The 55,526-nt window shown below is 62.3% G+C and carries 55 protein-coding genes; 21 read left to right on the top strand and 34 right to left on the bottom strand.

What is annotated here, in order from left to right; genetic code table 11:
- Position 1: 1 nt before the first annotated feature.
- Together J2858_RS08030 and J2858_RS08025 are read left to right on the top strand one after the other, a co-directional pair.
- On the top strand, positions 2 to 3,388 hold the full coding sequence (locus tag J2858_RS08030; RefSeq protein ID WP_210104283.1) for a hybrid sensor histidine kinase/response regulator: 3,387 nt from the start codon (positions 2 to 4) through the stop codon (positions 3,386 to 3,388).
- On the top strand, positions 3,381 to 4,313 hold the full coding sequence (locus tag J2858_RS08025; protein ID WP_245365675.1) for a response regulator transcription factor: 933 nt from the start codon (positions 3,381 to 3,383) through the stop codon (positions 4,311 to 4,313). Before J2858_RS08030 ends, J2858_RS08025 begins: the two co-directional genes overlap by 8 nt.
- Positions 4,314 to 4,403: 90 nt before the next feature.
- Here the strand turns inward: J2858_RS08025 and mhpT are convergent, their stop codons facing one another.
- Entirely contained in the window at positions 4,404 to 5,612 is a 1,209-nt protein-coding gene (mhpT, locus tag J2858_RS08020; protein ID WP_210104282.1) for a 3-(3-hydroxy-phenyl)propionate transporter MhpT, read from the bottom strand.
- Positions 5,613 to 5,879: 267 nt separating this feature from the next.
- On the opposite strand from mhpT, the gene J2858_RS08015 reads away from it, so the two are divergent.
- On the top strand, positions 5,880 to 6,413 hold the full coding sequence (locus J2858_RS08015; protein ID WP_210104281.1) for an AAA family ATPase: 534 nt from the start codon (positions 5,880 to 5,882) through the stop codon (positions 6,411 to 6,413).
- Between the two features lie 98 nt (positions 6,414 to 6,511).
- On the opposite strand, the gene J2858_RS08010 is transcribed toward J2858_RS08015, so the two are convergent.
- From J2858_RS08010 to J2858_RS07950, 13 genes are all read right to left on the bottom strand, one after another.
- Positions 6,512 to 7,627 (bottom strand): branched-chain amino acid ABC transporter substrate-binding protein, encoded by a 1,116-nt coding sequence (locus J2858_RS08010; protein ID WP_210104280.1) that lies wholly within the window; start codon positions 7,625 to 7,627, stop codon positions 6,512 to 6,514.
- 119 nt (positions 7,628 to 7,746) lie between these two features.
- The gene (locus tag J2858_RS08005) at positions 7,747 to 8,100 is read right to left on the bottom strand and encodes a DUF6867 family protein (RefSeq protein ID WP_210104279.1); all 354 of its coding nucleotides are present in this window, start codon (positions 8,098 to 8,100) and stop codon (positions 7,747 to 7,749) included.
- 78 nt (positions 8,101 to 8,178) lie between these two features.
- The gene (locus tag J2858_RS08000) at positions 8,179 to 8,922 is read right to left on the bottom strand and encodes an ABC transporter ATP-binding protein (protein ID WP_210104278.1); all 744 of its coding nucleotides are present in this window, start codon (positions 8,920 to 8,922) and stop codon (positions 8,179 to 8,181) included.
- Positions 8,922 to 9,791, bottom strand: coding sequence for an ABC transporter ATP-binding protein (locus J2858_RS07995; protein ID WP_245365674.1), 870 nt, complete (start codon positions 9,789 to 9,791; stop codon positions 8,922 to 8,924). Before J2858_RS07995 ends, J2858_RS08000 begins: the two co-directional genes overlap by 1 nt.
- On the bottom strand, positions 9,791 to 11,188 hold the full coding sequence (livM, locus tag J2858_RS07990; protein ID WP_210104277.1) for a high-affinity branched-chain amino acid ABC transporter permease LivM: 1,398 nt from the start codon (positions 11,186 to 11,188) through the stop codon (positions 9,791 to 9,793). Before livM ends, J2858_RS07995 begins: the two co-directional genes overlap by 1 nt.
- A gap of 4 nt (positions 11,189 to 11,192) precedes the next feature.
- The gene (locus J2858_RS07985) at positions 11,193 to 12,095 is read right to left on the bottom strand and encodes a branched-chain amino acid ABC transporter permease (RefSeq protein ID WP_210104276.1); all 903 of its coding nucleotides are present in this window, start codon (positions 12,093 to 12,095) and stop codon (positions 11,193 to 11,195) included.
- A gap of 217 nt (positions 12,096 to 12,312) precedes the next feature.
- Positions 12,313 to 14,739: a GcvT family protein gene (locus J2858_RS07980; protein ID WP_210104275.1), complete on the bottom strand. Its 2,427-nt coding sequence runs from the start codon at positions 14,737 to 14,739 to the stop codon at positions 12,313 to 12,315.
- A gap of 130 nt (positions 14,740 to 14,869) precedes the next feature.
- Positions 14,870 to 15,175 carry a type II toxin-antitoxin system RelE/ParE family toxin gene (locus J2858_RS07975; RefSeq protein WP_210104274.1) on the bottom strand — a complete coding sequence of 102 codons (306 nt, stop codon included), beginning with the start codon at positions 15,173 to 15,175 and terminating at the stop codon, positions 14,870 to 14,872.
- Entirely contained in the window at positions 15,172 to 15,453 is a 282-nt protein-coding gene (locus J2858_RS07970; protein ID WP_210104273.1) for a ribbon-helix-helix domain-containing protein, read from the bottom strand. The genes J2858_RS07975 and J2858_RS07970 overlap by 4 nt, the downstream gene beginning before the upstream one ends.
- Positions 15,454 to 15,531: 78 nt before the next feature.
- Entirely contained in the window at positions 15,532 to 16,077 is a 546-nt protein-coding gene (locus tag J2858_RS07965; protein WP_210104272.1) for a sarcosine oxidase subunit gamma, read from the bottom strand.
- Positions 16,078 to 16,088: 11 nt separating this feature from the next.
- Entirely contained in the window at positions 16,089 to 19,058 is a 2,970-nt protein-coding gene (locus J2858_RS07960) for a sarcosine oxidase subunit alpha family protein (protein ID WP_210104271.1), read from the bottom strand.
- The gene (locus J2858_RS07955; RefSeq protein WP_210104270.1) at positions 19,055 to 19,372 is read right to left on the bottom strand and encodes a sarcosine oxidase subunit delta; all 318 of its coding nucleotides are present in this window, start codon (positions 19,370 to 19,372) and stop codon (positions 19,055 to 19,057) included. Before J2858_RS07955 ends, J2858_RS07960 begins: the two co-directional genes overlap by 4 nt.
- 51 nt (positions 19,373 to 19,423) lie before the next feature.
- Positions 19,424 to 20,677, bottom strand: a complete 1,254-nt coding sequence (locus J2858_RS07950; protein ID WP_210104269.1) for a sarcosine oxidase subunit beta family protein — start codon at positions 20,675 to 20,677, stop codon at positions 19,424 to 19,426.
- 288 nt (positions 20,678 to 20,965) lie between these two features.
- Between J2858_RS07950 and J2858_RS07945 the strand changes: the two genes are divergently transcribed.
- Complete coding sequence (locus J2858_RS07945) at positions 20,966 to 21,997, top strand: DUF2793 domain-containing protein (protein ID WP_210104268.1); 1,032 nt, start codon at positions 20,966 to 20,968, stop codon at positions 21,995 to 21,997.
- Positions 21,998 to 22,309: 312 nt separating this feature from the next.
- Complete coding sequence (locus tag J2858_RS07940; protein WP_018327815.1) at positions 22,310 to 22,585, top strand: DUF1153 domain-containing protein; 276 nt, start codon at positions 22,310 to 22,312, stop codon at positions 22,583 to 22,585.
- Between the two features lie 66 nt (positions 22,586 to 22,651).
- Here J2858_RS07940 and J2858_RS07935 read toward each other — a convergent pair whose 3' ends face one another.
- Positions 22,652 to 23,131 (bottom strand): paraquat-inducible protein A, encoded by a 480-nt coding sequence (locus J2858_RS07935; protein ID WP_210104267.1) that lies wholly within the window; start codon positions 23,129 to 23,131, stop codon positions 22,652 to 22,654.
- 142 nt (positions 23,132 to 23,273) lie between these two features.
- Here J2858_RS07935 and J2858_RS07930 point away from each other — a divergent pair, with 142 nt between their 5' ends.
- Entirely contained in the window at positions 23,274 to 23,555 is a 282-nt protein-coding gene (locus J2858_RS07930) for a GNAT family N-acetyltransferase (RefSeq protein WP_210104266.1), read from the top strand.
- A gap of 84 nt (positions 23,556 to 23,639) precedes the next feature.
- Here J2858_RS07930 and J2858_RS07925 read toward each other — a convergent pair whose 3' ends face one another.
- Positions 23,640 to 23,990: a flagellar export protein FliJ gene (locus tag J2858_RS07925; RefSeq protein WP_210104265.1), complete on the bottom strand. Its 351-nt coding sequence runs from the start codon at positions 23,988 to 23,990 to the stop codon at positions 23,640 to 23,642.
- Between the two features lie 439 nt (positions 23,991 to 24,429).
- Here J2858_RS07925 and ctrA point away from each other — a divergent pair, with 439 nt between their 5' ends.
- Positions 24,430 to 25,131 (top strand): response regulator transcription factor CtrA, encoded by a 702-nt coding sequence (ctrA, locus tag J2858_RS07920; protein WP_210104264.1) that lies wholly within the window; start codon positions 24,430 to 24,432, stop codon positions 25,129 to 25,131.
- A gap of 166 nt (positions 25,132 to 25,297) precedes the next feature.
- On the opposite strand, the gene J2858_RS07915 is transcribed toward ctrA, so the two are convergent.
- Positions 25,298 to 25,660 carry a response regulator gene (locus J2858_RS07915; protein ID WP_210104263.1) on the bottom strand — a complete coding sequence of 121 codons (363 nt, stop codon included), beginning with the start codon at positions 25,658 to 25,660 and terminating at the stop codon, positions 25,298 to 25,300.
- 118 nt (positions 25,661 to 25,778) lie between these two features.
- Complete coding sequence (gene chpT / locus J2858_RS07910) at positions 25,779 to 26,426, bottom strand: histidine phosphotransferase ChpT (protein ID WP_210104262.1); 648 nt, start codon at positions 26,424 to 26,426, stop codon at positions 25,779 to 25,781.
- A gap of 200 nt (positions 26,427 to 26,626) precedes the next feature.
- Between chpT and J2858_RS07905 the strand changes: the two genes are divergently transcribed.
- Both J2858_RS07905 and J2858_RS07900 read left to right on the top strand, forming a co-directional pair.
- Positions 26,627 to 27,208: a DUF1134 domain-containing protein gene (locus J2858_RS07905; RefSeq protein ID WP_210104261.1), complete on the top strand. Its 582-nt coding sequence runs from the start codon at positions 26,627 to 26,629 to the stop codon at positions 27,206 to 27,208.
- Positions 27,209 to 27,342: 134 nt separating this feature from the next.
- Entirely contained in the window at positions 27,343 to 28,587 is a 1,245-nt protein-coding gene (locus J2858_RS07900; RefSeq protein WP_210104260.1) for a hypothetical protein, read from the top strand.
- Positions 28,588 to 28,616: 29 nt separating this feature from the next.
- Here J2858_RS07900 and J2858_RS07895 read toward each other — a convergent pair whose 3' ends face one another.
- Together J2858_RS07895 and J2858_RS07890 are read right to left on the bottom strand one after the other, a co-directional pair.
- Positions 28,617 to 29,450 carry a TrmH family RNA methyltransferase gene (locus J2858_RS07895; RefSeq protein WP_210104259.1) on the bottom strand — a complete coding sequence of 278 codons (834 nt, stop codon included), beginning with the start codon at positions 29,448 to 29,450 and terminating at the stop codon, positions 28,617 to 28,619.
- Positions 29,451 to 29,452: 2 nt separating this feature from the next.
- Entirely contained in the window at positions 29,453 to 29,839 is a 387-nt protein-coding gene (locus J2858_RS07890) for a hypothetical protein (protein WP_210104258.1), read from the bottom strand.
- Between the two features lie 42 nt (positions 29,840 to 29,881).
- Between J2858_RS07890 and J2858_RS07885 the strand changes: the two genes are divergently transcribed.
- Both J2858_RS07885 and rpoH read left to right on the top strand, forming a co-directional pair.
- Positions 29,882 to 30,916: an RluA family pseudouridine synthase gene (locus tag J2858_RS07885; protein ID WP_210104257.1), complete on the top strand. Its 1,035-nt coding sequence runs from the start codon at positions 29,882 to 29,884 to the stop codon at positions 30,914 to 30,916.
- A 296-nt stretch (positions 30,917 to 31,212) separates the two neighbouring features.
- Positions 31,213 to 32,115: an RNA polymerase sigma factor RpoH gene (gene rpoH, locus J2858_RS07880; protein ID WP_210104256.1), complete on the top strand. Its 903-nt coding sequence runs from the start codon at positions 31,213 to 31,215 to the stop codon at positions 32,113 to 32,115.
- Positions 32,116 to 32,466: 351 nt separating this feature from the next.
- Here the strand turns inward: rpoH and J2858_RS07875 are convergent, their stop codons facing one another.
- The 3 genes from J2858_RS07875 to J2858_RS07865 form a co-directional block, all read right to left on the bottom strand.
- Entirely contained in the window at positions 32,467 to 32,919 is a 453-nt protein-coding gene (locus J2858_RS07875) for a FosX/FosE/FosI family fosfomycin resistance thiol transferase (RefSeq protein ID WP_210104255.1), read from the bottom strand.
- A gap of 167 nt (positions 32,920 to 33,086) precedes the next feature.
- Positions 33,087 to 35,618, bottom strand: a complete 2,532-nt coding sequence (locus tag J2858_RS07870; RefSeq protein WP_210104254.1) for a hypothetical protein — start codon at positions 35,616 to 35,618, stop codon at positions 33,087 to 33,089.
- 59 nt (positions 35,619 to 35,677) lie between these two features.
- Positions 35,678 to 36,976 carry an adenylosuccinate synthase gene (locus J2858_RS07865; RefSeq protein ID WP_210104253.1) on the bottom strand — a complete coding sequence of 433 codons (1,299 nt, stop codon included), beginning with the start codon at positions 36,974 to 36,976 and terminating at the stop codon, positions 35,678 to 35,680.
- A gap of 167 nt (positions 36,977 to 37,143) precedes the next feature.
- Between J2858_RS07865 and J2858_RS07860 the strand changes: the two genes are divergently transcribed.
- Positions 37,144 to 38,070, top strand: coding sequence for a DMT family transporter (locus tag J2858_RS07860; protein ID WP_432443279.1), 927 nt, complete (start codon positions 37,144 to 37,146; stop codon positions 38,068 to 38,070).
- Between the two features lie 13 nt (positions 38,071 to 38,083).
- Here J2858_RS07860 and J2858_RS07855 read toward each other — a convergent pair whose 3' ends face one another.
- Positions 38,084 to 38,533 carry a transglutaminase-like cysteine peptidase gene (locus J2858_RS07855; protein WP_210104251.1) on the bottom strand — a complete coding sequence of 150 codons (450 nt, stop codon included), beginning with the start codon at positions 38,531 to 38,533 and terminating at the stop codon, positions 38,084 to 38,086.
- Between the two features lie 312 nt (positions 38,534 to 38,845).
- Here J2858_RS07855 and J2858_RS07850 point away from each other — a divergent pair, with 312 nt between their 5' ends.
- Positions 38,846 to 39,643: a creatininase family protein gene (locus J2858_RS07850; RefSeq protein ID WP_210104250.1), complete on the top strand. Its 798-nt coding sequence runs from the start codon at positions 38,846 to 38,848 to the stop codon at positions 39,641 to 39,643.
- Between the two features lies 1 nt (position 39,644).
- Here J2858_RS07850 and J2858_RS07845 read toward each other — a convergent pair whose 3' ends face one another.
- Together J2858_RS07845 and J2858_RS07840 are read right to left on the bottom strand one after the other, a co-directional pair.
- Complete coding sequence (locus tag J2858_RS07845; RefSeq protein ID WP_210104249.1) at positions 39,645 to 39,926, bottom strand: hypothetical protein; 282 nt, start codon at positions 39,924 to 39,926, stop codon at positions 39,645 to 39,647.
- Complete coding sequence (locus J2858_RS07840) at positions 39,923 to 40,885, bottom strand: LysR family transcriptional regulator (RefSeq protein ID WP_210104248.1); 963 nt, start codon at positions 40,883 to 40,885, stop codon at positions 39,923 to 39,925. Before J2858_RS07840 ends, J2858_RS07845 begins: the two co-directional genes overlap by 4 nt.
- Positions 40,886 to 41,108: 223 nt before the next feature.
- Between J2858_RS07840 and J2858_RS07835 the strand changes: the two genes are divergently transcribed.
- The 8 genes from J2858_RS07835 to J2858_RS07800 all read left to right on the top strand — a co-directional run bounded on the left by J2858_RS07835 (position 41,109) and on the right by J2858_RS07800 (position 50,238).
- Positions 41,109 to 42,086: an ABC transporter substrate-binding protein gene (locus J2858_RS07835; protein ID WP_245365700.1), complete on the top strand. Its 978-nt coding sequence runs from the start codon at positions 41,109 to 41,111 to the stop codon at positions 42,084 to 42,086.
- Between the two features lie 340 nt (positions 42,087 to 42,426).
- Positions 42,427 to 43,260: an ABC transporter ATP-binding protein gene (locus J2858_RS07830; RefSeq protein WP_210104246.1), complete on the top strand. Its 834-nt coding sequence runs from the start codon at positions 42,427 to 42,429 to the stop codon at positions 43,258 to 43,260.
- A complete protein-coding gene (locus J2858_RS07825) occupies positions 43,260 to 44,081 on the top strand; it encodes an ABC transporter permease (protein WP_210104245.1) in 822 nt (273 codons plus the stop codon). Before J2858_RS07830 ends, J2858_RS07825 begins: the two co-directional genes overlap by 1 nt.
- Complete coding sequence (locus J2858_RS07820) at positions 44,081 to 45,388, top strand: cytosine deaminase (RefSeq protein ID WP_210104244.1); 1,308 nt, start codon at positions 44,081 to 44,083, stop codon at positions 45,386 to 45,388. The genes J2858_RS07825 and J2858_RS07820 overlap by 1 nt, the downstream gene beginning before the upstream one ends.
- Position 45,389: 1 nt before the next feature.
- Positions 45,390 to 46,805 (top strand): FAD-binding oxidoreductase, encoded by a 1,416-nt coding sequence (locus tag J2858_RS07815; protein ID WP_210104243.1) that lies wholly within the window; start codon positions 45,390 to 45,392, stop codon positions 46,803 to 46,805.
- Between the two features lie 431 nt (positions 46,806 to 47,236).
- Positions 47,237 to 47,818 carry an NAD(P)H-dependent oxidoreductase gene (locus tag J2858_RS07810; protein ID WP_210104242.1) on the top strand — a complete coding sequence of 194 codons (582 nt, stop codon included), beginning with the start codon at positions 47,237 to 47,239 and terminating at the stop codon, positions 47,816 to 47,818.
- A gap of 68 nt (positions 47,819 to 47,886) precedes the next feature.
- Positions 47,887 to 48,456 carry a hypothetical protein gene (locus J2858_RS07805; RefSeq protein ID WP_210104241.1) on the top strand — a complete coding sequence of 190 codons (570 nt, stop codon included), beginning with the start codon at positions 47,887 to 47,889 and terminating at the stop codon, positions 48,454 to 48,456.
- A 282-nt stretch (positions 48,457 to 48,738) separates the two neighbouring features.
- The gene (locus J2858_RS07800) at positions 48,739 to 50,238 is read left to right on the top strand and encodes a pyruvate kinase (protein WP_210104240.1); all 1,500 of its coding nucleotides are present in this window, start codon (positions 48,739 to 48,741) and stop codon (positions 50,236 to 50,238) included.
- A gap of 28 nt (positions 50,239 to 50,266) precedes the next feature.
- On the opposite strand, the gene J2858_RS07795 is transcribed toward J2858_RS07800, so the two are convergent.
- The 8 genes from J2858_RS07795 to galE form a co-directional block, all read right to left on the bottom strand.
- The gene (locus J2858_RS07795) at positions 50,267 to 50,668 is read right to left on the bottom strand and encodes a RidA family protein (RefSeq protein ID WP_210104239.1); all 402 of its coding nucleotides are present in this window, start codon (positions 50,666 to 50,668) and stop codon (positions 50,267 to 50,269) included.
- 91 nt (positions 50,669 to 50,759) lie between these two features.
- Positions 50,760 to 51,176, bottom strand: a complete 417-nt coding sequence (locus tag J2858_RS07790; RefSeq protein ID WP_210104238.1) for a GFA family protein — start codon at positions 51,174 to 51,176, stop codon at positions 50,760 to 50,762.
- Positions 51,176 to 51,664: an SRPBCC family protein gene (locus J2858_RS07785; protein ID WP_210104237.1), complete on the bottom strand. Its 489-nt coding sequence runs from the start codon at positions 51,662 to 51,664 to the stop codon at positions 51,176 to 51,178. Before J2858_RS07785 ends, J2858_RS07790 begins: the two co-directional genes overlap by 1 nt.
- A complete protein-coding gene (locus J2858_RS07780) occupies positions 51,661 to 51,990 on the bottom strand; it encodes an ArsR/SmtB family transcription factor (RefSeq protein ID WP_210104236.1) in 330 nt (109 codons plus the stop codon). Before J2858_RS07780 ends, J2858_RS07785 begins: the two co-directional genes overlap by 4 nt.
- A gap of 118 nt (positions 51,991 to 52,108) precedes the next feature.
- Entirely contained in the window at positions 52,109 to 52,717 is a 609-nt protein-coding gene (locus J2858_RS07775; protein ID WP_210104235.1) for an alpha/beta hydrolase, read from the bottom strand.
- A 12-nt stretch (positions 52,718 to 52,729) separates the two neighbouring features.
- Complete coding sequence (locus tag J2858_RS07770; protein ID WP_210104234.1) at positions 52,730 to 53,662, bottom strand: VOC family protein; 933 nt, start codon at positions 53,660 to 53,662, stop codon at positions 52,730 to 52,732.
- A 131-nt stretch (positions 53,663 to 53,793) separates the two neighbouring features.
- Complete coding sequence (gene ung / locus J2858_RS07765; protein WP_210104233.1) at positions 53,794 to 54,501, bottom strand: uracil-DNA glycosylase; 708 nt, start codon at positions 54,499 to 54,501, stop codon at positions 53,794 to 53,796.
- A 14-nt stretch (positions 54,502 to 54,515) separates the two neighbouring features.
- On the bottom strand, positions 54,516 to 55,505 hold the full coding sequence (gene galE, locus J2858_RS07760; RefSeq protein ID WP_210104232.1) for a UDP-glucose 4-epimerase GalE: 990 nt from the start codon (positions 55,503 to 55,505) through the stop codon (positions 54,516 to 54,518).
- Positions 55,506 to 55,526 lie beyond the last annotated feature (21 nt).

The following is a 55,526-nucleotide window of genomic DNA, read 5'->3' as shown; positions in this document are numbered from 1 at the left end:
CATGACAGCGCGGCAACGCATCATCCCCGTCCGGCGCGATTATAACCGCTGGGTCGCCGACCAGACGCTGGAAGATTATGCGCTTCGCTTCACCGCCAAGGGCGCACGGCGCTTCTCCTCCACCCGCATTGCCCAGACCGCGATCGGCGCGATTTCCTTCCTGGCGCTGGAGGCGATCGGCGGCGCGATCACGCTTTCCTACGGCACGACCAATGCCTTCTTCGCCATTCTGGTGGCCGCCGTCGTCATGCTGGTGGTCGGCCTGCCGATCAGCCGCTATGCCATCCGCCACGGCGTCGATATCGATCTTCTGACGCGCGGCGCAAGCTTTGGCTATATCGGCTCCACCATCACCTCGCTGATCTATGCGAGCTTTACCTTCATGCTGTTTGCCATCGAGGCCTCGATCATGACAGGGGCGCTTGAGCTCGCCCTCGGCATACCGCCGGCCATCGGCTATATCATCAGCGCGGCCGTGGTGATCCCGCTCGTCATCTACGGCGTGCAGCTGATCTCGCGCTTCCAGCTGATCACCCAGCCGTTCTGGATCGTGCTCAACATCCTGCCCTTCATCTTCATCGCGTTCATGGATTGGCAGAAGTTCGATCTGTGGCGCGCCTTTGCCGGCATCAATCATTCGAATGCGCAGGTGGGGGGGACCGCCCCGTTCAACCTCTTGGAATTTGGCGCCGCCTCCGCCGTGATCCTGGCGCTGATGCCGCAGATCGGCGAGCAGGTGGATTTCCTGCGCTTCCTGCCGGCGGAGGGCCAGCAGAAATGGCGCCACCGGCTGGCGATCTTTCTGGCCGGCCCCGGCTGGGTGGTGGTGGGCGTGCCAAAGCTTCTGGCCGGCTCGTTTCTGGCGGTCCTCACCCTTTCCACCGGCGTGCCCGTGCGCGAATCCGGCGATCCAGCCCACATGTATCTGACCGCCTTCGGTTACATGATCCCCAACGAGACGGCCGCCCTTCTCCTGATGGCCGCCTTCGTGGTGGTGTCGCAGCTGAAGATAAACGTGATGAACGCCTATGCGGGCTCGCTTGCCTGGTCGAACTTCTTTTCCCGCCTCACCCACAGCCATCCCGGCCGTGTCGTCTGGCTGATCTTCAACGTGGCGATCGCGCTCCTGCTGATGGAGCTTGGCATCTACCGGCTTCTGGAGGCGACGCTCGGGATTTTCTCGATCATCGCCATGGCCTGGCTCTGCACGATTTCCGCCGATCTCTTCGTCAACAAGCCGCTCGGCCTGTCGCCCCCCGGCATCGAATTCAAGCGGGCGCATCTCTATGACCTGAATCCGGTCGGGCTCGGCGCCATGCTGGGCTCAACCGCGATTGCCCTTTCGGCGCATTTCGGCGCCTTCGGGCCGCTCGCCGCCTCGCTGTCCACCTTCCTCACCTTGTCCGCCTTCCTGCTTTCGCCACTGATTGCCTGGGGCACGCGCGGACGTTTCTATCTCGCCCGCAAGCCCCGCCATGCCTGGAAGAACCTCACCGCCATCACCTGCTCGATCTGCGAACATCCGTTCGAGCCGGAGGACATGGCCTGGTGTCCCGCCTATGCGGCGCCGATCTGTTCGCTCTGCTGTTCGCTCGACAGCCGCTGCCACGATATGTGCAAGCCGAAAGCCCAGATGAAGGCGCAGATCGGCAGCGTCGCGCGCTCCTTCCTCTCCGACCAGATCGTCGAGAGGCTGATGACGCGGCTTGGCCGCTACGCCATGACCGCCATCCTCTCGATTTCGCTGATCGGCGCCATCATGGCGATGATCTCCTATCAGGTGAGCGAGGCGACGCCGGCCAATGCCGAGGTGGTCTATGGCACCATCCTCATCGTCTTTTTCGTTTTTGCCATCATCGCCGGCATCGTCTCGTGGTTTTATGTGCTGGCCCATGACAGCCGGGTGGTGGCGGAAGAAGAATCCTCGCGCCAGAACACGCTACTGTTGAAGGAAATCGCCGCCCACAAGAAAACCGATGCCGCCCTGCAGAAGGCGAAGGAAACGGCAGAAGCCGCCAACCGCGCCAAAAGCCGCTATGTCGTCGGCCTCAGCCACGAGCTGCGCACGCCGCTCAACGCCGTCATGGGTTATGCGCAGATCCTCGAGCGCGACGAGAGCATCCCTGCCCCGCGCCAATCCGCCATCAAGGTGATCAAACGCTCGGCCGATCACCTCTCCGGCCTCATCGACGGGCTGCTGGATATTTCCAAGATCGAGGCCGGCCGGTTGCAGGTCTATTCGAACGAGATCAACATCCAGGATTTTCTGGACCAGATCGTGGAAATGTTTCGCCCGCAGGCGCAGGCCAAGGGCCTGACATTCCTGCACGAGCGGGCCCGCGGCCTGCCCCATTACGTGCGAAGCGACGAAAAGCGCCTGCGCCAGATCCTCGTCAATCTCCTCTCCAACGCCATCAAGTTTACCGACCAGGGCACCGTCACCTTCGACGTCGCCTATCGCAGCCAGGTCGCCACCTTCACCGTCAGCGATACCGGCCGCGGCATCGCGGAAAAGGACCTGCCGCGCATCTACGAGCCGTTTCAGCGCGGAGAAGCGGATAATATTCGCCCCATGCCGGGACTTGGGCTTGGGCTCACCATCACGCAATTGCTGACCAATACGCTCGGCGGCGAGATTTCGGTGAAAAGCGAGAAAGGCAAGGGATCGACATTCCGCGTGCGCCTGATGCTGTCGGCCATCGACAGGCCGAGCACCATGCCGGCGCCGGAAAAGAAGATCGTCTCCTATAGCGGCCCGCGCCGCACGCTGGTGGTGGTGGACGACAATGAGGACCACCGCGACCTGATGCGCGAAGTGCTCTCCCCGCTGGATTTCGTCGTGCTGACGGCCAATGGCGCCACCGAATGCCTGACACTGATCGAAGGCGTGAAGCCGGATCTTTTCCTTGTCGATATCCTGATGCCGGGCATGAACGGCTGGCAGCTGGTGGAGCGCTTGCGCGAAAGCGGCCAGACGGCGCCGATCCTGATGCTGTCGGCCAATATCGGCGATGGTGCGAGCACGCTGCGCGACGGCGACGGCCACAGCGACATGATCGCGAAGCCCGTCGATATCCGCCAGCTCTCCGACAAGCTCGCCCTGCATCTGGGCCTCACCTGGATCTACGAGGGTGACCGGCCGCCGGAGCCTGTGCCGGTGGCGCCGGTTCTGAAAAGCCCCGGCCCTGCCCATCTGCAGGACCTGATCCAGCTCGGCGAAATCGGCTATATCCGCGGTATCGAGGCGAAACTGACCGAACTCGACCGGCTGGCGGAAAACGCCCCCTTTACCACCGCCGCCGGGGCCTATATCCAGGCCTTCGATCTGGCTGGGTATCTTGCCTTCCTCAATCGGTTCCGCGAGGAAAGGGTCGCCGACGATGCCTGACATAGCCCGCGACCAGATGCCCCGCGACATCGTGCTTCTGGTGGACGACAGCCCGGAAGCGCTGGGATTTCTGACCGAAGCGCTCGAACAATCCGGCTTTTCCGTGCTGATTGCGACGTCCGGCCAGTCGGCGCTCAACATCGTGGAGCGCATCACGCCCGACCTCATCCTGCTGGATGCGGTGATGCCCGCAATGGATGGCTTTGCCACATGCCGGCGCCTGAAGGCCAATCCCGCCGTCTCGCAGGTGCCGGTCATCTTCATGACGGGGCTGACCGAGACCGAACATGTGGTGCATGCGCTCGATTCGGGCGGCGTCGATTACCTGACCAAACCGATCAATATCGATGAGCTGCGCGCGCGCATAAGGGTGCATCTCTCCAATGCACGCTCGGCCCAGAGCGCGCGCGTGGCGCTCGATGCCGCCGGCCGCCATCTGCTGGCGGTGAAAGGCAATGGTCAGTTGCACTGGTCCACCCCGCAGGCGACGCGGCTCATCAATGCGGCAACCGGCAGCGATGACGGGCTCGATCTGGTTGTTGCCCAGATCGCCGCCTGGATGGCCGGGCGCGACAAGCCCGGCTTTTCCCGCGACGCCTCGTTTGCCTTTGCGCAGGCCGGCGAGGCAAGCCTCCAATTTGCCTTTCTTGGCGCCATCGGGGCCGACGAATACCTGTTTCGCGTGACCGGCCAGAACAATCGGGCGGGCGATGCAGCGCTTCGCGAACATTTTCCCCTGACGATCCGCGAATCCGAAGTGCTGCTGTGGATTGCCAAGGGCAAGTCCAACAAGGATATCGGCGATATCCTGGGGCTTTCGGCCCGCACGGTGAACAAGCACCTGGAGCAGATCTACGTCAAACTCGGCGTTGAAAACCGCGCATCGGCCGCCGTGAAGGCCGCCCATGTGCTGCACGAGGGTTGACGCCTCGCGCTTATGTGCGATCAGGCCCGCGACATCCTTGGCGGGCCTGATCGGAAGGACGAGCGGCTGCGGCTGCCGCCGGACGAACGCTCAGGCCGGGACCTCGCGGCGCGTGCGGCGGAACAGGAGGCCGACGGTAAAGACGCCCGTGAGAACGGTGAGCGGCACTAGCGCGAACATGACACCGGACGGCGTTGCACCGGCCGCCACCAGCCAGCCGGTAAACAGCGGGCCCGCAATCGAGCCGAGGCGCCCCACGGCAACCGCCAGACCGACGCCGGTTCCCCGGATTTCGAAGGGATAGCATTGCGGTGCCGTGGCATAGAGAATAGCCTGCATGCACAGGATCGCGGCTCCGACAAGCGCGCCCCCCACCAGCATCAAAGCGAGCTCCGCCGGCAGAACGCCGAGCATGACGAGCGCTGCCGCAGAGGCCGCAAAGGCAAGCAGCACAGGGACTGCCGGCCGCGGGCTGTCGAAGATGCGCCCGCCGATGAGGCTGCCGAAAACGCCGCCGACATTGAACAGCAGCTGCACCAGAGACGCCTCGCTCTTTTCCAGACCACGCGCCACCAGCAGCTGCGGCATCCAGTTGAGGAGAACGTAGACGACCATCAGGCCGAGGAAGAAGGCAAGCCAGAGCAAAAGCGTTGCGACGAGCGTTTCCGGCGCAAACAGTTTCGCAAGCCGCCCCGTTGCGACAGCCGCCTTCTGGCGCACGACGGCAAGCGGCGGCAGCAGAAGCTGGACGAAGGGCGCAAGAATGAGCGGCATCAGCCCACCGACGAGGAAGATCATGTGCCAGTCACCGCCATGCAGACCGAGAGCAGCAATTCCGCTGGCAATGGCGCCACCAAGCGGCACGCCGGCATACATGACGGAAACGGCCCAACCGCGACGACCGGGCTCCACCGATTCGGCGGCAATGTTGATGAGGTTCGGAAAGGCGCCGCCGAGCCCGACGCCGGTCAGGATGCGCAGCACCAGAAGTTGCTCGAAGCTCGTGGCAAAGATGGTTGCGACCGAAAAGATGCCGAAAACCAGAAGGGAAAGAAAAAGCCCTGCCCGGCGGCCCCATCGGTCGGCGATCCAGCCGCCGGAAAGCGCGCCGAAAATCAACCCGAAGGTTGCCGCCGACAGGAAAAGCCCGATCTGCGGCGGCGTCAGCCCGAAGGCCGGTACAAGTTTCGGCACAGCGACACCTGCCGCCTGCAGATCAAATCCTTCAATCACCGCCGCCAGAAAGGCAAGCGCCAGCGCTCGCCCTCCACCCGCGTGGAGCGCAACAGTCTTCGTCATCGCAAAATTTCTCCCATTCATGGCAGGCTTGGAGCGGCCGCCACCTCCAGCACCGTCGTCGCCCCGTCATTCGTCCGGTTCGACATCGACGTTCCAGCACACCTCCTCCAAGGCGTGGCCTTCAGCACCGCACATCCGTGGCGGCTCTCATTCAGGCAGATGTCAAAATAATGCTATACAGCATAACGGTCAACACACTTATCCCGTGGGCGGATCTGCCCGATCCGGCTTTCCTGCAACTGCAGAACGTGTGAAAGGAGACGGCGCATGAACCGTTTCGTCATTCTCTCCGGCTGTTCCGGCGGCGGGAAATCAAGCCTTCTTGAGGAATTGCGCCGGCGCGGCCATGCGGTCGTCGACGAACCGGGGCGCCGGATCGTGGCAGAGGAGCTTGCCGGAGATGGCGCGGCGCTGCCGTGGAACGATCTTCCGGCGTTTGCGCGGCGCGCCATTGCGCTCTCGATTGCCGATCGGGCGGCAATGGGCGACAGGACCGGCTGGATTTTCTTTGACCGCTGCCTCATCGATGCGGCCGCAGCACTTGCCCACGCAACCGGCGATGAGCGGATGATGCACGATCTCTGCGGCCGGCATCGGTACCACGACCGGGTGTTTCTCACGCCGCCCTGGCCCGAAATCTACATGAAGGATGACGCCCGCCAGCATGCCTTTGCAGAGGCGGTGGCGGAATACGAGCGGCTATGCGCCGTCTATCCCGCACTCGGCTACGAGCCCGTCATCCTCCCCAAAACCTCGGTTTCAAAGCGCGCTGATTTTCTGCTTACCCGTCTTTCCGCCTGATATGGCGCAGCATCGACAGGAACGGCCGCAACGAAAAAAGCCCGGCGCGAACCGGGCTTTCCGTTAAGGTTGGCAGCGGTGTCCCGCCTGCCAAAATCTTACATCTGGAAGTAGCTGTACTTGCCGTCAGCGCCCTTCTTCCACTCGTACATGACATAGTCAGGACGGGTGATGTCGCCCTTGGCGTCGAAGCCGATGTCGCCGATTGCGGTCTTGAACGGACCCTTGGCCTTCATCGCTTCGGCAACCTTGGTCGGATCATTGCTGCCGGCAGCCTTGGCGGCGGCAGCGAAGATCTGCAGGGCAGCGTAGGAGTAGAGCGTGTAGGCTTCCGGCTCGAAGTTCGCAGCGCGGAACTTTGCCACGATGTCCTTGGCGCTCGGGTTCGTGCGCGGATCCGGCGGGAAGGTCATCAGCGTGCCGTTGACGGCGTCGCCGGCGATCGAAGCCAGTTCGTTGGAGGTGATGCCGTCACCCGACATCAGCGGAGCCTTGAGGCCCTGGTCGGCCATCTGACGCATCAGCAGGCCGGCTTCGGTGTGCAGGCCGCCGAAGTAAACGATGCCGACGCCGGCTTCCTTCATCTTCGACACGAGGGCGGAGAAGTCCTTGTCGCCGACAGTGATGCCTTCGTAGATGACTTCCTTGATGCCAAGCTTGTTCATGGCCTTCTTGGTTTCGTCAGCAAGACCCTGACCGTAGGTGGTCTTGTCATGCACGACGGCAACCTTGGCGGTCTTGAACTTTTCAGCGATGTACTGGCCGGCAACGGCGCCCTGCTGGTCGTCACGACCGCAGGTGCGGAACGTGTTCCACAGGCCGCGCTCGGTGAACTTCGGGTTGGTGGAGGCCGGGGTGATCTGGACGATGCCGTTTTCGGCATAGACTTCAGAGGCCGGGATCGAAACCGACGAGTTGAAGTGACCGACGACGAACTTCACGCCATCCGCCACAAACTTGTTGGCAACCGAAACGCCCTGCTTCGGGTCCGACACGTCGTCGCCGAGAACAAGCTTGATCTTTTCGCCGTTGATGCCGCCGGCAGCATTGATGTCGGCTGCGGCCTGTTCGGCACCCTTCTGGAGCTGTGCGCCGAAGGCTGCGTTCGGACCCGTCAGCGGGCCGCCGACGCCAACGAGGACATCGGCCCAGGCCGAACCGCTGAACGCCATCACGGCTGTCAGCGCCACGGCCGAAAGAAGAGACTTCTTCATTGTGTTACTCCCAGTTTTTTGAGCGGGTTTGAATTAAAACCTGCGCGAGACCCACCACACCCTCGCGCCGGAAACGTGTTCCCTGTTGATTGCAGTCTGGAGCCGAAAGGCTCAGCCTGTCAATTCTTCTTATGCCACGAAAAAGCAGAGCTTTTTTCGTAGAGCCAGTAGTAGTTTTCCACCATCTGGCGGGTGCGGCGATGGCGAAAGCCAGCCGTTGCGACGATGAGCAGCAGCACGACATCGAGCGCGTAGAAACCGAGGCTGAGGAACGGCCCCTGGAAGAGCGAAAAGTGCAGGAAGCGAAGCAGCACGCCGAGAAGAAGCACGTAGCCGATGACCATCGGATAGTCCTTCCAGCTTTCGGCCACCGCCTTGCCGGTGCGCCAGGCCGTCCACAGCCCGATCATCAGAACGATGAAGCGCAGGATGTAGCGGGCGCCGGTATCATCCTCGAAAAACAGTCCCTGCATATCAAGCTCTCCCTGCCGATTGGCCAAGCAGCGGCGCGTCTGACAAACGCACCGCGATCCGGAACGAAGATGGCGCGTTCAATGCCGTCCCCCTTCCAGATAGGCTGCCCGCACTTCCGGATTGGCCAGCAGTTCCTTGCCCGATCCGCTCATCGTCACCTTGCCGTTCACCATCACATAGGCGCGGTGCGACAGCTTCAGCGCCGCAAAGGCGTTCTGTTCGACGAGGAAGACGGTGAGCCCCTCCTTCTCGTTCAAGACCTTGATCGCCTCGAAGATCTGCTTGACGATCAAAGGCGCCAGACCGAGCGAGGGCTCGTCGAGCAGGAGAAGCTTTGGGCGAGCCATCAGCGCACGGCCGATGGAGAGCATCTGCTGCTCGCCGCCCGACAGCGTTCCGCCGCGCTGCGCCTGTCTTTCCTTGAGGCGCGGAAAAAGCGTAAAGATCTTTTCCACGTCCTCGTTGAAATATTTCAGCTGGTCGAGCCCAGCACCCATCTGCAGGTTCTCGTAGACCGTCATGCGCGGAAAGATGCGCCGGCCTTCGGGCGACTGGGCGATGCGCTGGCGGGCGATCAGATGCGTCGGCGTGCGGGTAATGTCGGTTCCGTCGAAGATGACGGAGCCGGTGCGCGCCTGCGGACTGCCGCAGATCGTCATCATCAGCGTCGACTTGCCGGCGCCGTTGGCCCCGATCAGGCTGACGATCTCGCCCTTGTTCACCTCGATATCGACACCGGCAAGCGCACGGATATTGCCGTAATAGGTTTCGACGCCGCTGACCTTCAGCAGAGGTTCGGCTTTGTTCGTGTTGACGGCCATCACGGCGTGCCCCCGTCGAGTTCTTCGGCAATCACCTCTTCCACCTCGTCGTCCTCGACGCCGAGATAGGCGGCAATCACCTTCGGATCGTTCTTCACATGGTCCGGGGTGCCATCGGAAATCTTCTGCCCGTATTCCAGCACCACCACATGATCGGAGATTTCCATCACCACCGACATGTCGTGTTCGATGAGCAGGATCGAGGTGCCCGTCTCGTCGCGAATGCTGTTGAGCAGCGTGTTGAGCGCCAGCGATTCGCGCGGGTTGAGGCCCGCTGCCGGCTCGTCGAGGCACAGAAGTTCCGGACCCGTGCACATGGCGCGGGCAATTTCCAGACGGCGCTGGGCGCCGTAGGGAAGATCGCCGGCCGGATCATCGGCACGGTCGATCAGATCTGCCTTTTCAAGCCAGTGGCGGGCAAGCTCAATTGCGGCTGCCGCCTCGCGCTTGTAGGAACCAAGGCCGATGAGGCCCATCACCGTATAGCCGGACGCCTTCATCAGCTTGTTGTGCTGGGCGACCAGCAGGTTTTCCAGCACGGTGAGACCCGAAAACAGCCGGATGTTCTGGAAGGTGCGGGCGACCTTCGCATGCTTGGTGATTTCGAAGTCGCTCAGCCGCTCCAGCAGGAACTCCTTGCCGCCCTTCTGGCGCATGGTGATCATGCCCATCGTCGGCTTGTAGAAGCCGGTGATGCAGTTGAAGACGGTCGTCTTGCCGGCACCGTTCGGACCGATCAGCGCGGTGATTTCCCCGCGCCTGACCTCCAGCGAGAGGTCGTTGATCGCCATCAGGCCGCCGAAGCGCATCGACAGATGCTCTACCTTGAGAATGGTATCGGGTGTCATGGTCTCAATCGCGGACGTCATCAGCCGTGACCTTCCTTGGTGAAGCTGCCGGATACGGACTTGCGCTCCTTGAGGAAGGCCGTGGGTTCACGCGAGCCGACGAAACCGCGCGGCTTGAACAGCATGACCACAACCATGGCTAGGCCGAAGAGCAGCATGCGGTAGAGTTCCGGCGTGAAATCCGGGCCGAAGACATGTTTCAGGAATTCCATCTCGCGCAGCAGTTCGGTACCGCCGATCATCACCACGGCCGCAACCGCGATGCCGGTGAGCGAGCCCATGCCGCCGAGAACGACGATGGCTAGAATGACCGCAGATTCCAGGAAGACAAAGCTTTCCGGCGACACGAACCCCTGACGGGCGGCAAAGAACGAACCCGCAAAGCCGCCGAACATGGCGCCGATGGCAAAGGCGGTGAGCTTTGTCGTGACCGTATTGATGCCGAGCGAGCGGCAGGCGATCTCATCCTCGCGCAGCGCTTCCCAGGCACGGCCGATCGGCATGCGGCGCAGGCGGATCGTCACGTAAGCGGTGATGAGGCAGAGCGCCAGGATCACGTAGAACAGGAAGATCTTGTAGTAGGCCGAGGACATCGGCAGCGCGAAGGCTTTTGCAAAATTGTTCGACGCCCCGACATCAAAAGACCAGATGCCGAAGATGGAGGCCTTGGCAACGCCGGAGATACCCGCCGTACCACCGGTGACTTCCGCCCAGTTCATCAGCACGAGGCGGATGATTTCCCCGAAGGCGAGTGTGACGATGGCAAGATAATCGCCGCGCAGGCGAAGCACCGGGAAGCCGAGGATGATCCCCCAGAAGGCAGCCAGAATGCCTGCCATCGGCAAGAGCACCCAGAAGGACAGGCCAAAATGATCCGACAGCAGCGCGTAGGAATAGGCACCCACCGCATAGAAGGCCACGTAGCCGAGATCGAGCAGGCCGGCGAGGCCAACCACGACGTTCAGACCCCAGGCGAGCATCACGTAGATGAGGATCTGGATGCCGAAATTGTCGACGAATTTCAGCGAGCCCTGCACGCCGTAAAGGCTGACGATGACCGGCGGATAGAGCACAAGCACGATCATCGCGATCTTGAGGAAGTGCTTGTGGAAAAAGCCCTTGTCCTCGGACACGTCGAGCAGGCCGGCCTTGGCCTTGTTCAGCTTGCGTCGGTCCAGGCTCGGCCGCAGGAAGGCGACGACGAGGAAGCGGCCCACGGCGGCAATCGCCACGAAGACGGCCAGAAGCCCCCAGCGCATGCGCCAGACCAGCGCATTGTCGATGTTCTGGTAGGTTTCGACGCCGACATAGAGAAGGAACATGCCGAACGCCAGCACACCGGCGAAGAGGCCCTCGCGGAGCGCCTTTGCCATCAGGCCCGGCGCCACATCGGTCGCCGGAGAATTTGCATTGCTCATGATGTTACACCTTCTCCACTTCAGGCCGGCCCAGAATGCCGGTCGGCTTGAAGATCAGAACGAAAGCGAGAATGGCAAACGTCGCTACGTCCTTGTAGGCAATGGAGAAATAGGCCGACCACAGGGATTCGATAAGGCCGATCAGGAGGCCGCCGAGAACGGCGCCCGGCAGCGAGCCGATGCCGCCGAGAACGGCTGCGGTGAAGGCCTTGACGCCCGGGATGAAGCCATCGTTGAACGAGGCGACACCGTAATACATGAGGTACATGGTGCCGGCGACGGCAGCGAGTGCTGCGCCCATGACGAATGTGATCGAGATGGTGCGATCGACATCGACGCCAAGCAGGGCCGCCATCTTGCGATCCTGTTCGGTGGCGCGCTGCGCGCGTCCCAGCGGCGTCTTGTTGACGATGTACCAGAAGGCGGCAAGCAGCACGCTGGTGACGATGACGATCAGGATCTGCTTCAGCGAGACGGTGATCGAGCCGAAGTGGAAGACATCGTTGACCAGCGGCGGAACCGGCTTGTTGCGCGGGCCCTGCGTGACCTGGATAAAGTTCGACAGCACGATCGACATGCCGATGGCCGTGATCAGCGGCGCAAGGCGGAAGGAGCCACGCAGCGGCCGGTAGGCGACGCGCTCGATCGTCCAGTTCCACAGGCTCGTCACCAGCATGGCGACCACCAGCATGACCAGCAGCGCAAGCGCGACGGGAATGCCGGCGAAGAACGAGGTGAGGATCAAAAAGACGATGAGAGCGGCGAACCCGCCAAGCATGAAGATGTCACCATGGGCAAAGTTGATCATGCCGATGATGCCGTAAACCATCGTGTAGCCAATCGCCACGAGGCCGTAAATAGATCCAAGAGTCAGCCCGTTGAGGAGCTGCTGGATGAAATACTCCATATTTTTCCCCCGGACACAATTCGCTGAAACGATTGTGTCTCTTGTCTGTGGGCCCTTACGGGTTCTTTGGTTTTGTCGAATTGATACCGCTTTCGCTTCAAATGTGAAGTCAAAAAGGCATGACCGGGAGAGATTCCCCAAGCTTTCCCTGGATATGACGCAAATAAAATCATCTGTGCCACAAAAGCGGCATCTGCTGATCATTTTGGCAGCGGCGTCACCCCCGCATGCGCTCGCCTTTCGGATCAAACAGGGCCGCATCGATCAGGCGTGCCGGCAGCATTTCGCCCAAAATCTCCACCTCCCACCCATCGGTGGTGGCGGCAAATTCCTTCGGCACATAGCCCATGGCGACGGATACGCCGGAGGCGTGGGCAAAACCGCCGGAGGTCACCCAGCCGACCACCGAGCCATCCATCGAGATCGGCTCGTCGCCCAGCACATCGGCATCGCGCGCCTCCACGGCAACCGTCACCAGGCGCAGCGAGCCGCCGGCGAGCTTTTCTTCGATGGCGCCCATCTTGCCGATGAAATTCACCTCCTTTTTCAAGGCGATGAAGCGGGAAAGCCCGGCCTCCATGGGGCCATAGAGGGGGCGATATTCGCGCGCCCAGCTGCCAAAACCCTTTTCGAGCCTCAGCGCATTGAGCGCCCTGAGGCCAAACAGCCGGATGCCGAATTCCTCACCCGCCGTCATCAGCGCCTGAAACAGGCTGCGCTGGTATTCCGGCCGCATCCAGATCTCGTAGCCGAGATCGCCGGTATAGCTCACCCGCCCGACGATGGCCGGCACCATGCCCAGCTCCATTTCGCGGATCGACATGAAGGGGAAGGCCTCGTTGGAGAGATCGAGATGGGTGAGTTTCTGAATGACCGCCCGCGCCTTCGGGCCGGCGACCGAGAGGCCGACCAGACCAAGGCCCAGCGCGCCGAGCACGACCGAACCGTCATCCGGCAGATGCTCCTCGAACCAGCGCATGTGGTAATCCTCGGCAATGCCGGAGCCGATCAGCAGAAACTCGTCGCCATCCATATTGGCGACCGTGAAATCGCCGATCAGCTTGCCGGCCTCGTTCAGCATCGGGGCAAGCGCCATGCTGCCGATGGAGGGAAGCCGGCCGGCCAGCATGACGTCCAGCCATTCGGCGGCGCCCTCGCCGCTCACCGAATATTTGGCAAAGCCCGAGGTTTCCATGAGCCCGACGCTTTGGCGCACCGCTCTTGCTTCCTCGCCCACCGTGTCGAAATCGCTCGACCGGCGCCAGGAGAATTTATCTTCAACGCCTTGCGGTGCAAACCAGAGCGGCGTTTCGAGCCCGGCATAGGCGCCGAACACCGCCCCTTCCGCCTTCAGCCGGTCATAGATCGGTGTCGTCAGGAGCGGCCGGCCGGCCGTTAGTTCCTCGTTGGGATAGCGGATGGAAAAGCGCCGTGCATAGTTTTCCCGCACCTTCGCATTGGTATAGGCGGGCGTTGCATAGTCGCCGAAGCGGCAGACATCCATCGCAAAGACGTCAAAGCCCGGATCGCCCTCGATCATCCAGTTGGCAAGCGCAAGCCCCACGCCGCCCCCCTGGCTGAAGCCGGCCATGACGGCGCAGGCCGACCAGTAATTGGTCAATCCCCGCACCGGCCCGACCAGCGGATTGCCATCCGGCGAGAAGGTGAAGGGGCCGTTGACGATCTTCCGGATGCCGGCATTGTTGAAGGCGGGGAAATGGCGAAAGCCCACTTCCAGCTCGCCGCTGATGCGCTCAAGATCTTCGGCCAACAGTTCCGGGCCGAAATCCCACGGGGTTTCCAGCGGCGACCATGGGCGACAATCCTTTTCATAGGTGCCCATCAGCATGCCGTTGCGCTCTTGGCGGATATAGATCTCGCCGTCGAAATCGACGCAGTGCATCAGCTCGCGGCCGGTCGTCCGGTTGAACTCGATTACTTCCGGCATGTCTTCGGTGATGAGATACATGTGCTCCATGGCCAGAACCGGCAGTTCCACGCCCACCATGCGCCCCACCTCGCGCGCCCAGAGGCCGGCGGCGTTCACCACATGCTCCGCATAGATATCGCCCTTGTCGGTGATCACCCGCCAGCTGCCGTCTTCCAGCGGAATGAGGTTCTCGACCTTGGTGTGGAGATAAATCTCGGCACCGTTCTTACGGGCCGATTTCGCATAGGCATGGGTGGTGCCGTAGGGGTCGAGATGGCCCTCATGCGGATCAAACACGGCGCCGACGAACTGCTTGGGATCGAGCAGCGGCATCATCTCATAGGCTTCTTCGGCCGAAATCAGCCGCGCCTCGCCGCCGGCATATTTGCCCTTCGCCAGCAGCGATTTCATCCAGTCGAAACGCTCCGGCGTTGCCGCCAGCATCAGGCCGGAGGTCATGTGCAGCCCGATATCCTGGCCGGAATACTCTTCGATCTCCTTGTAGAGCTCGACTGTGTATTTCTGCAGCTTGGCAACGTTCGGATCGCCATTGATCGTATGCATGCCGCCCGCCGCATGCCAGGTGGAGCCGGCCGTCAGTTCGGCACGCTCGACCAGAACCACATCCGTCCAGCCGAACTTGGTCAGGTGATACAGCACCGAACACCCGACGACCCCACCCCCGATGACGACGACTCTGGCATGATTCTTCATGGATGGCGGCTCCCTTGGATTAAACGAGGATATCGGAGCCTAGTGACTGCCGACGACAGGACATAGTCGTTTTCGCGAAAGAAATTGTAGTTTTTGCGCCGTGGTTACGGGATCCGGGCCGCCGCAACAGTCAGGAGCCTTTCAGGTCGATCAAGTGTCCCCGGTAAGCGAGCCTCAGGATGACGATGCTGTCGTTCTCCACGATGAAGGCGACACTGATGGCACGCTCGAAACCGATAACCCGCAAGCCCTCCCGCACATCGCGGCGAACGGTCCCCCGGTGAGGGCCCGTCTCCAGAGCGGCCAGGAACCGCCGGATACGCGCCAGATAGCTGGTTGCAACTGCCGCAGAACCCGATCTCTCACGCACGAAGAGGTAAATGTCCAGGAGATCCGTTTCCGCCTCTGGCATCAGGCGAACGACGTATCGCTTCACGACGGCTTTTTCTCGATGGCTGCAATGCGTGCATCAAGCCGTGCCATGGCTTCGTCAAGGGAGGACGCTGAAGCCGGATCCCGGCTGTAGCGATCATAGGTCGGCGCGACCTCATCCTGCAGCCATCTCTGCACTGCTGAATCCTCCATGGCGAGCGTCAGGAGGCCCTGGCGAATGACCTCGCTTTCGCTGGCATATTCGCCGGAGGCAACTTTCTCATGCAGCAGATCAGCAAGGTCTGCCGGGAGGGTAATCTGGAAGGAGCGAGAATGCTGCATGGCGACCTTTTCCATCAAGGCCCCATCTTGCCATAGAGAGCGCTGAAAGAATAGCCGACCGTCAGCCGCCCGTCCCTCTCAGCCGAACCCGGCGGTCAGCGCCACGTCGCGGCCCATCTCCTTCATCTCCTCGAACACCGTTCCGGCAAAACTGCGCGGCACGATGATCTCGAAGCTGTTTTCGCCGGTGCGCGCCAGATTGCCCGCCACATGCGCAATCAGCATGGGCGCCGACATGTCTATCGGGAAGACATCCGGGTGAAGATCGACGGCGACGCATTTGGCAAGCACCTTGCGGGCATGCGGACCATCGATCCGCATCAGCACGTGGCCGTCGCTGCCATCCAGCACGGACGCGCCGGGAATGGAGGTCAGCGCCCGCAGCAGGCTCTCCGGCGTCCTGTCCTGCGCAACGGCCAGCCATTCCGCCGGGCCGCAGACGCGCTTTGAGACGCCCTCGATCATGTCGAGCGCCAGGTCCACATCGCTCTCCGCGCCGCCATGGGCCAGCACCACGGCCATGGCCGGGCGACGAATGACGCTCAGATGGTTGACGTTGGGGCGGGCTTCGAAGCCCGTGATATGGTCTTCCAGCACATGCCGGTGGGTGTAGGTGATCGACATCTGAAATCCCCTCAGTCCCGCAGTTTGAGATTGTCCGGATCGACGAAGACGGGGCTGCAGACTTCCGCCAGCACCTCGCTTTCGCGGAGCCGATCCCAGACGAGGATCTTTTCGCCGATCCGCTCGCGCCCGGATTTCAGAAGCGCCAGCGCGATATGGCGGCCAAGCGTCGGCGAATAACAGGCAGACGAGACAAAGCCCTGGTCGTTGGTGGTCGAGGGCTTGGCATTCTCCTTCAGGAGATGCGCGCCGGCCCGGATCTCGGCATCCGGCTCGATGGGCTTGAGGCCCACCATCTGCAGCCGATCGGCCGCCGTCAGGCCAAAGCGCGTCGAGAGGCGCTTGCCGATGAAATCCGGCTTCTGCAGGGCCATCATGCGGCCAAGACCGACATCGTCGGCGGTGGTGCGGCCGTCGAGTTCGCTGTGCGTGACATGACCTTTTTCGATGCGCAGCACGTTCAGCGCCTCCACCCCATAGGCGCAGATGCCATCCTCGCGGCCGGCTTCCATCAGATGGTCGGCCACCGCCTCGCCGAAGCCTGCCGGCACGGCAAGCTCATAGGCAAGTTCGCCGGAAAACGAGATGCGGAACAGGCGTGCCGCAAGCCCGCCCTTCAGCGTCACCTCGCGCGCGGCAAGGAAGGGGAAGGCTGAATCGGAGAGATCATCCTCCACCAGGCGCTGCAGGATGATGCGCGATTTCGGCCCTGCCAGCGACATCTGCGCCCACTGGTCGGTGGTGGATGCGAAGCGCACGTCAAGCTCGGGAAACAGCACCTGCGCGCAGTAGTCGAGATGCGCCATCACCTCGGCCGCATAGGCCGTGGTGGTGGTCATCACGTAATGGTTCGGCCCAAGCCGGCTCGTGGTGCCGTCGTCAAAGACGATGCCGTCCTCGCGCAGCATCAGGCCGTAGCGGGCCTTGCCGACGGAAAGCTTCAGAAAGGCGTTGCTGTAGACGCGGTTTAAAAACTCCGCCGCCTGCGTGCCGAATATCTCGATCTTGCCGAGCGTCGAGACATCGCAGAGCCCGGCGTTTTCGCGCACCGTCAGCACTTCGCGGTCGACCGCCTCGCGCCAGGTTTTTTCGCCGGCGCGCGGAAACCAGGCGGAGCGATGCCAGAGGCCGGCTTCGACAAACACCGCGCCGTGTCTCGCCGCCCAGCCATGCAGCGGCGAGCGGCGGGTGGGGCGCGCCTGTTCGGCGCGCGCGGTGCCGGCCAGAGCGCCGAAGGACACCGGCGTATAGAAGGGCCTGAACGTCGTGGTGCCGACCGCCTCCGGCGAAACGCCGCGCATGCCCGATACGATGCCGATGGTGTTGACGTTGCCGAGCTTGCCCTGGTCGGTCGCCATGCCGCCGGTCGTGTAGCGCTTGGTGTGCTCGATATGGCCGAAGGCTTCACGCTGCGAAAGGCTGAGATCGCCAACGGTCACGTCATTCTGGAAATCGACAAAGGCCTTGCCCTTCGAGCCCTGGACATACCAGAGCGGCGCAAAGGCCGGATCATACTCGCCCTCCACCGGCGGGATATCGGTGTCATAGGCGGCAAAGCCCAGATCGCGGGCAAGCGCCACGGCTTTTTCCGCCCCGTCCCTCAGGCAGGCCGAGAGCCGGGCGAGACCGGCAGCCGATCCGGCCGGGACAAAGGCCGCGCCCACATCGGGCGCCAGAAAGGCCTGGTGCGCCACGCTCCAGACCGGCTTTCTGCCGCGCTGGCACAGGAGATGGACGACGGGAGACCAGCCGCCGGACATCAGAAGCGCGTCGCAATCGATCACCTCTTCATGGCCGGATCGCTCGGCCACAAGCCCGGCGAGCCCGAGCCGCCCGCGCGTTGCCGTGACCGAGGCGCCGGAGAGAATGCGCAGGCTCTCCCCCGCCAGATCCACTTGGGCGCGCGAAATCTCCGTGCGCGGATCGATGATCGCGGTCACATCGATGCCGGCAGCCGTCAGATCGGCTGCCGTGCGATAGCCGGAGCCGCCATTGGCAAACACGGCCACCTTGCGGCCGACCGCAACACCGTATCGATTGAGATAGGTGCGCGCGGCACCGGCCGTCATCACGCCGGGGCGATCATTGCCGCCAAACGCCAGCGGCCGTTCCTCGGCACCGGTCGCCAGAAGCGCCCGCTTGGCCACGATGCGCCAGACACGTTCCACCGGCAGGTCGGGATCGGGCAGCGCCACATGCTTCTGCACCTTTTCGACGGCACCGAACACCATGTCGTCATACCAGCCGAACACGGTGGTGCGTGCCATCAGCGTGACATTGGAGAGAGTTTCCAGTTCGGCGAGGATGGCTGCGGCAAAATCCGCCGCCGGCAGTCCGCCGACAACGGCGGTTTCCGACAGAAGCGATCCGCCTTGGCGAAAATCCTCGTCCGCCAGAATGACGCGAAGGCCGGCGCGGGCAGCGGCAAGCGTTGCCATCAGCCCGGTCGGTCCGGCGCCGATGACCAGCAGGTCGCAATGCGCCCAGGCCTTTTCGTAGCGATCCGGATCGGGCGCCATGACCGCGCGACCAAGGCCCGCGGCGCGGCGGATCAGCGGCTCGTAGACCTTTTCCCAGAAGGAAGCGGGCCACATGAAGGTCTTGTAGTAAAAGCCGGCCGACAGGAAGGGCGAAAACAGGCTGTTGACCGACCCGACATCATAGGACAGCGACGGCCAGCGGTTCTGGCTGCGCGCTGCCATTCCCTCGTAAAGCTCCGCCACGGTGGCGCGCGCATTGGGCTCGCTGCGCGCGCCCTCACCCAGCGTGACCAGCGCGTTCGGTTCGGCGGAGCCTGCGGTGACGGGTCCGCGCGGCCGGTGATATTTGAAGCTGCGGCCCATCAGCATCTGGCCATTGGCGAGAAGCGCCGAGGACAGGGTGTCGCCGGCAAAGCCCTTCAGCGGCTTGCCATCGAAGCTGAAGCGCAGCGGCATCGCGCGGTTGACGAGCCCACCGGTGGAAAGACGATGCGGGGTCATGCGAGGTCCTTTCCGGCAGCAACCACGCCGTCCTGCCCGGAAGCCGCGGCACGCCTGAACCGGGCGGCATCCGTGACCGACAGCACATCATGGCTGACATTATCCCGCTCCACCACCAGATAACGCCGGCAGCCGCCCACATGGTGCCAGTGTTCGAAGATGACGCCCTTCACATTGTCGCGCAGATAGACATAGGCGTGCCAGGCTTCGTCCGGCGCGTGAGCGGCTGGGCGCTGAGGCAGGGCATCGCCGCGAATGGAGAACTCTTCTTTCGGCCGGCTGCCGCAATGGGGACAGGTGATCAGGCTTGCCATGATAGATACTCGTCAGTGCAGGTCGTGCGGGCTTGATGAATGAAGGTTCGCCTAATGCAGGTTCGGCTGAGGCCCCTTGCCGCCTTCGTCGATGGCAAGGCCGCGCTCGAAACGGTCGAGCCTAAGGAAGCGGGCCGTATAATGCGGCTCGTCCTTGGCGATCAGATGGGCAAAGCAGAAGCCGGAGGCAGGTGTGGCCTTGAAGCCGCCATAGCACCAGCCGCAATTCAGATAGAGGTTGTCGATCGGCGTCCTGTCGATGATCGGCGATCCGTCCATCGACATGTCCATCACGCCACCCCAGGCGCGCAGCACCTTTACCCGAGACAGCCCCGGGATCAGCGACACGCCTTCCTCGATCGTGTGCTCGACGGTGGCGAGATTGCCGCGCTGCGCATAGGAGGAATAGTAATCGATGTCTGCGCCGAAGACCAAGCCGCCTTTGTCGGACTGCGAGATATAGAAGTGACCGGCGCCATAGGTAATGACATTGTGGATGACCGGCTTCAGGCCCTCCGAGACGAAGGCCTGCAGGACATGCGTTTCGATGGGAAGCCGAAGCCCGGCCATCTGCCCCGTCACCGAGGTGTGGCCGGCCGTGGCAAGCGCCAGCTTGTTGCAGCCGATAAAGCCCTTTGACGTCTCGACGCCCAGAACCCTGCCCGCTTCGTCGCGACGTATACCGGTCACCTCGCAGTGCTGGATGAGGTCGACGCCGCGCTGATCGGCACCGCGGGCATAGCCCCAGGCCACCGCATCATGGCGGGCCGTGCCGCCGCGCTTCTGCAGAAGGCCGCCGAGAACGGGAAAGCGCGCATGGTCGAAATTGAGGTAGGGCATCATCTTGCGCACCTCCTCGCGATCCAGCAGCTGCGCATCGACGCCATGCATCATCATGGCATTGCCGCGCCGCGCATAGGCGTCGCGCTGGCCATCGGAGTGGAAGAGATTGATCACGCCGCGCTGCGACACCATGGCGTTATAATTGAAATCCTGCTCCAGCCCTTCCCACAGTTTCATGGAGAACTCGTAGAAGGGCTCGTTGCCTTCCAGCAGATAATTGGAGCGGATGATCGTGGTGTTTCGCCCGACATTGCCGGAGCCGATGTAGCCCTTTTCCAGCACGGCGATATTGGTGATGCCGAACTCCTTGGCAAGATAATAGGCGGTCGACAGGCCATGCCCGCCGCCACCGACGATGATCACATCGTAATGCGCCTTCGGTTGCGGCTCGCGCCAGACAGGCTTCCAGTGGCGGTTGCCGGAAAAGGCCTGCCGAACGATGTCTAGGGCGGAATAGCGCATGCGGGATCCTGTCTCAAATCTCGTCGTCACCTTCGCATATGCAAATCAAAGGACAAGGGCATTCACACCGCCATTCCGTCGCATCCCTGGCGCGTGTTTCAGGAAGATGACGGGCGTGGCCCGCCGGCCACGGCCCCGGCTGCGGCGGCCCGGTCGCTGACCTGATCGATAGCCGGCCGGGGATGTTTTCCGGCCCCGCGCCAATGCTTTCAACGGCTTGATGCCTTCGCCATGCCCGTGTGCCGCCATGCACTTAAAATGGCCTTCCACACGCAGGGAGAACACGCCATGGCCGACACGACACCGAACCTCAGACTGCCCTATATCCTGCCTTCCCAGGCCCAGAAACACGTCACTCACAATGAGGCGCTGCTTCGGCTGGACACGCTGGTCCAGCTGGCCATCGACTATGAGGGTGCCGCACCGCCCGCCAGTCCCGTCGAGGGCAGCCATTACGCCGTCACCGGCACGGCGACCGGCGCCTGGGCAGGACATGCCGGCACCATCGCCACCTTTCAGGATGGCGCCTGGAGCTTTCTGCAGCCAAACACCGGCTTTCTCGCCTGGTTCAAGTCGCTGTCAGCCATCCGGGCCTTTTCCGGCACCGCCTGGGTCACCCCCGGCCTGCCCGATATCCTGACGCCTTCACGGCTTGGCATCAGCGCGACGCCGGACGACAGCAACCGGTTGTCGATCTCGTCGGCCGCCTCGCTGTTCAACAATGCCGGCGCCGGGCACCAGTTGATGATCAACAAGGCGGCGGTGTCCGATACCGCCTCGCTGCTGTTCCAGAGCGGATGGTCGGGCCGGGCGGAAATGGGCCTTGCCGGAAATGACCAGTTTGCCGTGAAGGTGAGCGCCGATGGCGGCAGCTGGAAAACCGGCATGAGCTTTGATGGCGCCGGCCGGCCGAGCTTTCCCAACCGGCCGCTTGCCCGCGCCCATCGCGCCACCGGCACGTCCAGCCCCGCCTCCGGCGCCTCGACCGGCTTTACCACCCTTGCGCTCGAGCAGGGTGGCGTCACGCTCGGCGCTGCCGTGAGCGGCGGCGGCAACGCGCTGGTGGTGCCCGCAAGCGGGATCTACAAACTGACGATGATGGTGTCTGTCACCTCGTCTTCCGGCCATACCGCAAGCCTCAGGCGCAATGCCTCGACGACGCTTCTGAGCCTCAGCCTCCCCTCGGCGGCACCGCTGACGGTCTGCGCATCGACGCTTGCCAGTTTGACACTGGGCGATACGCTGACCTTCCTGCACGCCGGAACGGCAGTCCTCGATGAGGGCGCCGGGCGCACCGAACTGTCGCTTCAGATGATCTGACCGGGCCGCAGATGAATTAAAAGACGTCGCCCGCCGGGTTTTCCACCGCAAAATCCGGCCGGGTCACCCGGTCACCGTTTCTTGGCAAAGATTGCTAAAATGCAGCATAAACCTTGATGCGCCGCAATCAAATCGTTCGAAAGAACATTCTAATCTTACGAAACACACAAGGTCGGTCGTGAATTGCGAAAAAAACGCGAAAGAATTGTGGTCCAAATGCGGTTTCCTGCAAAACACGGTTTCCATTTAGTCAAATGTTAAAACTGCCGGGCTACGGTCGGCCTCGTGGTCTTGTGTAGTGTAGAGAGTCCAATGACCGAAATGATCCGGCCTCGAGTTAAATATGTCATCGGCCCCGATGGCAGCCCCCTGACGATTGCGGATCTTCCGCCGGCCAATACGCGCCGCTGGGTGATCCGTCGCAAGGCGGAGGTGGTTGCAGCGGTTCGCGGTGGCCTGTTGAGCCTCGAGGAAGCTTGCGAGCGTTATACCCTGACAGTGGAAGAATTCCTGTCCTGGCAGTCGTCCATCAACGACCATGGCCTTGCCGGCCTCAGAACCACGCGGATTCAGCAGTACCGCCACTAGTCAAGGCGTTCGCAAGCCGTCCCCGACCATCCTGACTATCCTCCGGAGCCCGCCTCCCGAGGAGGCTTAACGCATGTCGGTGTCTGGCCGCTTGTCGGCGGCCATCGAAGAAAAGGGCGACAAGAGCCCGGTCATGATGGCTGAACCTGCATAGAACCACAGACCCGGCTGGGCGACGGCTGTCGCCAGCCCACTCCCCTTGGCCGCGAAGATCGCGATCGCCACCAGCATCACGTCCATCATAGACCACTTTGACAGATGCGGCAGCGCGCGGCCGAAAACCCCCATCCGATCCTGACCGAGCCGCCAACCTGCCTCCTGGCAAAACACCAGCAGAAGCTTGGCTGCGGGAAACACGATCGAAAACAGCGCAATCAGGAGCGCAAGCCCGAAGTCTCCCTGCTCAAACAGGCCCGAGACCAGATCGATCAGCGACGGCGTCTGGCTGAACAGGAACAGCCGGTCGATCTGAAGGATCGGCAGGTAAATTCCAAAGAGAAGAAAAACCGCCGAGACCAGCAGCAATGCCTGGCGCAGCCTGCGCATGCCCCCCCTCTCATCCTCTCCCCGGTTCCGCCCGATCATTGGACACGCGCCCTTCGGCACGGCCGCCTGGACAAGGCGGTCTGGCATCTGGGCGATTTCGTCCTACATCAGCAGGATCATGGATAAAACAAGGGGCAGCAGGATGAAGATTACCGAAGAAACGCATTCCTCGGGCGGAGCCTACCGGGCGGAACTTGATGGCGCATCGGCGGAAATGACGTTTTCGCGCGCCTCGCCGCATCTGATCATCATCGATCATACGCAGGTGGACGACGCATTGCGCGGCAAGGGCGTCGGACAGGCGCTGGCGGTGCATGCGGTGGAGGCGGCACGGTCGGGCGGCTGGAAGATCATTCCGCTCTGCCCCTTCTTCAAGGCACAGCTTGAGCGTCACCCCGACTGGCAGGATGTGATCAACCGCTGAGCGGCAGGCGCAGATCTGCGCCGCGGCGTGGACGCCTCAGGCGTCCTCGCAACGTTTACCCCCAAAAAAAGATCGCAGGCGGGATCAGGCGCGGGCGCGCATGCCACCGTCGCGTTCTTCGAGAGCCGTGGCTTTCGAAAGTTCGGCCTGCGCTTCTTCAAGCGCAAGTTCGGCACTTTCCTGCTGGACGCGCAATTCGCGGATCGAAACCTGCAGATTGTCTGCCCGCTGACGGGCCGCCTTGGCAAAAGTCGGATAGGCGAAATGATTCGGGTCTGTGATTCCCGATTTCTTTTCTTCCAGCGAAATCTGGTGCTCCAGTTCCTTCGCCATACGTTCGAATTCCGCCATCATCAGCTGTAACTGCTGCAACTGGCGGCGCTTTTCATTCACCTGAAATTCTTTCAGGCGCACAAGGCTGTCACGCGTCTTCATACGCAATACTCCCGTGGATAGCGAGACCCCGGCTATGTTCCCAATTCCCCCTGAGTCCGACCTGCAACAGTTCGGACTGAAAAATTGCCGCGCCGTTAACAAATTGGGCGCCGCGGTAACCTTTCATTTACGGGCATCGTTAATGATAGGGACGATCGTTTAAGGGTCCGTAAATGCCATGGTCGATTTCGACCGACGACAATGATGAGTCGTATGAATCACTTGGGAGGAATTCCTCACAAAATGATTCAGGTATGGCGCTGGCAGATTCACATGATAAATCAGGCAAATACCAAGTTTGTTTAACGAATTCCTGTGCCTTGCCAAAGGCGGTCAGAGTTTGTTAACCAATTGGTGTCAGCTTCCAAATCAGGCAACGTCTGGATCCGTCTCGCGTTAGGGGGCCATTCACACCTTCGCGGCGGTAAAGGGGAAAATTATGCGGGTTCTACTCATCGAAGATGACAGCGCGACTGCCCAGAGCATCGAGCTGATGCTGAAGTCGGAAAGCTTCAATGTGTATACGACGGATCTCGGGGAAGAGGGCGTCGACCTCGGCAAGCTGTACGATTACGACATCATCCTGCTTGACCTCAACCTGCCGGACATGTCCGGCTACGAGGTTCTGCGGACACTGCGTCTTTCCAAGGTGAAGACACCGATCCTCATCCTGTCCGGCATGGCCGGCATCGAGGACAAGGTTCGTGGTCTCGGCTTCGGCGCAGACGACTACATGACCAAGCCGTTCCACAAGGACGAGCTTGTTGCACGCATCCATGCCATCGTCCGTCGTTCGAAGGGCCATGCCCAGTCGATCATCATCACGGGCGAGCTGATCGTGAACCTCGACGCCAAGACCGTCGAAGTGGGCGGCCAGCGGGTTCACCTGACCGGCAAGGAATATCAGATGCTGGAACTGCTCTCGCTGCGCAAGGGCACCACGCTGACCAAGGAAATGTTCCTCAACCACCTCTATGGTGGCATGGACGAACCGGAACTGAAAATCATCGACGTGTTCATCTGCAAGCTTCGCAAGAAGCTGGCAAACGCCGCAGGCGGCGCGAACTACATCGAAACCGTCTGGGGCCGCGGCTATGTGCTGCGCGAACCGGATGGCGGCGAATACGCCGAAACGGCCTGATCTTTTATACCCCTATCGGATCCGCGATCAGTCAAACGTCCGGGAATTTTTTCCCGGGCGTTTTTCGTTGTGGGCATGGGTTTCGTGGACGAGCCAAAGCACGGCAGCCCCCAAGGGCACAGGGCGGCTTAACCCGGCAGATGTTCGGACATCGGGAGAATGCGGCTCAGGCGGCGGCGGAAAGACCGGAAAACACGGCGGTCAGGATCTTGCGATCGAAGGGCTTCAGGAGAAAATCATCGGCGCCGGCGCGCTTGCCCGTCATCATCGTCTTCAGGTCCGCCTCGATGATGCAGTAATAGATGCGCACACGGTTGGCGCCCGGCAGGGCCTTGACCGCGGCGATGAGTTCCAGAGCCCCCTCAAGCGCCGCATCAACGATCAGGATCGCCGGCAGTTCGGCCTGGCAGCGCATCAAAGCCTCCCGGTCGCCGGAGGCTTCGCTCACCAGAAAGCCCAGTTCCGACAGGATGCGCTTGGCAACCGTGCGGACGATATCGGAACTGTCGGCAATCATCAGGCGCTGCATCTGGCTCCCTCCCGGACCGCAGAACAAAAGCCGAGCGTGCAACGGCTTTTGGCCACGATAGGACGAACCGGCTAACGAACCGTTACCGGGCAACGCCCGGCAACGGCAGCACAAGGCGTCAGGCGGCCGAAATTTCGGCGGTGAAGACGATGTTGTCGTCATTGACGACATGGCTGAGGTCCATCCCGCATTCTTCCGAAAGAAGAACGGTGTAATAGGGCTGGATCGTGTGGGCATCGGCCAGTTCCTCGGCCGTGCCATTGCACAGTTCGACGTATTTCGGCGGAAGGCGCAGCATGCGGCCCTTCACCGTCAGCGTGAACTTTGCATCGGTTTCCGGATTTTCCAGCACCACATCAATGCTGCCGCCGCGCGGAATGGCGCTATAGGCCACCATGAACAGGTTGAGGAGCAACTTGACGCGGTTCTTCGGGATGATCGCCCGCGGCCCGTTCCAGGAAACTTCGGTCTTCTTTTCGGCAGCGGCAAAGTCCTTGGCAGCCTTTTCCGCTTCGCCGGTATCGATGGAGGCGCCGACGGAACCGGAGGCGCCAAAGGCGAGACGGGCAAATTTCAGACGCACGGAGGCGTTCTGCGCCGAGGTGCGGATGAGGTCCAGCGCGTCCTCGTCGGCACCGCCCTCGTCCAGCAGTTCAAGACCGTTACAGATCGCGCCCACCGGCGAGATCACATCATGGCAGACGCGGCTGCACAGGAGCGCCGCCAGATCGGGACCGCTAAGGATAAGGTTCGGATTCTTCGGCATCTGATTTTCCTGGATGTAGCCTTAATGATGATCGGCTATGTCTCACGACAATGTTGCGTGAAGGTGGCTTGGGGTTGGCATTTCCGTCTTACGCCGCCATAAAGACACCATTTTTGGTAAACCGGTTGTTAACGGGATGGTCTCAAGATGGCTCAGCCGCGATCTGAGGCACCAATTGATTAAAAAAACGGACAGGCCCCATGCGCTTCGATAGATTCTTTGCTCTTGCTCGACTGCTCGTCCTGCCAATTCTGGTGGCCACGATCGCCGCCCCGGCTGAGGCCCAGCAGCGATCGGGTGAACAATATACGCTGCAGGAAATCGTGGATGCCGGCCACGGCTTCTTCGGCAACACGACCGGCGGGCTGGCCAAGGTTGTCGAAAAGGCCTTCCAGCAATACGGCCTTCCCAATGGCTACGTGCTCGGCCAGGAAGGCTCCGGCGCCTTCATCGCCGGTCTCACCTATGGCGAAGGCCAGCTTTATACGAAGAATGCCGGCAATCACCCCGTCTTCTGGCAGGGCCCCTCGCTCGGCATCGATTACGGCGGCCAGGGCGCGCGCGCCATGATGCTCGTCTATAATCTGCCGGCCGTCCAGAACCTTTATGCCCGCTATGGCGGCGTGAGCGGCTCGGCCTTCGTGGTGGCCGGCGTCGGCATGACGGCACTGCGCAACAGCGACGTGATTGTCGTGCCGATCCGCACCGGCGTCGGTGCCCGTCTCGGCGTCAATGTCGGCTATCTCAAATTCACCGAAGCGCCGACCTGGAACCCCTTCTGATCGCTTCTCTGCCCGCCACGCTCGAAACGCCTGGCGGGCCACCCCGAGCTTGCTGTTGCCTATCCCGTGTCGATATTCTAGCTGTAGCTGAATTTAGATTTTCCTGAAATGCCAGACCGCAGGATGGACCGCCCGTGATCCAGTTCGCGCTTCTTTATGGGCTGGGCTTTCTCAGCGCCACGCTTCTGGTTCTGGTGCTGGCGCCGGCCGTCCATCGGCGCGTCGTGCACTATACGGAAAACCGCCTGAAGGCGACGATGCCGATCAGCCCGGCGGAAGTGCGCGCCCAGCGCGACATGGCGCGCGCCGTCTATGCCGCCGAAAATGCCCGCACACGGCAGGAATTGGCCGAAGAACGCGATCGCAATGTCTCGCTGCAACTGCGCTTCGACCGGTTGAGCGACGAAGCAGCGCACCTGCAGGCCAGCCATCACGAGATGCAGATGCAGGTGAGCGACATGAGCGTGGAAGCCGCAGACCTGCGCTCGAGGCTCCGGCGCGAGGAAGGCCTCATCCGCCAATTGAAGCAGTCGCTTTCGGCGGTGGAATTGACGGTGGCCAGCAAGAACGGTGAAATCGAAACGCTGCGCAAGCGCATCCACAAGCTGACCGGCGATCTCGACAACCTGAACATAGACCTCTCCACCCGCGACAGCACCGCAGACAGTCTGAAGCAGCGGGCCGCCGTGCTGCGCGAGGAGCGCGAGGCCCTGCGCACCGACCTGAAGCTGATGACCACCCGCGCGCGGGATGCCGAGCAGCGTCTTTCCCAGGAGGAAGCCCGTTCAGCAAGGTTGGAGGAAAAGCTGGCGCGCGAGATGGCGCAGAAGGCCGACACGCAGGACGCACTCGACCGCCGCCTGCAGGAAATCGAACAGTTGCGTGGCCGCGACACCGCTGATGCCGACGAATGGCGCGAGCCGATCACCGGCAGCTACCCGCTGCCGCGCAAGAAGATCGCCGCCCTTGAAAAACACGCGCTCTCGGCGCGCAAGCACCGCCGCGGCCGCAACCGCCCGCAGGACGGCCAGCCCGCCGTTGCAGAGACCACCGACGACCGGAGTGAGCAGACCATGCGCGACCTTGGCCAGATGCAGGACGATATCCGCGCACGAAGTGCCGCCCTTGGCGCGGAGCTTTCAAGCCCGACGCCATTACAATCGGACGAGACGCTGCGACGGGAACTTGCAACGATTGCCGCCGACATGGTGGCGCTGACGGCGGTAGCCGAAGGCCCGACCTCGCCGATCATGGCCATTCTCGACAAGGATGACGAAGCGCGCAGGGACGGCGACAACACATCGGGCAACGCGGACGAGCCCGATCTTGCCCGCCGCGCCCGCCAGTCGCTCGACCGCATCCACGCCTCCGATCCGTGACACCTCGGCCACGGCAAGGAAGTCCGGTGTCAGATGACGCCTTGCAGCCTTGAAATCTCGTAGAGCGCAATGCCGGTGGCGGTTGCGGCATTGAGGCTGTCGAGGCCCGGCATCTGCGGAATACGGGCATTGCGGAACCGCGACAGGATGTCTGCGGGAAGCCCCTCGCCTTCCGTACCCGTCACCAGCGCGATGCGTCGCTCGGCCGGGATATCGCGGATGTCGCTGTCCCCCTGCGGCGACAGGCCCCAGACGGCAAAGCCCCTGGCATGCACGGTTTCCAGAAGAGACAGAGCGCTTCCGCCGCGCGCATAGGGAACCGACAGGACCGAGCCGACGGAAACGCGCAGCGCCTTGCGGTAGAGCGGATCGCAGCAGGTTTCATCGAGAAGCACCGCCTGCGCCCCGAAGGCTGCGGCATTGCGGAAGATCGACCCAATATTGTCGTGGTTGGAAATGCCGCAGGCGACGATGACCAGCGCCGGTTCCGCGCAGGCATCGAGCAATTGATCTGCATGAGGGGCAGCGCTGCGCCGCCCGAGCGCCAGCACGCCCCGATGCAGGTGAAATCCGGCAATGGCATCCAGAACGCCGGCATCGGCCACATAGACCGGGACTTCGGCGGCAAATTCCGCCAGAAGATCGGCAAGACCTGCCACGCGGTTTTCCAGAAGCAGGATCTTTTCCGCCGCAATCGCCCCCTTCCCGGCATGCGCCCTTGCCAGCATGCGCAGCACCACCGTGCCTTCCGCAATGAAGCCGCCGCCGCGCCCGACGAGATCGCGCTCGCGGATCGAACGAAACTCCGCAATTTGCGGATCAGCGGCATCGGTGATGCGGATGAGCGGGCGGGCGTCCGTCATGGTCAGCGGTCTTGAACGGTCACGTCGGCGACGATGCGGCCGACCGCAAGATCAAAGATCAGCGCCTTGCGAACGCCGCCCACCACGCCGTAAAACAGGATCTGCCCGCCGGAATGCGACACCGACTGCACCTCGAAGCCGGGCGGCAGATGCGCGGTGACGGCAAGCGGCTGATCGGCCGGCACGGCAAAACCGGTGCCGGTCACCAGAGGCGCTGGCGTTTGCGGCGCATGGCGCACCTTGTAGACAACCGCTCCCAACACCGCCATAAGGCTGATGAACATGATGCTTCCGGAAACGATCTGCAGACGCACCATCTTGCGCCGGACGTTATCCATCACCGGATCGAGTGGCGCGTCTTCCTGTTGCTCGGGTTCGAGATTGGCCATCGGGCAAAAGTCCTTCGCTTTAACTGTCATCGGGATGAACACATGAACGACCCCTTTAACCAAGGCGAGACGCCAAGGAAAGTGCTGACTGCCGGCGAGGATGCGGCCGGCCGGCTGGATGCCTGGCTGACGTCGGTGCTCGAGGGCGAATTTTCCCGCAGCCGGCTGAAGGCGCTCATCGAACAGGGCGCCATCACGCTGAACGGCAAGACCTGCACGGAGCCGAAGAAGAAGATCGCCGCCGGCGACACGATCACCATCGATCTGCCGGAGGCGGAAGACCCGGAACCGAAGGGCGAAGACATTCCCCTCGAGGTTCTCTACGAGGACGAGGACCTGATCGTGCTGGTGAAGCCCGCCGGTCTCGTCGTCCATCCGGGCGCCGGCAACTGGACGGGCACGCTGGTCAATGCCCTCATTCACCATTGCGCCGGCAGCCTGTCGGGCATCGGCGGGGTCAAGCGTCCCGGCATCGTCCACCGGCTCGACAAGGAGACGAGCGGCGTGATGGTGGTGGCCAAGAACGATATCGCCCATCGTCATCTCGCGGCGCAATTTGCCGACCATGGCCGCACCGGCGACCTGGAGCGCGCCTATGTCGCCCTCGTCTGGGGTCGCCCTCGCCAGCTGCGCGGCACGATCGACGCGCCGCTCGGCCGCTCCGGCGCCGACCGCACCAAGCGCTCGGTGAAGCGCGAGGATACCGATGACGCACGCGAGGCCGTGACCCATTATGTCGTCACCGAACGCTTTCACGAAAAGCCCGATTCGACCTGCCTTGCCTCTCTGGTGGAGTGCCGGCTGGAAACCGGGCGCACCCACCAGATCCGCGTGCACATGGCCCATATCGGCCATCCGCTGATCGGCGATCCGGAATATGGCGCAGCCTTCCGGACAAAGGCCAATCTTCTGCCGGAAGCCGCCCGCGCCGTCGTCAGCCGCTTCCACCGGCAGGCCCTGCATGCCTTTCTCCTGGCCTTCGAACATCCGCGCACCGGCGAGGTGATGGAGTTCGAAGCCCCGGTGCCGGACGACATGGAGGAATTGCTGGAGGCGTTGCGGAGCGAAAGCGAGTAGCGAGTAGCGAGTAGCGAGTAGCGAGTAGCGAGTAGCGAGTAGCGAGTAGCGAGTAGCGAAAACGTGAGCCGGCACCGATGGGCGCGGCAAGCGCTTTTCCTGTGATCCGCTCCCCCGTGAGCTCGTAATGTCATAACAGGGTCGTGACCGGCGCATGTGCTTGAATCACCCTTTCGCCGCACTTATCTGTTAGCTGGATGGGTGCGGGGTCGAGGGAAAGACCCGCATCTTACGGCTCGCCTTTCGATCGGCAGAACGATCACGGGAGCCGGAACACGATCAGAAGGGGGTGCTTTATGGCCCGCAATTCTCTGCCTTCGATTACAGCCGGCGAAGCTGGCCTTAATCGTTATCTCGACGAAATCCGCAAGTTTCCGATGCTGGAGCCCCAGCAGGAATACATGCTTGCGAAGCGTTATGCCGAACATGGGGATCGCGACGCGGCCCATCAACTCGTCACCAGCCATTTGCGCCTCGTGGCCAAGATCGCCATGGGCTATCGCGGCTACGGCCTGCCGATCGGCGAAGTCGTGTCGGAAGGCAATGTCGGCCTGATGCAGGCGGTCAAGAAATTCGATCCCGAGCGCGGTTTTCGTCTCGCCACCTATGCCATGTGGTGGATCAAGGCCTCGATCCAGGAATACATCCTGCGCTCCTGGTCGCTCGTCAAGATGGGCACGACCGCCAATCAGAAGCGGCTGTTCTTCAATCTGCGCCGCCTGAAAGGCCGTATCCAGGCCATCGACGAAGGCGATCTGAAGCCGGATCAGGTGACGGAAATCGCCACCAAGCTTCGGGTCTCGGAGGAAGAAGTCGTCTCGATGAACCGCCGCCTGTCGGGTGACGCGTCGCTGAATGCACCGATCCGGGCAGCCGAAGGCGAAGCGGGCCAGTGGCAGGACTGGCTGGTCGATGACCACGACACCCAGGAAGCCGTGCTGATCGAGCAGGACGAGCTGGAAACCCGCCGGCGCATGCTCGACAAGGCGCTCAGCGTCTTGAACGAACGCGAGCGCCGCATCTTCGAGGCCCGTCGCCTCTCGGAAGATCCGGTGACGCTGGAAGACCTGTCGACCGAGTTCGACATCAGCCGCGAACGCGTGCGCCAGATCGAGGTGCGCGCCTTCGAAAAGGTTCAGGAAGCCGTTCAGAAGGAAGCCCTGGCGCAGGCCAAGGCCCTTCGCGTCGTCGACGCCTGAGCGGCACAGCCGGCCGAAACGTCCCTTTCGTTTAGAGGCCCGGCAAATGCCGAGCTTAGCTAGCTAGCGAACTTTGCATGTTTCAAGATTTAGAGTGAAGGGCGGCCTCAATGGCCCTTCGCCCCGTCTTGACGGGGAGAAGGTCGCGGCAGCGGGATGAGGGGCCAATTCGCCGCCTAATCAATAGTTTAAGGCCCCTCACCCCAGCCCTCTCCCCGCACGCGGGGCGAGGGGGCAAAGACGTCGTCAATGCCGATCCCGGCGATGTCGTTGACTTTGTCAGCAGTCTGGGCCCGGCAAGTGCCGGGCTTTTCCATGTCTGGAAACTCTGCAGGTCCGGCAGCCGCCTTTTCAGGCAAGCGGCGCCCCCTTGCTCCGGTCATCACGACGCAGGCGATCCTCCAGCGTGCCGACATGCAGTTCGAACATGTGATTGTCGTCGTCGTAGAAATAGATCGAGTGGCCCTCCTCGCCGTGCAGGCCCCTACCCGTCCCGTGGGGATGCCCGTCATGCAGATCAAGACCCAAGGCCTCGATGGCGGCCAGACGCTCTTCGACATCTTCCTCGCGAATGATGAAAGCCACATGGTTGTAGCTGCGCGCCAAGTCGACCGAGCCTTCAATAAGAACGATCCAGACGGACGAAAGCCCTTCGCCGATCTGAAAGATCCGTTCCTTGGTCAGCGTGAATTCGTCGGCGCCGGGATCCTCAACCTTGCGCGCCTTCATGACGGTCGTCAGGATCTTCTCCATCCGGTCGAGGTTTTTCGTGACAAAGGTGATGTGACACAATCCGCCAGCCATTGCCGTTCTCCCATCTGCCGCGGCCGACATCCTGAGAGGAGGCGACACCGCCTCACCTTCTCCCGGATGATGGCGGCAGGATGGCCCGGCGGCGCGCCCGGCATCCCAAAAAAATCCGCCGGGCGAAACCGGCGGACCTTGATGTTCTCCTGAACCGAAGCCTGACCTTACTGGCCGGCCGGCGAAAGGGCCGCCCACTGGCGGATCGCCTCATCGAAGGCTTTCACGCCTTCAGAGCCCTTCTGGAGGGTGAGTAGCGCGCGACGGCCGGTGCCGTAGATGATCGGCACGTCCAGCCAGTTGCGGCTCTTCAGAAGCTCCATGTTGCGGGCGCGCGCATCGGGAAAATCGTTGAGCGCAATCATGTGGAAGTCCGGCGTGATCTTGGCCGGAACCGCAATCAGCGGATCGCCGCGATCCTGCTCGGTCTGCTTCATCGAAATGCGCTGCACGCTTTCGATGGCACCGCCCTCGAAATCCGCCGGCAGCGAGAAGACGAACTCGACCAGGTGGCTCGCCGGCAGCGAGGCATCCGCGTTCCGCTTGAAGGTGATGAGCGCCGTCAGCCCGCGTTCCGGCAGGTTGATGCGGCCCTGGACCACAGGCTCAGGCCGGCCGTTTTCGCCGGTTTCGCTCTGCAGCGACCAGGACACTCTGCCTTCGATGGCAGTCGGCGATGACTGGCCGATGCGTTCCTCGTACAGGAAGATCTTCTCTCCCGAAACGGCCGGCGTTGCAGCCGGGGTTGCAGGCGGCGCACTGCTGCTCGGTGCGGCCGGCGTCGTCACCGCATTGGTGTTACCGCCGGCATCGGGTGCCGCCGGAGCGTTCAGCTGGGCAATCGACTGGCTTGCGCCACCGGCTGCCGGTCCGCCGGCGCCGTCATCGACTTCCGTACCGTTTGCCAGCAGGCGCTGCGTAAACTTGGTCGGGCCGGTCGCCGCCGGTGTGCCAGACGCGGCGGCAGGCGCCGTGGCGGTGGCAGTCGCAGTTCCCTTGGGGGCCTGCGTCGAAGCCGGCGCCGTCGCGTTGTTCGAAGACGGCGGTGCCGACGCGGTCGTGGCAGCCGGAGCCGTCTTCTCGCCCGCGACATTGCCGATCATGTTGTCCAGCGCATCGCGGTTCAGCCAGATGGCATAGCCACCACCGCCGAGGACGGCGAGACCGAGGATGGCCAGCACCCAAACGCCGTAATTGCGCTTGGGCTTGGACTGGACGCGGTAGGCGCGTGCAGGAGCCGCTTCCGCCAGATCCGGTTCTTCCGCCGGCAGGTCTTCCCCGCGTCCGCCCTTTTCGGCGGCTGTCTTGTCATAGCCGATCAGTTGTTCCAGATCGTTCCACGGGTCGCTGGACGCAGCCGGCGCATCGACCTTCGCTGTCGTCTGGATCGGCTGAAGATAGGTGGCAAGCGGATCAGGCACATCCGGCTCGGCCTTGGCCGGCGTCGGATAATCAGGCAGGTCCGTCACGGCCGGCATCTCGACCTTGGCCGTGACATGGGCTTCGCGATCGAAATGCGCCTCGAACAGATCGGCAGCCTGCCGATCGATGAAGGCCGGCACAACGGGTGCTGCCGCCGGCGTCTCGGGGCGCTCTGCATCGTCCTGCGCCTGCCAATCGGGCTGCGCGTTCCAGCCGGCGGAGTTGTTCCAGTCCGCGACAGGCGCGGGCTCCACGGCAATGGAGGCGGATTCGGACAGGGTCTCACCGGTCGCGGCGGACGCGGCCTGCGCGCTGTCATGCCAGTCGTCATGGCCGGAGACCTGCGGCGCAGTCTCTTGCGGGTGCTGATCCGCTTCGGGCCCGTCCGACGAGAAGGGATCTTCCCTCTGCAGGGATGGCGCTGTCGATGGGGCATCCGGCCAGGCGGGCGCCATCTGTGCCCGGGTGCGCGGCGGCTCGTCATAGACCGGGAAACGCGGTGCCTCGGCGTAGGTCCGTGCCTCGACCTCATGGGCAAGGGGAGCGTCTGCACGCGGCACATCGGCCTCGTCAGCAAAGGGATTTTCGTCGGCCGGCGCATGGGCCTCGGGCATCGCAGCCGGAACCGCGGTCAGGTCCTGATGCGCGTCATGGGCCGGCGTCTGCGGCTCGGTATCGGCCGGTTCATGGACAGGCGCCACCGGTTCGGCATTGAACGACCGCGCATCATCCTGCTCCGGCGCCGCGCCATACGGATCTGCGGAGTGGACCGGCTCGGCCTGATACGCTTCCGGTTCCGGCACGGCTTCGGGCTGCGGCTCATGATACGGTGCTTCGTAGGGCGCTTCCTGCGCTTCGGGGACGGCAGCCGGGCTTGCCGGCGTCTCGTCCTGAGGCTCCGGCTGGACGGCCGTCTCGGCAAAGGCTTGAGGCTCTGCGCGCACGGGCTCGGGCGAAGGCTCGGGTTCGGGCAAAAGCTCTGGCACAGCGGCCGGTTCCTGCCAGGCCGCCGGCGCGACATCGACGGGCGGTGGCTGCACGAACGGTTCGTCGGCCGCGGGCGCAGCTTCGCGATGCTCGGCCTCGACCTCGCGGATCGCAGCTTCCAGCTTGTCCATCTGGCGGCGCAGCATCTCGTCCGAGGGGCGCGGCTTCATGTTCTCCAGCTGCCGCTGAACGGCGCCGCGAGCCTTTTCGTATACCCGAATACGCATTTCGGGATTATTGTTCGCCAGGCCATCCACGGCCCGGCGAATAACCGCTACAAAATCAGCCATTGATACTTTCTCTTGATCACCGGCAGCGCGCCGAGTGAAAAGGTAGATAGCGCTGGACTTTAGTCTTCAAAAGGGTCTGTCACAAGTATCGTGTCGTCGCGCTCGGGGCTGGTGGACAGAAGCGCCACCGGCGCCCCGATCAGTTCTTCCACCTGACGCACGTATTTGATCGCCTGAGCCGGCAGATCCGCCCACTTACGGGCACCGACGGTTGACTCTTTCCAACCTTCCAGCGTGATGTAAATCGGTTCGACACGCGCCTGCGCTGCCTGGGCAGCCGGCAGGTAATCGATTTCCTGGCCGTCCAGCGTGTAGCCGACGCAGATCTTCAACTCGTCCAGCCCGTCCAGCACGTCGAGCTTGGTGAGCGCAATGCCGGTGATGCCGTTGGTGGCCACCGACTGGCGAACGAGTGCCGCATCAAACCAGCCGCAGCGGCGCTTGCGCCCCGTCACGGTGCCGAACTCATGGCCCTTTTCGCCGAGGAACTGGCCAATTTCATCGGTCAGTTCCGTCGGGAACGGGCCTTCGCCGACGCGCGTCGTATAGGCCTTGGTGATGCCGAGGATATAACCGAGCGAGCCGGGACCCATGCCGGAACCGGCAGCGGCCTGGCCGGCCACCGTGTTCGAGGAGGTCACGAACGGATAGGTGCCGTGGTCGATGTCGAGCAGCGAGCCCTGCGCGCCCTCAAACAGGATGCGCGAGCCTTGGCGGCGCTCCTTGTCGAGCAGGCGCCAGACCGAATCCATGAAGGGGAGAACGCGATCGGCAATCGAGGTCAGCTCTTCCATGATCGTGGAGTGCTCGACTTCGGGCGCGCCAAAACCACGGCGCAGCGCGTTGTGATGGGTAAGAATCCGCTCCACCTTGGCTTCCAGCGCATCGAGATCGGCCAGATCCATGACGCGGATGGCGCGGCGGCCGACCTTGTCTTCATAGGCCGGGCCAATGCCGCGGCGCGTGGTTCCGATCTTGGTGCCGCTGTTGGAGGCGGCGTCTTCGCGCATGCCGTCCAGTTCGCGGTGAAGGGACAGGATAAGCGTGGCGTTTTCCGCGATGCGCAGGTTTTCCGGCGTCACATCGACATTCTGCGCCTTCAGCCGGCCGATTTCGGCAATCAGCGCATGCGGATCGACCACGACGCCATTGCCGATGACGGCCATCTTGCCGGGACGCACGACGCCGGACGGGAGAAGCGAAAGCTTGTAGCTGACGCCATCGATCACCAATGTATGGCCGGCATTGTGGCCACCCTGGAAGCGCACGACGATATCGGCTCGTTCCGAGAGCCAATCAACGATCTTGCCCTTGCCCTCGTCACCCCATTGCGAACCGATTACCACGACATTCGTCATCTTAAAGCTTTCCTGCTCTGTCGCCAGGCTTCAACGCCCCGCCCAAACCGGCGCATCTATACTGTGTGATTTCAGGGAAAGCGACCCGTTTATGAGCTTTTCGCCTGTTTTTAGATGACAGCGCGCTTCGCTCGCGGTTATTTGCGCGACAAAACAATCGGGAAGTCATGCTCTTTCCGGATCTTCCCCGGAGTGCACCCTTGCATATCAGAGCCTATACCTACCTGATCATCGCCACTTTGTGCTGGGGCGGCAATGCTGTCGTCGGCAAGCTCGCCGTCGGCCATGTCAGCCCGATGATGCTGACCATGCTGCGCTGGGTGATTGCCTGCGCCATCATTTTCGCCATCTCGCTGCCGCAGCTGAAACGTGACTGGCCGGTGGCTAGGCAGCACCTGCCGCTGATGATCTTTCTCGGTGCGGTCGGCTACACGCTGTTCAACGTGCTTCTCTATAATGCCGTGCATTATACGACGGCCATCAACGTCACGATCGAGCAGGCCGGCATTCCGTTCCTGATCTTTCTCGCCAATTTCGTGTTTTTCCGTATCCGTGTGTCGCTCGCACAGATCCTGGGCTTTTCTCTGACGCTGGTCGGCGTGGCCATCACCGTCTCTCATGGGGATCTCGCGACGCTTCTGTCGCTGACAGTGAATTTCGGCGATCTGCTGATGGTGATCGCCGTGATTGCCTATGCGGCCTATACGATCGTCTTGCGCTGGCGCCCGCCGGTTGACTGGCGCACGCTGATGGCCATTCCGGCGCTGGTGGCACTCTTGTGCACGTTGCCGCTGGTGGCGTGGGAATATTCGGCCGGAACGCTGATGTGGCCGGATGCCTCCGGCTGGACGGCCGCCCTCTATACGGGGCTATTTGCCTCGCTGGTGGCGCAGATCCTCTATATCCAGGGCATCGGCCATATCGGCGCCAACCGCGCCGGCCTCTTCATCAATCTGGTGCCGGTGTTCGGCACGCTGCTGTCCGTCCTGGTCATCGGCGAGCAGCTACAGCTGTTTCATGTGCTGGCGCTGGTGCTGGCGCTCGGCGGCATTGCCATTGCCGAACGCGGGAAGCCGGCAACCGGAAGCCCGTAACGTCAGGCGCTCCTCAGATCTGCGGCACGCGGTTGTCGAGAACCAGATCGCCATTGTCGGTGGACACGATCAGCACGCGCTCCACTGTGCCCGCAGGCGTCATCAGGAAGCCGATGCGCAGTTCGTCTAAGGGCTGTCCACGGCCGATCAGCGCCTCCTGCTTGAGACGCGCGCAATCGGTGCAGGACCCGGGACGCGCCGGGCCACCGGTCGCGTCGGAAACCAGGCTGTCGAAATAGCCGTCCAGCGAGCCGACCGTCTCGTTGACGGCGATGTTGAGTGCCTGCACCGCCGCGTAATCGGTTTCATAGGGGGCGGGAGCCGCCTTGGCTGTCGCCACTTCGTGCGACTGCGACAGGACCGTAAAGGCACCACGGGCAAGACCTCCCGGGCCGGCTGCATCGGCTGTGCCGCAGGTGAAGACCGAGAGAAGCGCCGCAACGGCAATGATGGTTTTCGACATAATCGCTTGCCTTTGTCAAAGCGGAGGGTCGCCGTTTTGCGCACCGTCCCGTTTCGGATCATCGGCCCTTCATCAGAGCCTGCCCGGTCCTGTGTCCCGGGATTGACCGAGTTATAACCCGCTGCTTTTGCGGGCGACTTAAGCCAGTGACGACAATTTTAGCGAAACGCACTTTTTTCCCGAAACGGGACTGCCCCGAAAAGAGACAGCGGCAATGCGCGCAAAAAGGCAGCAAGCCGCACGGAATTTGGCGCTTTTCGGACCCGCTGGGATTGCCTTATCCAGAGTGCAAGGACTGCGAGAGGATATGCCATGGCCAAGCCGTTTTACTGGAATGAACTGAACACCTACGATTTCGCCGGCCTCTCTCCGGACAGGACCATTGCCATCCTGCCGCTTGCTTCGACCGAGCAGCACGGGCCGCATCTGCCGATCGCAACCGATGTGGCAATTGCCAATGGCATGCTGGCAGAGCTGAAGGTTCAGCGTCCCGACGACCTCGACATTTTGGTTCTGCCGACGCAGGAAATCGGCAAGGCCAACGAGCACATCTACGGGCCCGGCACCCTCTCGCTCGGCGCCGACATTCTCATTCCCGCCTGGACGGCGATCGGCGGCAAGGTGGCGGAAGCCGGCATCCGCAAGCTGGTGATGGTCAATTCGCACGGCGGCAATCTCGACATCATGAGCATCGTCTCGCGCGAGATGCGCGTGCGCTTCGGCATGGCGGCCGTGGCCACCCAATGGGCTCGCTTCGGCCAGCCGGAAGGCATGATCAGCGAGCACGAGCAGAAATTCGGCATTCACGGCGGCGAAGTGGAAACCTCGCTGATGCTGCACTTCCGCCCGGACTTGGTGCGGATGGACAAGGCGCAGAATTTCGCCTCCAAGGCCGAATGGATGAAGGAAAACACCCGCTTCCTGCAGCCGCTGCCGCCGCATGCGCTCGCCTGGATTGCCCATGACCTCAATCCGGCAGGCGTCGTCGGCAATGCGGCAGCGGGTACGGCGGAAAAGGGAGCTGCCATCTGCCGCCATCAGGTGGCGGGCTTCATCCGGCTGTTGCGCGATGTGGAATCCTATCCGCTGTCGAACCTTTATACGGCCTGATCTACTCGATCTCCTCCTCGAAACCATTGAGGAGCGCGCGAACCGGGCCGCTGCGATATTTTTGCTTGAGCGCCTTCAGCCTGGCATCGGTGCCGCGGCAGGAGGCTTCAAGGGCAGCGGCAATCTCCTGCCGGCGCGCGGCATCGCCGGGCGGCTCCTCGCGAAAATGATCGCATTGCTCTCTCTTGGCAACGAAGGCGGAAACGTCCGCCGGCAGATCGCGGCCAGAGACAGACGCTGCGGCACCAACCAGCAGCAGGCTTGCAAGCACAAGGCGCCTCATGACCGCAGCTCTGTCGGCTGCCGCTGCGGCGGCACATGCCCCTTTGCCTCCAGTTCCTCCACCAGCGCGCCGAGTTCCCCGAGCAGAAACTCCACAAACAGGCTGGTCGCCGTATCGAGCGTGGCACGCGCGCGGGCAAACAGCTTCATCGGCTGGTGGCGGCGCTGCGATTCGACGAGCGGGCGAAAGACCAGTTCGCCGCGCCGGCAATCGCCGATCACATCGAGCGGATTGAGAAAGGTCAGCCCCGTGCCGCGCTTCACGAGGTGGCGCAGCGTCTCCGGTGCACCGGTTTCCACCACCGGCTCGACCGACATCGGCAAGGGCGACAGGATGAGATTGATCATGGTGCGCAGGCTCATGCCGGGCTGGGCAAGAACCAGCGGCTCCTGCAGCACCTTGGCGAGATCCACCGGCCCCTCCTCGCCGGCCAGCGGATGATCGGGCGGCAGCACGACCCCGATCGGGATATCGAAGGTGGCGAGCGTGCGAAGCCCGGGCGTTGCCGGAATATTAAAGCCGATGCCGAGATCGACCTCGCCGGAGAGGACCGGGTTCGCCGTCGTCGTCGCCCCGTCAATGGCAAGCTGGATGCGCATGCGCGGATGTTTTTCGACGAAGCGGGCAATAAATTCCGGCAGCGGACCGGCGGCAAGCCCGACCGTGGAAATCATCGACACGCGACCCACCTGCGGCATCTTGAGGCCGCGCACGCGCGTCTCCAGCTTGTCATAGGCCTTCAGCACGTCGCGGATATGCTCGATGCACAATTCCCCCGCTGCCGTCAGTCGCAATCCGCGCGGCAGGCGCTCGAAAATCTGTGCCCCAAGCTCCTCCTCGAGCGCCAGGATCTGCCGGTTGATCGCCGAGGAGGCGACGTTGAGGCGCGCCGCCGCCTTGCGGATCGACCCGCAGCGGGCAATTTCGTCAATGTATTGCAGTTTTCGCGAGTGCAGCATGCCGGGCCCCATTGCTTAAGATTTCATCATGCCGCACAATTTGTGCAGTGACCAGATGAGCGCTGCCACAAAGGCATCAATCCGTGCGAATTTTGATGCTTTTCAAAGCGCAAAACCAATGGCTGAAATGGATGAAAGGGATGCCGCAAAGAGCGTCCCGGCATCGGAAAAGGGAACAGGTGGAATGGACACGCTGCGGAAATTGAAGACCACTCTCGCCGGCATGGCTCTGGGCACCGGCATTGCAATGAGCGGCCAGGCGCTCGCTCTCGACGAGGTAAGCTACGGCACCAACTGGCTGGCGCAGGCCGAACATGGCGGCTTTTATCAGGCCGTGGCTGATGGAACCTATGAAAAGCACGGGCTGAAAGTCACCATCGTGCAGGGTGGACCGAATGCCGCCAACCGGGCGCTGCTGATTGCCGGCAAGGTGGATTTCTACATGGGCGGTCCGCTCGGCGACATGGACGCCGTCAAGCAGGGCATCCCGCTCGTCTCGGTCGCCTCGATCTTCCAGAAGGACCCGCAGGTCCTGCTCGCCCATCCGGATGCCGGCGTCGAAAAGTTCGGCGACCTTGCCAAGCTCGACACCATCTTCATGGGCAAGGAAGGCTATGTCACCTATTTCGAGTGGATGAAGAAGAACTTTCCGGGCTTCAAGGAAGAGCAGTACAAGCCCTACACGTTCAACCCCGCCCCCTTCATCGCCGACAAGAAATCCGCCCAGCAGGGCTATTTGACGTCGGAACCCTATGAGATCGGCAAGCAGGCCGGCTGGACGCCGAAAGTCTTCCTGCTGGCGGATGCCGGCTACAGCCCCTATTCGACGATGATCACCACCACGCAGAAGATGATCGACACCAAGGCGGACGTGGTGCAGCGCTTCGTCGATGCCACGATCGAAGGCTGGTACACCTATCTCTACGGCGACAATTCCAAGGCGAACGCGCTGATCAAGAAGGACAATCCGGAAATGACGGATGGCCAGATCGCCTATTCCATTCAAAAGATGAAGGAATACGGCATCGTGGAATCCGGCGACGCGCTGACCAAGGGCATCGGCTGCATCACCGACGAGCGTTACAAGAAATTCTTCGAAGAGATGGTGCAGATCGGCGTGCAGCCGGCCGACCTCGACTACAAGAAGGCCTATTCCACCAAGTTCGTCTGCAAGGGCGTCGGCATGGCGCTGAAGAAGTAAACGGCGAAGTCCCCTCCCCACAAGGGGGAGGGGCTTGTCCATCCCTCGCCACTCTTCGGGCTGAGGCAACGGTTGCCTCCTGCAGTCCCCCCCTTGTGGCGGGGTCCGAAGGACGGGGTGAGACCGGTGGCTCGACCCAAAAGCCGGCAGGCCAGAGGGGGTCTTTGCCAGCATCGGCTCGCTTGGCGCATGTCGCGACAGCCGCTGAGTCTGACAGTGCCTTTGGCGCACAACGAAGTCCCCTCCCCCCGTCCCCACGGGGAGAGGGTTAGGGTGAGGGGCAGCTTTTCGAAAAACTCTGGAAAGCCCCCACACACATGCAAAGAACACAAGGCCCTTTATGACCGAGACTGATGCCCCACTGCCCCCCGCCTCCCACAAGCGCCCGTTGGTGGTGATGCGCAATGTCTCCAAGAGCTTTTCGAGCGGCACGCTGGCGCTGTCGGATATGTCGCTCACCGTCCAGGGTGGAGAGTTCGTGAGCCTGCTTGGTCCCTCCGGCTGCGGCAAGTCGACGGCGCTGCGCATCATTGCGGGGCTCGGCGACGTCAGCACCGGCGAGATCGACTGGCCAAGCTCGCGCATCAATTCCAAGGGCCTGCCGGAAGGCGATATTTCCTTCGTCTTCCAGGAGCCGACGCTGATGCCGTGGCAGACGGTGTTCGGCAATGTCTACCTGCCGCTCAGGCTTGCCGGCGTCTCGAAGGCTGCCGCGCGCGAAAACATCATGACCTCACTCGACATGGTGGGGCTCAAGGATTTTGCCGATGCCTATCCGCGAGAACTTTCCGGCGGCATGAAGATGCGTGTTTCGATTGCCCGCGCGCTCGTCACCAAGCCAAAACTTCTCCTGATGGACGAGCCTTTCGCGGCGCTCGACGAAATCACCCGCCAGAAACTCAATGACGACGTGCTGCGGCTCTGGCGCGAAACGGGTATCACCGTCATCTTCGTCACCCATTCGGTGTTCGAGAGCGCCTATCTCTCCAACCGCATCGTGGTGATGAAGGCGCGGCCCGGCCGGGTGCATGCGGATTTTCCGCTTTCCACCAGCCTGGATCGCGGCCCGCTTTATCGCAGCTCGGAAGAATATCGCGCAACTTGCGAAAAGGTGTCGCATTCGCTGATGGAAGCGATCGGCTTTCCGCTTGCCGATGGCATGGAGATGCATTGATGGCCGCCTTGCACGAACCGGGCTTTGTCTTCCGCCATCGCGAAACGCTGCTGCGCATCGCCATTCCGATCCTCGTCGTCGTCTGCCTGGTGCTTCTCTGGCAGGTGCTGGTCACGGCAACCGGCGTTCCGCAATATATCCTGCCCGGCCCGGGCGCGGTGGCGCTTGCCCTCGTCAAGGACTGGGGCACGCTGTCGCCGGCGCTTTGGGTCACGACAAAGATCACGATGTCGGCGCTGGCCCTGGCGCTTGTCGGCGGCGTCGGTATCGCCGTCTTCCTCGTGCAATCGAAATGGATCGAAACGGCATTTTATCCGATCGCCGTCATCCTGCAGGTGACCCCGATCGTGGCCATCGCGCCGCTGATCCTCATCTATGCGCCGACCACGCAGGTGGCACTTCTCATCTGCGCCTTCCTCGTCGCCTTCTTTCCGATCCTGTCGAACATGGTGCAGGGGCTGAAGAGCGTCGATCATAACCTGCTGAATCTTTTTGACCTCTACGGCGCCTCGCGCTGGCAGACGCTGATCTATTTGAAACTTCCGGCATCGCTCCCCTATTTCATGACCGGGCTTCGCATCGGCGGCGGTCTGTCGCTGATTGCAGCCGTGGTGGCCGAATTTGCCGCGGGCTCGGCCGGTGCCGGCTCCGGTCTCGCCTTCCGTCTCCTGGAAGCCCAGTACCGCCTGAATATTCCGCGTCTCTTTGCAGCACTGATCCTCCTCTCGGCGCTCGGCGTGGTGATCTTCGGCATCACCTCCTTCATCGCCTGGCTCGGGCTTCACCGCTGGCACGAGAGCAGCATAAGGAGAGAAAACTGATGTCCTTTCTCGATCTTCCCAAGGCCGACCATTTCGTTCTGGCCAATGCCACGCTGCCCTCCATCACCGTCGAAGGCTACGAGGCCCCGGCCAAGGAAGGCCTCGTCTCGGCCGACCTGATCATTGCCGGCGGCAAAATTGAAAGCATCGTCTCGCCCGGCACGGCACCGGCTGCCCTTCCGCGCGCCGACCTTCGCGATGGCATGGTGTTTCCCTGTTTTGTCGATATGCACACGCATCTCGACAAGGGCCATATCTGGGAGCGCCGGCGCAACCCGGATGGCACTTTCCTGGGCGCGCTCGAAAATGTCAGTGCCGACCGCGCGCAAAACTGGTCGGCGCAAGACGTGCGCGCTCGTATGGAATTTTCACTGAAAACGGCCTATGCGCACGGCACAAAGCTCATCCGCACCCATCTCGACAGCATTCCGCCGCAGCACGGCATTTCCTTTACCGTCTTTTCCGAGCTGCGCGCGGAATGGCAGGACCGTGTCGCCCTGCAGGCCGTGGCGCTTCTGCCGCTGGAGCAAGTGCTGAACGAACCGGTGTTTGCCGATATCGTGGCAGTCACGAAACGCCATGGCGGCCTTCTGGGCGGCGCCACCCGCATCCTGCCCGACTTCGAAAAGATCCTCGAAACACTGTTTCGTGCCGCCGCCGACAATGGGCTCGACATCGACCTGCATGTGGACGAGACGGAAGACAAGCAGGTTCTGACGCTCAAAACAATTGCCGAAACGAAACTGCGCCTTGGCTTTGAAGGCAAGGTCACCGTCGGTCACTGCTGCTCGCTGGCGCGCCAGGACGAGGAGCTGGCAAAACGCACCGTCGATCTGGTGGCCGAAGCCGGTCTTTCGGTCGTGTCACTGCCGATGTGCAACATGTATCTGCAGGACCGACATGCGGGCCGCACGCCGCGCTGGCGGGGCGTCACGCTGTTTCATGAATTGACGGCGGCGGGGGTCAAGACCTCGGTTTCCTCCGACAATACCCGCGACCCCTTCTACGCCTATGGCGATCTCGATGCGGTCGAGGTGTTTCGCGAGTCGGTGCGCATCCTGCATCTCGACCATCCGCTCGACGAGGCGGCCCGCGTGGTGACGACCACCCCCGCCGACAGTCTCGGTCGCTCCGACATCGGCCGCATCAAGGCAGGCCTTGCCGCCGATCTCGTGCTGTTTTCGGCGCGCCGCTGGAGCGAATTTCTTTCCCGTCCGCAGGCGGACCGCATCGTGATGCGGAATGGCATGGGCATCGACCGCCGCCTGCCGGATTACCGTGACCTTGACCCGATCCTGGACCGATAACATGGCCGATTACGCACAGATCAAACGCGACCTCGACGGCATTGCGGTGGAAGACAATCCGGCACTGGTGCGCCAGAAGAGCCGCGATTTCTACTGGTATTCGCCGATTCTCAAGGCAGAACTCGACCATGTGACGGCCGATCTCGTGGTGTCGCCGAAAAACGAGGAAGAGGTCATCCGCACGCTGAAGGTGGCCTATGCCCATGGCGTTCCGGTCACCCCGCGCGGCGCCGGCACCGGCAATTACGGGCAGGCCATGCCGCTTGCCGGCGGCATCGTCTTGAACCTCATCAACATGAACAAGGTGAAGGAAATCCATCCCGGCCGCGTCATCTGCGAACCGGGCATCGTGATTGCCGAACTTGACCGGCAGACCAAGGCCCATTCCGGCCAAGAACTGCGCTTCCACCCCTCCACCGCCCAGACCGCCACCATCGGCGGGTTCGTGGCCGGCGGCTCGGGCGGCGTCGGCTCCATCCATTGGGGCGGCCTTCGCGATCTCGGCAATATCCTGTCGCTGCGTGTCGTCACCATGGAGGCGGAACCGCGTGTGCTGGATCTCAAAGCCTGGGACCTGCAGAAGGTGACCCATGCCTATGGCACCAATGGCATCATCACGCAGGTGGAAATGCCGCTGGCGCCGGCCTATGACTGGGTGGATGTGCTCGTCGGCTACGACGACTACATGGATGCCGTGCGGCTTGCCGATGCGCTCGCCCACAAGAACGGCATTCTCTTGAAGGAAGTGGCGCCGATCGCAGCGCCCATTCCTTACGACTTCTTCCCGCGCCACAAGCCGTTCATCCGCCACCGCAACCAGTCGATCGTGGTGCTGATGGTGGCGCCGCATTCGATGGAGCCGTTCCTGGCGCTGACGCAGAAGATGAAGGGCGAGGTGCTGTTCCGCTCCGATACCGTGGAAAGCATGAAGGGCATTCCGCATGCCTATGAACTCGGTTGGAACCACACGACGCTGCGGGCGCTGAAGGTCGATCCGGGCTTCACCTATCTGCAGGTGCAATATCCCGGCCCCGACCATGTGGCAAAGGTTGCGAAGATGACGGAAATCTTCGGCGACGAGGTGCCCGGCCATCTGGAGTTCATCAAGTTCGACGGGCGCATGCAATGCTCCGGCCTGCCGCTGGTGCGCTACACCACACGGGAGCGGCTGGAAGAAATCATCCGCATCCACGAGGAGAATGGCTGCCCGGTGTTCAACCCGCACCGCTACACGCTGGAAGAAGGCGGCATGAAGCAGACCGACGAGGTGCAACTGGCCTTCAAGAAGGAAACCGATCCGAAGGGGCTTCTGAACCCCGGCAAGATGATTGCCTGGGACAATCCCGATTTCGACTTCAAGGCCGGCCAGAATTACCTGTTTCCCGGCCTGCAGGCCTTTTCCGAAGCAGGGGAGTAGGATCGCGTTCGTCTCACCCCGGGTCTACCCCCTCTGCCCTGCCGGGCATCTCCCCCTCAAGGGGGGGGGAGATTGGCAAGAGGCAAAACCGCCGGTCCAAGATGTGCATTGCGATTAAGTCTGGCGAAACGCTGCATTGAGAAAGCGGACGGCATCAACACGATGATCTCCCCCCTTGAGGGGGAGATGTCCGGCAGGACAGAGGGGGGGCATCACACACAACATCTGAGGACACGACAGGATTAACCGCCACTTTATCCATTCCGAAGGTACTCCCGGCCGGGCGCTCCGGCTCATGCGATCACTCACATGGCATCCCTATTTTTCTCGGCTGGGCGGCGAGGGAATGCGGTGCTGGGACAAACGGCGCGGAAGTTTTGACCTGACGTCCGGGCGGGGTTCGCGCCGGACCAAGATTTGGAGCTTTGCTGATGCGCGTACTGGTTCTGCACTCCCACCCCGTCGAGGAAAGCTATGGCAAGGCGCTGTTTCGCCAGACCTGCGCAAGCCTTGCGGAGGCTGGTCATACGGTCGATGCCTGCGATCTCTATGCGGAAGGGTTCGATCCGGTCCTCTCCGCCCATGGAAGGCGGATCTATCACGATTACCCGGACAATATGGCGGGGCTTGAGAGCTACGTGGAACGCCTGAAGCAGGCCGAGGGGCTGGTCATCTGCACGCCGGTGTGGAATTTCGGCTTTCCCGCCATGCTGAAGGGCTATTTCGATCGGGTCTGGCTGCCCGGCGTTTCCTTCGGTCTTCAGGACGGAAAGCTCACGCCGACGCTTCGCCACATCCGCAAGCTCGGCGCCGTCCTGACCTATGGCGGCACGCCCATGCGCGCGTTTCTCGTCGGGGACCCGCCGAAAAAGATCATCAAGCGTGTCATCCGGGCACAGATCGCCATCGGCGCGCCGGTTAAATTCCTCGCCCATTACGACATGAACAACTGCACGGAGGCCACGCGCGCTGCGTTCCTCATGCGTGTGAAGACGGAAATGATACACTTTTAAGATTGTATCATTTAAAGACATCGTTAAATTTTCATCGCTATAAATCTCTTGGAACAAGAGGTTAAGCGATGCGCATTGTCTTTCTGATCGCCCTTCTGATGCTGGTTGGGTGCGGTACCGCCCCCAACAGGATCGACAATGCCTGCGCCATATTCGCACAACGTGATGGACTGTTCAACAACTGGGCCCGCGACGCAAGGACTGCTTCACAACGATACGGTGTGCCGGTTCCGGTTCTGATGGCGACGATCTATACGGAATCCGGTTTCCGCGCCCGCGCCCGGCCGCCGCGCACCAAGCTCCTAGGCTTCATTCCCTGGACGCGCGCCTCCTCTGCCTATGGCTATGCGCAGGCGCTCGACGGCACCTGGGAGACCTATCGCCGCGAGACCGGTCGCTGGGGGGCCAGCCGCTCCAACTTCGGCGACGCCATCGATTTCGTCGGCTGGTATCACCGCAAGAGCCATGACACGAACGGCATCCCGCTCCAGGACGGCTACCGGCTCTACCTCGCCTATTATTCCGGCCATAGCGGCTATGAACGCGGCGAGTTTTCCTCCGGCACCCGTCAGGCGGCACAGCGTTCGGCCAGCATGGCCAGCCGCTACGAGAACCAGCTGCGCGCCTGCGGTTACTAGGCAGGACGCGTTTGCCGGCGCCAAAGCCGGGTTTCCCTTGCGCCAAGACGTCGCACTGCGATCAATCTGACGGCCGGATTTGCGCTGGCGCAAGGCCGGCCGTTTCCTGTCATACCACCGTCAACTCCGTAGCCCAGCCTTGGGCCCAGAGATGCGGAGAACACCATGCTTCAGGCACAGAGAGACACCCTTATTCCAGCCGGAGCCGCAGACGCGGCAAACGGCGTCGCCCCGGGCAACCGACAGGACGTTTTGGAGACCAGCGAAGAGGATGCTCGCGCAATGCAGGCGCTCTTCGACGAACTTGTGGCGCTGCGTACAGCGATCGCCGAGAGTGCCGTACCGCTTGCCGATGCTCTGTTTTCGAAAGCGCCCGTCTCCGACCGGGACTGCAAGCGCCTTGCCAATCTCTCACACTATCTGACGCTGCGCCGGCGCGATATCCGCCCCCTGCAGCGGCTTCTGATGCGGCTCGGCTTTTCCTCGCTCGGGCGGCTGGAAGGTCGCGTGCTGCCGACGCTCGATGCGGTGCTGGCAAGCCTTGCGGCGGCAACCGGTGCCCCACCGCCATTCCCACGCCCGACGGAAGCGGCGTTCTTTGACGGTGAGTCAGCCCTTGCCGCAGCGGCAGACGAGCTACTGGGGCCGGAGCCCTCGCATCGGCACTGCCGCATCATGGTGACGCTGCCGAGCGAGGCGGCCGAAGCCCCCGACATGGTGGCCGATCTCGTGGCGCGCGGCATGACCATTGCCCGCATCAACTGCGCCCATGACGATCGCGACGCCTGGCGCGCCATGGCCGGCCATGCGCGCGAAGCCGGCGAGCGGCTGGGACGCCCGGTGAAGCTCCTCATGGATATTGCCGGTCCCAAAATCCGCATGGAGGCCGTGGTGCCGGCCAAGGGCACCAAGCTCGACGTCGGTGATCTCTTCCGGCTGGTGGCCGAGGGAGAACCGGCGCTTGCCGGCGAGGCGCGGGTTTGCGCATCGGTGTCGCTGCCGCAGATCGTCACCCGGCTGTCGCTCGGCGACCGTGTTCGCTATGACGACGGAAAGCTGGAAGGCGTGGTCGAGGCGCTGTCGGAGGGTGCCGCGCTCATCCGCGTCACCCGCTGCAAGACGGGCGGCACCAAGATCAAACCGGAAAAGGGGCTGAACCTGCCCGATACGGCGCTTGGCCTTTCGCCGCTCACCGCCAAGGACGAGGCGGACCTGATGAGCGTCGTCGAATGCGCCGACATGATAGGCTATTCCTTCGTCAGCCGGTCAGAGGATATTGATCTTCTGGAGGAAGCTCTTCGCCGCCATGACGGCGCAGAGGCTGGCGGCGCAGAGGGTGCGGGGGCCAGAAAAGGCAGGCTGGGTCTCGTGGCCAAGATCGAACAGCCGGCTGCGGTGCGCAACCTTCCCGTCCTGATCGCCACGGCGCTGCGCCACCAGCGCCCCTTCGGCGTGATGATCGCGCGCGGGGATCTGGCGGCTGAAATCGGCTTCGAGCGCGTGGCGGAAATGCAGGAGGAAATCCTGTGGATCTGCGAATCGGCCTCGGTGCCGACCATCTGGGCGACCCAGGTGCTGGAAGATCTGGTCAAAACCGGCCTTCCCTCGCGCGGCGAAATGACCGATGCGGCAATGGCAGCGCGGGCCGAATGCGTCATGCTGAACAAGGGGCCGGCGGTGGCTGAAGCCGTCACCCTGCTCGACACTCTTCTCGCACGCATGGACGGCCATATTTTCAAGAAAACGCCGATGCTGCGGGCACTGCAATCCTGGCCGGACTAACCACGCCCCCGTCTCGAAGGCGCCGCCGTCAAAACACCTTGGCGGCGGTGACCTCCACCTCGACCAGAAATTCCGGCCGCGTAAAGCCGCCCACGATAATCAGCGTGGATACCGGCTTCGGGTCAAGCGTGTAGCGATCGCGCACCGCCATATAGGGCGCAAAATCCTCCCGCCTGGTGACGAAGCCGGAAATGCGGATGACATCGGCAAAGCTCATCCCGGCCTCATCAAGGATCGCCCGGATCGCCTGGAAACACAGCTCCGCCTGCCCCGTCACATCCGGCGGAATGCTGTCATCGGTCGCGATGCCGAGCTGCCCCGACGTGACGAGAAGCGACGCGCCCGGCGGCACCAGAAGGCCGTGGTTATAATGACCGAACGGCTTTCGAACCGAAGGAGGGTTGAAGACCTGTTTTGCTGCTGACGTCATGCCGTTGCCTTGTCGATTCCCGGTGATCCAGCACCACTATAACCGGGTCAGGAGGCTCTGGAAGAGCTTCCGCACTCAAATGCACACGCCTTCAGGCCCGCGTCGGCATCGCCGGGAATGCGGTCAGCGCAGGATCGATGACGTCCCAGGCTTGGGCTGCATCGGTCCAGGTCACCATGGACGGCGTGTAGCGGGCGGGATCATCGAGACTTGCCGCACGGATGATGAAGATATCCGGCATGGATGGAAAGGTCATGTAGACGGGCGAGCCGCACACCGGGCAGAAGGCGCGCCGCTTGACGGTACCGCTGTCTCCGGTCAGTTCCCATTCCGTTGCATCGCCACCTTTTAAGACTTCGGCAGCCTGAAAGACCAGATGCGATTGGTGACCGGTTCCACTTTCCCGCTGGCACTGCCGGCACTGGCAATCGACCATGGCGACCGGCTGGCCTTCGACGCGGTAGCGAAGCGCGCCACAGGCGCAGCCTCCTGTATAGGCATCGCTCATCACTGTTCTCCTTCGTCGGGGGCTTGCTGAACGTCGTCAAGCAGCGGAGAGATGCGGGGAACCACCGTCTTCCATCCTCCGCTCATGTTTGCGTAGGCGGTTTCGTTGCGGGGAAGGTCGAAGCCCGAGTGGACAAGCCGCAGCCGCGTACCTTGCGTGGTCGGGGCAAGCGTCCAGGTCACGACCGTATCGAGGCGCGAGCCATAGCCTGTATTGGCGTCATCGCCGCCTTTCCAGGAGTATGAGAAACGCTTGTTCGGAACGACCTCCAGCACCTCACAATGGATGGTGCCGTCCCAGGCGCCGGCCGCTTTCGTCTGAAAGGTAAAACGCGTGCCCGCAACGGGCCGGAAACCGGTTGGCGGCATCAGGAAGCGGGCAATGAGTGCGCCATCGGTCAGCGCGCGCCAGATCACCTCGGGAGAGTGCGGAAAGTTTTCCTCCACGACGATGCTCCGGCTGCCCGGCATTCCACCCGTCCCGTTCATGGATTGATCTCCTTCAGGATATCCCTCAGATGTGTAAAGCGTTGGCGCCAGAAGGTGTCGTAATGGCTCATCCAGTCGGCAAGAGAGGCAAGCCCCTCCGGTTCCACGCGGTAGTAAACATTGCGCCCGTCGGGCCTTTCATTGACGAGGCCTGCCAGTTTCAACGTCTTGAGATGTTGCGAAACCGCCCCTTTGGTCACGCCGCTGCCAATGGTCAACTGCGAGACGGAAATCTCGTCGCTCCTGGCAATTCGTTCGAAAACCGCCCGGCGGGTCGGATCTGCCAGAGCGCGCAGAATGCTGTTGATTGGATCGGGCTGGTTCATTCAAAAAAGATAGTGTGCGCTAAACGTTTAGTCAACACTAAACTTTTAGCGCACACTGGCAGGCTTGGGAATCGGCGGGAATGGCCTCGCAAAAGCCACCCGAACGGCGCACGAACCGTTAGGCGCCGTAGGGCTGAAGAAAAGCCTTCAGCGCGTCGATCTCGTTCGGACGGATTTCGTGGCCGCCCGGGTGCCAGTCGAGCGTCACGTCCTCGCCCTGGGCGGTAAAATAATCCGCCAGCGCCTTGGTGAGCGGCACCGGGCAGATCGGGTCCCTCTCACCCGCGGTGATCAGCACCCGGGATGTGCCGGGGCGCGGCGTGGGGTGGAAGGGGATCAGCGGATGCATCAGCACGGAGGCGGCAAAGAGGTCCGGCTGTTCGATGACGACATTGGCCAGAATGTTGGCGCCGTTCGAAAAGCCGAGGCCGATGACCGGTCCCGCCTGGTATTTGTCGCGGTTGGCGGCAACGAAGCCCGCCATCCGCTTGGTTGCGCGGGAAAGGTCGTCGAGGTCGTAAAGGCCCTCTGCCTTGCGGCGGAAGAAGCGCGCTGCGCCGTGTTCGGACACATCGCCGCGCGGCGAGATCACCGTGGCCTCCGGCAAAAGCCGGCTGCCGAAATCGAAGAACTGGTTTTCATCGCCCCCCGTGCCGTGAAACACGAAGAGGATGGGAGCGCCCGGTTTTCCCGGGCGCACGCGGTGCAGATAGCTTTCGGTGCTCATGACAGCGTCCTCTTAGCCTTCCAGCTTTTCCAGATGCTCTTCGAGGTAAGAGCGCAGGTGGCGGTGCTGGGTCGGCAGTTGCAGGGCTTGCCCCAGATGCGCAGTATCCTCGTCGCGGTCAAAGCCCGGCTCGTTGGTGGCGATTTCGAACAGGACGCCGCCCGGCGTGCGGAAATAGATCGCCCAGAAGTAATCACGGTCGATGACCGGGGTCACCTGGTAACCGGTATCCATCAGTGCCTTGCGCACTTCCAGCTGCTTTGCGCGGTTCTCAACGGCAAAGGCAATGTGATGCACGGAGCCGGCGCCCTGCTGGGCACGGGCAATGTTCGGCATGGTTTCGATGTCGATCGTATCGGCGCCATTGCCGCCGGGGATGGCAAGACGGGTGACGCCATCCTTGCGATCGACTTCCTGATAGCCCATGAACTTCAACAGTTCCACCGTTGCCCCTTCGTCGCGAAGACGCATGGAGGCGGAATGAAAACCGCGAATGGCGTGATCGGCGTCGACGCCATTGCCGGTCCAGCCGGTGCGGGCATCGTTCTTGACTTCGGCAAGCGCAAAGCCGTCGCCATCCGGACCGAAGAAGTTCAGGCGCTTTTCACCGAAAGCCTCGTCGGCCTTCATTTCCAGGCTGCCCTTGGCGGCCAGGCGGTTTGCCCAGTAGCCGAGCGAGCCTTCCGGAACGGCAAAGACCGTGGTGCCCACTTCGCCGGTGCCCGGACGACCCCTGGCGATATGCGGGAACGGAAAATAGGTCATGACGGAACCGGGCGTGCCGACCTCATCGCCATAGTACAGATGGTAGACATCCGGTGCGTCGAAATTGACCGTCTGCTTGACGCGGCGCAGGCCGAGCGTATCGGTGAAGAACTTGTTGTTGCCGCGGGCGCTGGCGGCCATGGACGTAACGTGATGCAGGCCCTTGATCTGGTCAATCATCTTGAAAACCCCTTTGTTCCTGCGAGACCGTCGACCGGCTCGCTTGTCTGGGGTGAAGATGGCCCTCTTCTGCGAAATTGCATAGAGTGAACAATCAGAACGCATTGTTCACAAAACAGAGCTAGACGGCCTCAGGCACTCCCGGCAGCGATGGCGGGCAGTTGCCAGTCGATGGGATCGCGGCCGTTGGACATCAGATAGGCATTCGCCCTGGAAAAATGACCCGAGCCGAAGAAGCCGTTATGGGCAGACAGCGGCGAGGGATGCGGCGCCTTCAGCACCAGATGCCGGCGCTGATCGACGAAGGCTGCCTTCTTCTGCGCATAGGCGCCCCAGAGCAGGAAGACGACGTGCCTGCATTCGTCATTCACCGTGCGGATGACGGCGTCGGTAAAGCGTTCCCAGCCCTTGCCCTGATGGGCGGCGGCGCGCCCCTCCTCCACCGTCAACACGCTGTTCAGGAGCAGCACGCCCTGGCGCGCCCAATGCTCCAGAAAGCCGTGCGCCGGCTGTTCGATGCCGAGATCGCTGCGCATTTCCTTGTAGATGTTGACGAGCGACGGCGGCACGCGCACGCCGGGGCGCACGCTGAAGCACAGGCCATGCGCCTGCCCTGCCCCGTGATAGGGGTCCTGCCCGAGGATCACGACCTTCACCTCAGCCAAAGGCGTGAGATCGAGCGCGCGGAAGTAATCGGAGCCCTTGGGAAAAATATGCTTTCCCGCCTGTTTTTCCAAGAGCAAGAATTGGCGAAGTTCAGCCATATAGGGCGCTTCGAACTCGCCTCTCAGCGCCTGTTTCCAGCTTTCCTCCAGCTTGACGCTGCCCATATCCGCCATCGCGGGTCCCCGTCTCAGTTCAGATGAAAATTCGCCTTGGAATGCCAGTCCCAGGCCGAGCGGATGATGTCGTGCAGGGTGTATTGCGGCTCCCAGCCGAGCACGGCCTTTGCCTTGTCATTGTTGGCGACAAGCGTGGTGGAATCGCCATCGCGACGGCCGACATACTCGACCGGAAACGGCTTGCCCGAAACTTCGGAGATCGTCGCCAGCAGTTCCTTCACCGTGGTGCCGGTGCCGGTGCCGAGGTTCAGTTCCACCGTCTCGCCGCCATTCAGCAGGTAATCGACGGCGCGCACATGGGCGTCAGCCAGATCGAGCACGTGGATATAGTCGCGCACGCAGGTGCCGTCGCGCGTGTCGTAATCATCGCCGAACACCTTGAAGCCCTGGCGGCGACCAAGCGCTGCCTCGATGGCAAGCGGAATGGCGTGGGTTTCCGGCGTATGCCATTCGCCGATGCGGCCTTCGAAATCGGCGCCGGCGGCATTGAAGTAGCGCAGCATGACCGAGCGCAGGCCCTTGTAGGTGCCGTAATCCTTCAGCGCCTGCTCGATGATGAATTTCGTGCGGCCATAAGGATTGATGGGCGCCTGCGGATGGGTTTCGTCCATCGGCACCTGCACCGGCAGGCCATAGGTGGCGCAGGTGGAGGAGAAGACGAAGGCTTTTACGCCGGCATCCATCGCAGCCGAGAGAAGCGTCAGCGCCCCGATGACATTGTTGTCGTAGAAGGCAACCGGGTTCTTCACCGATTCGCCGACTTCGATCAGCGCGGCAAAGTGCAGGACGGCATCGGGCTTGTACTTTTCAAACACCTCCTCCAGCCGCGCCCGGTCGCGGATATCGCCCTCTTCCAGCGGTCCCCATTTGGCAAATTCCGCATGGCCGTTCGACAGGTTGTCAAAGACGATCGGCAGGTAGCCACGCTCAGCAAGAAGAAGGCAATTATGCGAACCGATATACCCGGCACCACCGACAACCAGGACCTTCTTTTGCGACATGGGCACTTGCAACTCCGTTGA

The sequence above is a fragment of the Neorhizobium galegae genome, from assembly GCF_017877135.1.
GTDB classification, from domain to species: domain Bacteria; phylum Pseudomonadota; class Alphaproteobacteria; order Rhizobiales; family Rhizobiaceae; genus Neorhizobium; species Neorhizobium galegae_A.
The sequence above is the reverse complement of the archived record's forward strand: the minus strand, read 5'-3'. Positions and strand labels throughout refer to the sequence as shown.

Excerpts from the sequence above, each read along its gene's own strand:
- J2858_RS08030 (WP_210104283.1), top strand. The coding sequence starts at position 2 with ATGACAGCGCGGCAACGCATCATCCCCGTCCGGCGCGATTATAACCGC.
- J2858_RS08025 (WP_245365675.1), top strand. The coding sequence starts at position 3,381 with ATGCCTGACATAGCCCGCGACCAGATGCCCCGCGACATCGTGCTTCTG.
- mhpT (WP_210104282.1), bottom strand. The coding sequence starts at position 5,612 with ATGACGAAGACTGTTGCGCTCCACGCGGGTGGAGGGCGAGCGCTGGCG.
- J2858_RS08015 (WP_210104281.1), top strand. The coding sequence starts at position 5,880 with ATGAACCGTTTCGTCATTCTCTCCGGCTGTTCCGGCGGCGGGAAATCA.
- J2858_RS08010 (WP_210104280.1), bottom strand. The coding sequence starts at position 7,627 with ATGAAGAAGTCTCTTCTTTCGGCCGTGGCGCTGACAGCCGTGATGGCG.
- J2858_RS08005 (WP_210104279.1), bottom strand. The coding sequence starts at position 8,100 with ATGCAGGGACTGTTTTTCGAGGATGATACCGGCGCCCGCTACATCCTG.
- J2858_RS08000 (WP_210104278.1), bottom strand. The coding sequence starts at position 8,922 with ATGGCCGTCAACACGAACAAAGCCGAACCTCTGCTGAAGGTCAGCGGC.
- J2858_RS07995 (WP_245365674.1), bottom strand. The coding sequence starts at position 9,791 with ATGACGTCCGCGATTGAGACCATGACACCCGATACCATTCTCAAGGTA.
- livM (WP_210104277.1), bottom strand. The coding sequence starts at position 11,188 with ATGAGCAATGCAAATTCTCCGGCGACCGATGTGGCGCCGGGCCTGATG.
- J2858_RS07985 (WP_210104276.1), bottom strand. The coding sequence starts at position 12,095 with ATGGAGTATTTCATCCAGCAGCTCCTCAACGGGCTGACTCTTGGATCT.
- J2858_RS07980 (WP_210104275.1), bottom strand. The coding sequence starts at position 14,739 with ATGAAGAATCATGCCAGAGTCGTCGTCATCGGGGGTGGGGTCGTCGGG.
- J2858_RS07970 (WP_210104273.1), bottom strand. The coding sequence starts at position 15,453 with ATGCAGCATTCTCGCTCCTTCCAGATTACCCTCCCGGCAGACCTTGCT.
- J2858_RS07965 (WP_210104272.1), bottom strand. The coding sequence starts at position 16,077 with ATGTCGATCACCTACACCCACCGGCATGTGCTGGAAGACCATATCACG.
- J2858_RS07960 (WP_210104271.1), bottom strand. The coding sequence starts at position 19,058 with ATGACCCCGCATCGTCTTTCCACCGGTGGGCTCGTCAACCGCGCGATG.
- J2858_RS07955 (WP_210104270.1), bottom strand. The coding sequence starts at position 19,372 with ATGGCAAGCCTGATCACCTGTCCCCATTGCGGCAGCCGGCCGAAAGAA.
- J2858_RS07950 (WP_210104269.1), bottom strand. The coding sequence starts at position 20,677 with ATGCGCTATTCCGCCCTAGACATCGTTCGGCAGGCCTTTTCCGGCAAC.
- J2858_RS07945 (WP_210104268.1), top strand. The coding sequence starts at position 20,966 with ATGGCCGACACGACACCGAACCTCAGACTGCCCTATATCCTGCCTTCC.
- J2858_RS07940 (WP_018327815.1), top strand. The coding sequence starts at position 22,310 with ATGACCGAAATGATCCGGCCTCGAGTTAAATATGTCATCGGCCCCGAT.
- J2858_RS07935 (WP_210104267.1), bottom strand. The coding sequence starts at position 23,131 with ATGCGCAGGCTGCGCCAGGCATTGCTGCTGGTCTCGGCGGTTTTTCTT.
- J2858_RS07930 (WP_210104266.1), top strand. The coding sequence starts at position 23,274 with ATGAAGATTACCGAAGAAACGCATTCCTCGGGCGGAGCCTACCGGGCG.
- J2858_RS07925 (WP_210104265.1), bottom strand. The coding sequence starts at position 23,990 with ATGAAGACGCGTGACAGCCTTGTGCGCCTGAAAGAATTTCAGGTGAAT.
- ctrA (WP_210104264.1), top strand. The coding sequence starts at position 24,430 with ATGCGGGTTCTACTCATCGAAGATGACAGCGCGACTGCCCAGAGCATC.
- J2858_RS07915 (WP_210104263.1), bottom strand. The coding sequence starts at position 25,660 with ATGCAGCGCCTGATGATTGCCGACAGTTCCGATATCGTCCGCACGGTT.
- chpT (WP_210104262.1), bottom strand. The coding sequence starts at position 26,426 with ATGCCGAAGAATCCGAACCTTATCCTTAGCGGTCCCGATCTGGCGGCG.
- J2858_RS07905 (WP_210104261.1), top strand. The coding sequence starts at position 26,627 with ATGCGCTTCGATAGATTCTTTGCTCTTGCTCGACTGCTCGTCCTGCCA.
- J2858_RS07895 (WP_210104259.1), bottom strand. The coding sequence starts at position 29,450 with ATGACGGACGCCCGCCCGCTCATCCGCATCACCGATGCCGCTGATCCG.
- J2858_RS07890 (WP_210104258.1), bottom strand. The coding sequence starts at position 29,839 with ATGGCCAATCTCGAACCCGAGCAACAGGAAGACGCGCCACTCGATCCG.
- J2858_RS07885 (WP_210104257.1), top strand. The coding sequence starts at position 29,882 with ATGAACGACCCCTTTAACCAAGGCGAGACGCCAAGGAAAGTGCTGACT.
- rpoH (WP_210104256.1), top strand. The coding sequence starts at position 31,213 with ATGGCCCGCAATTCTCTGCCTTCGATTACAGCCGGCGAAGCTGGCCTT.
- J2858_RS07875 (WP_210104255.1), bottom strand. The coding sequence starts at position 32,919 with ATGGCTGGCGGATTGTGTCACATCACCTTTGTCACGAAAAACCTCGAC.
- J2858_RS07870 (WP_210104254.1), bottom strand. The coding sequence starts at position 35,618 with ATGGCTGATTTTGTAGCGGTTATTCGCCGGGCCGTGGATGGCCTGGCG.
- J2858_RS07865 (WP_210104253.1), bottom strand. The coding sequence starts at position 36,976 with ATGACGAATGTCGTGGTAATCGGTTCGCAATGGGGTGACGAGGGCAAG.
- J2858_RS07860 (WP_432443279.1), top strand. The coding sequence starts at position 37,144 with ATGCTCTTTCCGGATCTTCCCCGGAGTGCACCCTTGCATATCAGAGCC.
- J2858_RS07855 (WP_210104251.1), bottom strand. The coding sequence starts at position 38,533 with ATGTCGAAAACCATCATTGCCGTTGCGGCGCTTCTCTCGGTCTTCACC.
- J2858_RS07850 (WP_210104250.1), top strand. The coding sequence starts at position 38,846 with ATGGCCAAGCCGTTTTACTGGAATGAACTGAACACCTACGATTTCGCC.
- J2858_RS07845 (WP_210104249.1), bottom strand. The coding sequence starts at position 39,926 with ATGAGGCGCCTTGTGCTTGCAAGCCTGCTGCTGGTTGGTGCCGCAGCG.
- J2858_RS07840 (WP_210104248.1), bottom strand. The coding sequence starts at position 40,885 with ATGCTGCACTCGCGAAAACTGCAATACATTGACGAAATTGCCCGCTGC.
- J2858_RS07835 (WP_245365700.1), top strand. The coding sequence starts at position 41,109 with ATGGCTCTGGGCACCGGCATTGCAATGAGCGGCCAGGCGCTCGCTCTC.
- J2858_RS07830 (WP_210104246.1), top strand. The coding sequence starts at position 42,427 with ATGACCGAGACTGATGCCCCACTGCCCCCCGCCTCCCACAAGCGCCCG.
- J2858_RS07825 (WP_210104245.1), top strand. The coding sequence starts at position 43,260 with ATGGCCGCCTTGCACGAACCGGGCTTTGTCTTCCGCCATCGCGAAACG.
- J2858_RS07820 (WP_210104244.1), top strand. The coding sequence starts at position 44,081 with ATGTCCTTTCTCGATCTTCCCAAGGCCGACCATTTCGTTCTGGCCAAT.
- J2858_RS07815 (WP_210104243.1), top strand. The coding sequence starts at position 45,390 with ATGGCCGATTACGCACAGATCAAACGCGACCTCGACGGCATTGCGGTG.
- J2858_RS07810 (WP_210104242.1), top strand. The coding sequence starts at position 47,237 with ATGCGCGTACTGGTTCTGCACTCCCACCCCGTCGAGGAAAGCTATGGC.
- J2858_RS07805 (WP_210104241.1), top strand. The coding sequence starts at position 47,887 with ATGCGCATTGTCTTTCTGATCGCCCTTCTGATGCTGGTTGGGTGCGGT.
- J2858_RS07800 (WP_210104240.1), top strand. The coding sequence starts at position 48,739 with ATGCAGGCGCTCTTCGACGAACTTGTGGCGCTGCGTACAGCGATCGCC.
- J2858_RS07795 (WP_210104239.1), bottom strand. The coding sequence starts at position 50,668 with ATGACGTCAGCAGCAAAACAGGTCTTCAACCCTCCTTCGGTTCGAAAG.
- J2858_RS07790 (WP_210104238.1), bottom strand. The coding sequence starts at position 51,176 with ATGAGCGATGCCTATACAGGAGGCTGCGCCTGTGGCGCGCTTCGCTAC.
- J2858_RS07785 (WP_210104237.1), bottom strand. The coding sequence starts at position 51,664 with ATGAACGGGACGGGTGGAATGCCGGGCAGCCGGAGCATCGTCGTGGAG.
- J2858_RS07780 (WP_210104236.1), bottom strand. The coding sequence starts at position 51,990 with ATGAACCAGCCCGATCCAATCAACAGCATTCTGCGCGCTCTGGCAGAT.
- J2858_RS07775 (WP_210104235.1), bottom strand. The coding sequence starts at position 52,717 with ATGAGCACCGAAAGCTATCTGCACCGCGTGCGCCCGGGAAAACCGGGC.
- J2858_RS07770 (WP_210104234.1), bottom strand. The coding sequence starts at position 53,662 with ATGATTGACCAGATCAAGGGCCTGCATCACGTTACGTCCATGGCCGCC.
- ung (WP_210104233.1), bottom strand. The coding sequence starts at position 54,501 with ATGGCGGATATGGGCAGCGTCAAGCTGGAGGAAAGCTGGAAACAGGCG.
- galE (WP_210104232.1), bottom strand. The coding sequence starts at position 55,505 with ATGTCGCAAAAGAAGGTCCTGGTTGTCGGTGGTGCCGGGTATATCGGT.